Raw genomic sequence first — 57,671 nt, forward strand, 5'->3', positions numbered from 1 at the left:
GCCTGACCGCCCGGAGCGGGTCACCCCGCCCCCGGAACCCCCCACCGCAACCCCGAGACAGCCGATGTTGACCATGAAGCCCCGAGGACTAGGCTCGCAGGCGTGACGGAGCAGCTGCCGGTCTTCCCACTGAGCACGGTGCTGTTCCCCGGCCTGGTCCTGCCGCTGCACATCTTCGAGGACCGCTACCGCAGCCTGGTCCGCGACCTGGTGGCCCAGCCCGGCGACGGCCCGCACGAGTTCGGCGTCGTCGCGCTGCGCCGGGGCTGGGAGGTCGCCGGCGACGCCGCGCCGGCGGCGGACCCCGCCGAGGTGCCCGAGCTGCACGAGATCGGCTGCACCGCCGAGCTGCGCCAGGTCAGCGAGCTGCCGGACGGCCGGTTCGACATCGTGACGGTGGGGCGCCGCCGGTTCCGGGTGCTCGGCGTCGACGCGGGCGTGGCCCCGTACCTGACGGCCGAGGTGGAGTGGCTCGACGACGGCGCCGACAGCCCCGCCGCCGCGCTGCTCGCGCCGCGGGTGCTGGCCGTGTTCCGCCAGTACCTGGAGCTGCTGCAGCCGGCCACCGAGGTGCTCGACCAGGTGCCCGACGACCCGACCGTGCTGTCGCACCTGGTGGCCGCGAGCGCCCAGCTGGCCGTGGACGACCGGCAGGCGCTGCTGGCCGCGCCCGACACGCTGACCCGCCTGCGCGACGAGCTGCGGCTGCTCAGCCGTGAGGTGGCGCTGCTGCGCCAGGTGCGTGCGGTGCCGGTGCCGCTGTCGGAGCTGGGTCGTCCGGCGAGTCCGAACTGAGCGGCGGCTGCCAGACGCCCGGCGCGGCGTCGGGGTCGAGGTCCGGGTCGTGCGCCCAGCCGGCCAGCAGCGTGTAGGTGATCACCGCGGCGAACGCCGGCACCAGCACCACCCCCCAGGCGCGCAGGTCCGGCGGCTGCACCGCCTGCGTGCCCGCGGCGGCGGTGCGCTCCCAGCGCTCGAACTCCGCGTGCCCCCACGTGCGCCCGGCCAGCCACGCGGCCGGGCCCGCCGCCAGCGTGCCGAGGGTGACCGCGGCCAGCTGCACCGGCCCGCGGTGCCGGCGCACCAGCCGCCACGTGCCGATCGCGGCCGCCACCCCGAAGGCGAGGCCGAGCAGCGCGAACGTGCCGTCGGCGGCCACGTACTGCTCGGGCTGCGGGTCGACCGGGTACGGGCCCTGCGCGGTCTGCACCACCCGGCCGTCCGGGGCCAGCCAGCGCCACAGCAGCCCCAGCGGCCCCCCGAGCAGCAGCAGGGCGCCGGCGGTCAGGCCGGCGACCCGCAGCGCGCGCCCCAGGGGCCGGCGCGGCCGCTGCGGCGGCGGGGCCGGGAACGGTTCGTGCGGGAGGTACGGCGGCACCGCGGGGCCGTCGTACCCGGCGTACGGGTCGGTCACCCTCTGATCGTGCCAGCCCGAGCTGTGCGCACGCGGATCAACTGACACTGGCCGGGCCGAGCACCATCTTGAGGTCGGCCATCAGGGCCGGGGTGGACGCGACGCGCAGCGCGTTGAGCCGCAGGATCGTGGTGCGGCTGCCGTTCTGCAGCTTCACGTGCACCTCGGAGTCGCCGGGGTGGATGCGCAGCACCTCCTTGAGCTGGTCGACCAGCGGCGGGGTGCAGCGGGTCACCGGCAGGGTCAGGGTCACCGGCTTGGTCGCGGAGGCGTTCGTGATGTCGGGCATCGACATGTCCATCGCCATGATGCGCGGGGTGTCGTCGCGCCGGTCGACCCGGCCTTTGACCACCACGATCGCGTCCTCGGCGATGTACTGGCCGATGACCTCGTAGGTGTTCGGGAAGAACAGCGTCTCGACGCCGCCGGCCAGGTCCTCCAGCGTGGCCGACGCCCACGCCCGGCCCTGCTTGGTGATGCGCCGCTGCACGCCGGACAGGATGCCGGCCAGCGTGACGATCTGCCCGTCGGGCACCCCGCCCTCCTCGGCGAGCGAGGCGATGGAGGTGTCGGCGGCCGGGCCCAGCACGTGCTCCAGGCCGGCCAGCGGGTGGTCGGAGACGTACAGGCCGAGCATCTCGCGCTCGAAGGCCAGCTTGTCGCGCTTGTCCCACTCGGTGTCGCCGATGGTCGGCATCGCGACCGTCGCCGAGCTGCCGCCCGCCTCGTCGCCGAACGCACCGAACAGGTCGAACTGGCCCGCGGCCTCGTTGCGCTTCACGTCGGCGTACGCGTCGATCGCCTCGGCGTGCACGGCCAGCAGGCCCTTGCGGGAGTGGCCCATCGAGTCGAACGCGCCCGCCTTGATCAGCGACTCGACGGTCTTCTTGTTGCAGGCGACCTGGTCCACCTTGGACAGGAAGTCGTAGAAGTCGGTGTACTCGCCCTTGTCCTTGCGGCAGCGGACGATCGCCTCGACGACGTTGTGCCCGACGTTGCGCACCGCGCCCAGGCCGAACCGGATGTCCTTGCCGACCGGCGTGAACGGCCCGGCGGACTGGTTGACGTCGGGCGACAGCACCTGGATGCCCATGCGGCGGCACTCCGACAGGTACAGCGCCATCTTGTCCTTGTCGTCGCCCACGGACGTGAGCAGACCGGCCATGTACTCGGCGGGGTAGTTCGCCTTGAGGTAGCCGGTCCAGTACGACACCAGCCCGTACCCGGCGGTGTGCGCCTTGTTGAACGCGTAGTCGGCGAACGGGACGAGGATGTCCCAGATGGCCTGGATGGCCTGGTCGGAGTACCCGTTGGCGCGCATGCCGTCGCGGAACGGGATGAACTCCTTGTCCAGGACCTCCTTCTTCTTCTTGCCCATGGCGCGGCGCAGCAGGTCGGCCTTGCCGAGCGAGTAGCCGGCGAGGATCTGCGCGGCGCGCTGCACCTGCTCCTGGTAGACGATCAGGCCGTAGGTGGGGCCGAGGATCTCCTCGAGCGGCTTCTCCAGCTCGGGGTGGATCGGCGTGATCTCCTGCTGCTTGTTCTTGCGCAGCGCGTAGTTGGTGTGCGAGTTGGCGCCCATCGGGCCCGGCCGGTACAGCGCCAGGACCGCGGAGATGTCCTCGAAGTTGTCCGGCTTCATCAGGCGCAGCAGCGAGCGCATCGGCCCGCCGTCGAGCTGGAACACGCCCAGGGTGTCACCGCGCGACAGCAGCTCGTAGGTGGCCTTGTCGTCCAGCGGCAGCGACAGCAGGTCGACCTTGCGCCCGTGGTTGAGCTCGATGTTCTTGACCGCGTCGTCGATGATCGTCAGGTTGCGCAGGCCCAGGAAGTCCATCTTGAGCAGGCCGAGCGTCTCGCAGGTCGGGTAGTCGAACTGCGTGATGATCGCGCCGTCGGCGTCGCGCCGCATGAGCGGGATGTGCTCGATGATCGGCTCGGCGCTCATGATGACGCCGGCGGCGTGCACGCCGGTCTGCCGGATCAGGCCCTCGATGCCGCGGGCGGTGTCGATGACCTTCTTGACGTCCGGGTCCTGCTCGTACAGGGTGCGGATCTCGCCGGCCTCGTTGTAGCGCTTGTGGTCGCGGTCGAAGATGCCGGACAGCGGGATGTCCTTGCCCATCACCGCCGGCGGCATCGCCTTGGTGATCCGGTCGCCGACCGCGTACGGGAAGCCGAGCACCCGCGCCGAGTCCTTGATCGCGGCCTTCGCCTTGATCGTGCCGAACGTCGCGATCTGGGCGACCTTGTCCTCGCCCCACTTCTCGGTCACGTACCGGATGACCTCGCCGCGCCGGCGCTCGTCGAAGTCGATGTCGACGTCCGGCATGGACACGCGCTCGGGGTTGAGGAACCGCTCGAAGATCAGGCCGTGCGGCAGCGGGTCCAGGTCGGTGATGCCCAGCGCGTACGCGACCAGCGAGCCGGCCGCCGAGCCGCGGCCCGGGCCGACCGCGATGCCCTGCGACTTCGCCCACTGGATGAAGTCGGCGACCACGAGGAAGTACGACGGGAAGCCCATCTGCAGGATGACGCCGAGCTCGTACTCCGCCTGCGTGACGTGCGTGTCCGGCACGCCCTCCGGGAACCGGCGGGCCAGCCCCGCGAACGTCTCCTTGCGGAACCAGCTCTCCTCCGTCTCGCCCTCCGGCACGGGGAAGCGCGGCATCAGGTTCCGGTACTCGAACATGCCGGTGGTGTCGACCTTCTCGGCGACCAGCAGCGTGTTGCGGCAGCCCTCCAGCCAGATCTCGTCGGAGTTGACCGCGCGCATCTGCTCGGCCGACTTCACGAAGTAGCCGGTGCCATCGAACCGGAACCGGTTCGGGTCGGCCACGTTGGAGCCGGTCTGCACGCACAGCAGCACGTCGTGCGCCTCGGACTGCGCCTCGCTGGTGTAGTGCGAGTCGTTGGTGACCAGCGGCGGGATGTTCAGCCGCTTCGCGACCTCCAGCAGGCCGTCGCGGGCCTTCTTCTCCACCTCGATGCCGTGGTCCATCAGCTCGAGGAAGTAGTTGTCCTTGCCGAAGATGTCCTGGTACTGCCCGGCGACCTTGACCGCCTCGTCGAGCTGGCCCAGCCGGATGCGGGTCTGCACCGCCCCCGACGGGCAGCCGGTCGTGGCCATGATGCCCTCGGCGTGCTCGGCGATGAGCTCCATGTCCATGCGCGGCCACTTGCCGAGCTGGCCCTCCATCGAGGCGCGGCTGTTCAGCGTGAACAGGTTGTGCAGGCCGGTCTTGTTCTTCGCCCACATCGTCTTGTGGGTGATGGCGCCGTTGCCGGAGATGTCGTCGGACTTCTGCTCCGGCCGGCCCCACTTGACCCGCTGCTTCAGGTAGCGCGACTCGGGCGCCACGTAGGCCTCGACGCCGATCACCGGGGTCAGCCCGGCGGCGGTGGCCTGCTTGTAGAAGTCGTAGGCGCCGTGCATGTTGCCGTGGTCGCTGATCGCCACGGCGGGCATGCCGAGCCGCTGGCACTCGGCCATCAGCTCCTTGAGGCGGGCGGCGCCGTCGAGCATCGAGTACTCGGTGTGAACGTGCAGATGCACGAACGAATCGGACACCAAGCCTCCTCATCGCCGAACTCGTGCTGCGACTCTAGCCGCTGGGTCCGACGGGCCCCGGCGGCGGCGCGCCCTACTGGCCGAACGGCTCGATCATCGTGGCCGCCGCCCGCAGCCACGCCGCCCGCGTGCCCGGCTGCAGGACGTTGTACTCGATGGACGAGCCGACCTCGAGGGCCGGGTCGTAGGGCACCACGGCGACCGCGCGGGTGCGCGTCGCGAAGTGCGCCTTGAGATCCTCCAGCAGCGGCAGCGGGCCGGCCGTCGGGCAGGACAGCAGCGTGACCGCGTTCGCGGCCAGCTCCTCCATGCCGATGTCGTTGAGCAGGTCGAGCATCCAGTCGGCGGTGAACGCGGCGTCCTCGCGCGGCACCGTCGTGATGACCAGCTGGTCGGCGGCCCGCATGACGGTCTGCCAGTTGACGCTCTCGACGTTGTTGCCGGTGTCGACGCAGATCACGTCGTGGGTGCGGCGCAGCAGGTCCATCACGCGGCGCACGGTGCTCTGGTCGAGGCGCTGGGCGAACCGCGGGTTCTCCTCGCCGGCCAGCACGTCGTACGAGCCGTCGGAGGCGTGCCGCAGGTAGTCGTCGAGCCGGTCGGTGAGGTCGTCGCCGTGCAGGTTCTCGATCTCGATCAGCTCGGCCACGAGGTGCCTTATCGTGCGGGCGTGCCGGGCGCTGCCCGCGCGCAGCCCGAGGGTGCCGCGCAGCTCGTTGTCGTCCCAGGCCAGCACGCCGCGGCCGCGGACGCTGCCGATGGTGGCCGCCGCCAGCACCGTGGCGGTGGTCTTGTGCACGCCGCCCTTCGGGTTGGCGAACGCCAGCACCCGCGGCTTGCCCAGCGACCGGCGCAGCACCGCGATGGCGCGCTCCACGTCCTCGTCGGCGCGGGTCTGCCGCCACTCGATGCGGCCGGGCGACTGCGGCGCGACCGACGGCGGCGCCATCGGCTGCGGAACGGCGGCGGGCGGCGCGACGGGCGGCGGGGCCGGCGGCGCGACGGGCGGCGCGACGGGCGGGGACGGCGGCACGAGCGGCGCGGGCGGCGGCTGCAGCACCGACGGCACCGACGCGGCGGCCCGGGCCGGCGCGTAACCCGGGGCGTCCTTGACCCGCGCGATCGGCGGCGGCACGGCCCGGGTGGCCGGGTTGAAGAAGCTGTGCGGCTGGTCGGCGCCCGGGTCGGTGCGGCGCGGGAAGCTCTCGCCGAGCTGCGGGCCGCGCCGCTCCAGCGGGTTCTGCGGGCGCTGCTCCAGGGCGCGGGGCGGCTCGCCCCAGCCGTCGCGGCCCTCGCGGTTGCGCCGGTCGAGCGGGTTGACCGGCCGCGGGTTGACGGGCCGCTGCGGGTCGCCGCCGCGCTGGCCGCCGAGCGGGCTGACCGGGCGGGCGGCGAGCGGGTTGACCGGGCGGCCGTCGGGGCGCACGTCGCCGCCGTTGGGCGGCGGTTCGAGCGCGCGGCTGCCGTACGGCTGCGGCCCGCGCGCCGGGTCGAGCGGGTTGCGGGGGCGGCGCTCCAGCGGGTTCACCGGGCGGGTGGGCAGCGGCGGCGGCTCGTCCGCGCCGCGCGGCACGACCGGGCGGCCGTCGGGGTCGGTGTCGGCGGCGCCGACCTGCTGCTGCTCGCCGGTGCGGGAGCCGAGCAGGGCACGGTCGAGCAGCGCCCGCCATCGCGGGGCTGGTTCCGCAGGCCGGCCCCAGCCGGTCTCGGTCCCATCCACGGCTCGTCCTCCCACGCCCATCCGGTTCCGCCTGACAGGCTACGGACGTAGACCCTATTCGGGCCACACCCGCATACCTAGTCCTCGGTGTCTCTCTTTCCCGCCGCTTCCGGGCCCACGCCTCCCGCCGACCGGCCGGGCAGCGCTGCGCGACCACGCAGCCCCCCGACGACATGTCAACGCGCGGGTGTGCGTCCGGATGCTGGTGCCGTCACGACGAGGCACCCGCGGCCGGGCCCGGGGGCTCCGACGAGGGTACGGCAGGCGCGGCCGCGGCGGCCCCGGTGCCCGGTGACGACGACGTCACGGATCGGCCCGGTGAGTCGGAGATCACACCGCCGCCGCGGGCGGGCCGGGCGGGCGCCAGTGCGCGCACCGTGACGGTGGGTGTCGATGCGGCGGGCGACGGCTCCCCCGCCCGCGGGGCGGGCCGGTCCGGGTCGACCACCCGCTCCGGCAGGGGCGGGCGGAACTCGGTGCGGTCCAGGCGGGTCACCTCCGGCGCGGGGTCCACCGCGCGCACCCCCGACCGGCGGGAGAGCTGGTCGAGGACCGGCGGCGCGGCCCGCACCACCGCCGCGTAGACGCACGCGCAGCCCGCCCGGTAAGCGGCCGCCTCGGCGGCGGCGACGGCGGTGCCGCGGTCGTACGCGGCCCGCAGCCGGTGCTCCGCCTTGCTGTCGCCGGTGAGCGAGCGCCGCAACTGGCCGTAGTCGGCGATCTCCTGATCGCGGCCCCGGGCGACGTCCTGCATGCCGGCGATCACGTCCGCCGGCACCCGGTACGCCGGAATTCGCACCACCTGCGTCTGCATGCCGGGCAGCTGCGCCCGGGCGTACACCTCGGACACCCCGACGTCGCCCAGCACCGGGACCAGCCGGTTGGGCGAGAAGTAGGTGACGAGGCTGACCAGGGCGTACACCTCGGCCGTCGCGGTGGCCGGCGCCGGGTCGGCGAGCAGCGCGCCCAGCTCGGCCTCGCTCGCGGTCACGTAGCCGCCGACGGACTGCCCGTCGACGACGCCGACCCGCACCACCTCGCCGGGCGGCGCCACGGGCGGCGCGGCGGGCCGGTCGACCGCCCAGACGGCCGTCAGCATCACCGCGCAGGCGCAGAGCAGGCCCAGGCCGGTGACCAGCCGCAGCCGCGCGGGCCCGCCGGCGAGCCGGCCGAACGCCCGGCCCAGCGGCGGCAGCACCCGGCTGTCGAGCTTCCCCAGCGTGTTTCCGACGCCCATGCCCGGCGTCCCCCTCGCCCCTCGGCTCTGCCTGCTCAGCCCGGGTCGCGCAGGACCCCGAGCGCGTGCTCCAGATCCTCAGGGTAGTCGCTGGTGAACGAGACCTCGTCCTGCGTACGGGGGTGCAGGAAGGCCAACCGGCGGGCGTGCAGCCACTGCCGGGCCAGCCCGATGCGCGCCGACAGGGTCGGGTCGGCGCCGTAGGTGAGGTCGCCGACGCAGGGGTGCCGCAGCGCCGACATGTGCACCCGGATCTGGTGGGTGCGGCCCGTCTCGAGGCGGATGTCGACCAGGCTGGCCGACCGGAACGCCTCGATGGTGTCGTAGTGGGTGACGCTGGGCTTGCCGCCCGACACGACCGCCCAGCGGTAGTCCTGGGTGGGGTGCCGGTCGATCGGCGCGTCGACCGTGCCGCGCAGCGGGTCGAGGTGGCCCTGCACGACGGCGTGGTACCGCTTCTCCACCTCGCGCGCCTTGAACGCCCGCTTGAGCAGCGTGTACGCGATCTCGCTCTTGGCCACGACCATCAGCCCGGTGGTGCCGACGTCGAGCCGGTGCACGATGCCCTGCCGCTCGGCGGCGCCCGTGGTGGCGACGCTCTGGCCCATGGCGGCCAGCCCGCCGAGCACGGTGGGGCCGGTCCAGCCGGGGCTGGGGTGGGCGGCCACGCCGACCGGCTTGTCGACGACCACCAGGTCCTCGTCGGCGTACACGATGGACAGGCCGGTGACGTGCTGCGCGACGACGGTGGGCGCGCCGGCGGGCGCGGGCAGCACCACCTCGAGCCAGGAACCGGCCGCCACCTTGTCGGACTTGGGGCGGGGCACGCCGTCGACCAGCGCGTCGCCGGCCTCGACGAGGCTTGCCGCGGCGGTGCGCGACAGCCCGAACAGGCGCGAGACGGCCTGGTCGAGGCGCATGCCGTCGAGGCCGTCGGGGACCGGCAGGGACCGCCGGTCGCCGCCGAATGCCGTGGTCACCGCTGCTCGGCCTCTTCCCTCTGCTCGTGCTTCTTCGCGTTGCCCGGCAGCCGGGTGCCGTCGCGCTGGCGGCCGGTCAGCTCCAGCAGCACCGCGAGGACGACGCCGACGCTGAGGCAGCTGTCGGCCACGTTGAACACCGCGAAGCGCTCGCCGTACGGCGCGAACAGGCTGAACATGTCGACCACGTGCCCGTGCAGGAAGCTGGGCGCCCGGAACAGCCGGTCGGTCAGGTTGCCCAGCGCGCCGGCCAGGACCAGCCCGAGCGCGACGGCCCACGGCATCGAGCGCAGCCGCAGGGTCATGTAGGTGATCCAGCCGATCACGACGATGGTGATCAGCGGGAAGACGAACGTGTAGTCGCTGCCCAGGCTGAACGCGGCGCCGCTGTTGCGCACCAGCGACAGGTAGACCAGCCCGCCGAGGACCCGGACCGGGTCCTGCGGGTCGAGCATGCTGACCGACAGGTGCTTCACGACCTGGTCGACGGTGAGCCCGGCGAGGGCGATGGCCACCAGGACCGACACCGCCCGCCGGCTGGCGCGGGGTGCTGCGCCGGTCGCAGGGGTGTCGTCGGTGTTCAGCGTCGCTCCTCCAGCTGCTTGCAGGACACGCAGAGGGTAGCGGACGGGAAGGCGGCCAGTCGCTCCACGGGGATGGGGTTGCCGCACCGCTCACAGTTGCCGTAGTGGCCCTCGGCGACCCGCTCGAGCGCGCGCTCGACCTGGGTGATGCGCTCGAGGATGTTGTTCGCGAGGGTGATCTCCTGCTCGCGCTCGAACGTCTTGGTGCCGGTGTCGGCCTGGTCGTCGCCGCCGGAGTCGGCCAGCCGGTCGCGCTGGAGCTCGGTGATCTCGGCGAGCGTCTGGTCGTACTCCGCCTGGAGCTCGTCGCGGCGCTCGGTCAGCGCGAGGCGGATCTTGTCCATCTCGGCGTCGCTGCGCTTGTTCTTCGCGGCGGCCTTGCCCGGTGCGGTCGTCGTGTTGGTCGTCTTCGCCATGATCGCTCCTCGGCCGCTGGTGCGGTGATCGCCGTGCCTCGTGGTGCGGGCCTTCTGCCTCCGCGGCGCGGCGCCGCCGTGGGCGGGCCCCGCGCCCGCCGGGCGACACCTACACAACAGCGCGGCGAACAGGTCCGCCGCGCACTCCGGAGGTTGGCAAGGATACGGAACGTGAACGGCTCCGACAACATGCCGCTCCGAGCCGTGCCCACGAACCGTGACGAACAGGTCGCTAACGGTTCAGTCCTCGCCCGAGCCGTCCTCGCCGTACCAGCGCGCCAGCCGCCCGCGCCGGCTGACCGCCCGCAGCCGCCGCTCGGCCGCGTCGCGCACCTCCGCGGTCGAGACGATCAGCAGGTTGTCGCCGGAGCGCAGCCGGGTGTCCGGGCCCGGCACGAACCCGGCGCCGTCGCGCAGCACCAGCGTCACCGCCGCCCCCACGGGCAGCCGCAGCTCGTCGAGGTGCACCCCGGCCAGCCGGGAGCCGCGCGGCACCCGCACCTGGAGCAGGTCGGCCCGCATCCGGTCCAGCGGGGCCGTCTCGACGTGCAGCTCGGCCGCCTCCGCCGGGGCGCCGACCTTCAGCAGCCGCGCCACCGGGCCCATCGTGCCGACCTGCACCAGCGTGAAAATGATCACCAGCACGAACACCGCGTCGAACAGGGTCTGCGCGCCCGGCACGTCCAGCGACAGCGGGATGGTGGCCAGCACGATCGGCACCGCGCCGCGCAGGCCCGCCCACGCCAGGAACGCCTGCTCGCGCTTGCCGGTGCGCAGCCCGCGCCGGCCGGCGGAGAACCACACCGCCGACGCCGCCACCGACAGCGGCCGGGCCACGAACAGCAGGGCGACGCCGGCCACCACCGCGATGAGCAGGGCGTTCGGCAGCCGGCTCGGCGACACCAGCAGGCCCAGCAGCACGAACAGGCCGATCTGGGCCAGCCACGCCAGCCCGTCGGCGAAGCCGAGGATGGCCCGCCGGTGCGGCAGGCGGGCGTTGCCGAGCACCACGCCGGCCGCGTACACGGCCAGGAAGCCCGACGCGTGCGCCACCGCGCCCGCCGCGTACGCCAGCACGGTCAGGCCCACCGCGGCGATCGGGTACAGCCCCGCCGACGGCAGCGCGGCCCGGCGCAGCAGCCAGCACCCCGCCTGCGCCACGACCACGCCGATGCAGGCGCCGGCCGCCAGCTCGTACGCGATGAGCAGCACCTCCTGCCACCAGGGGTGCGCGGCGGACGGGTCCGACGACAGCAGCACCACCAGCAGCACGACGGGCGCGTCGTTGATGCCGGACTCGGCCTCCAGCGTCGTCACCAGCCGGGGCTTCAGGCGCAACCGGCGCAGGGTGGAGAACACGGCGGCGGCGTCCGTGGACGACAGCACCGCCCCGTAGAGCAGGGCCAGCCGCCAGTCCAGGTCGAGCGCCATGTGCAGCACCGCCCCGACGACCGCGATGCTGACCAGCACGCCGACGGTCGACAGCATCGCCGCCAGCGGCAGCACCGGCCGCAGCGAGCTCCACCGGGCCGTCAGGCCGCCCTCGGCGATGATCAGGATGAGCGCGCAGAAGCCGAGCGTGCGGGTCAGTTCGGCGTCGCTGAACTGCACGCCGAGGCCGTCCTCGCCGACCAGCACGCCGAGCAGCAGGTACACCAGGAGGCTGGGCAGGCCGATGCGGGTCGACAGCCGCACCGCGGCGACGGCGACCAGCAGCACGGCCGCGCCGAGCAGCAGCGCCAGGTCCAGCCCGGCGGTCACGGCCCGCCGTCCCGCAGCCCGGCGAGCAGCGCCGCGACGCCCGCGCCGGTGTCGCCGTCGACCGTGAAGACCTTGTCGCGGCTGGTGGCGCCGAGCCGCAGGGTCACGGCGGCGGGGCGCACCCCCAGGGCGGCCGCGAGCGCCCGGCGGACCGCCTCGGTGGCCCGGCCGTCGACGGCGGGCGCCGACACCGCGACCACCAGGGCGGGCCCGTGCGGCCCGTCGTACCGGCCGCCCACCCGGTCGCGCCCGGCGCCCGGCTTGACCCGCACGGGCACGCTCAGCGGCGGCCGCGGGTCGGCACGGCGCGCGGAGGCACGGTCGGTGGGGGCCACGCCTCATTGTGCCGATCATCGGCCCCCGGTGCGCCCGGAGGGACGCAGGTCACGCGTGGTGGGTGCGCAGCAGCCGGTCGACGGGGCGGCACAGGCCGCACGGGGTGAACCCCAGGTCGATCGCCTCGGCCACCGGCAGCGCGTCGGTCTCCCGGCCGCCGAGGAACGGGCACCCGGCGACGTGGTAGCGCGGCCGCTGGTCGACGACCAGCACCTCGATGGTGGTGACGGCCAGCCGGGCGGCGTCGGCGGGGGCGACCCACTGGGCGCGCGGCTCGTCGGCCGGGTCCTCCGGGTCGGGCTCGGCGAGCCCGTCGTCGGGGGCGCCGCGCTGCTGCGGGGCGGCGGGCCGGGCCTCCGGCTCGTCCTCGGTCACGACGGCCCGCCCGGTGGCGGGCGCGGCGGCGGGCTCCACGGCCGGCTCCACGGCCGGCTCGGCGGCGTCGCGGGCGGGGGCGCGGTCGCGGGCGAAGGCGCCGGTGCGGTCGTCGTAGGTGGCGCCGGGCTCGTCGTCCGCGACGGAGGCGGGGGCGACGGGCTCCTGGGTGCGGGCCCGCGGCACGGTGGGCGCCTCGGCGGCGGCCGGCGGGACGGGCGCGGCGAGCCCCGAACGCGCCGCAGCCTGCCGGGCGCCGACCACGAGGGCGACGGCGGCCAGCAGGCTGACGGCGATCGAGCTGATGAGCAGGACGCTGGAACCCCAGGTCAGACCCAGGACGAGCAGCGCCACGGCGCCGAGGATGAGCAGGAGACTACCGACGATCATCGTTCACCCTCGACGCAGCGACATCCGTGTCTTGCGTTCAGTACAACGAGCGAGTGGCGTCAGCGACCCGACTCGATCGAGCCGCCCCGGCCGCCGCCGTACGAACCGGCGAGGCCGGCGGCCGCGAGGCCACCCGAGCCGCCCACGGCGCGCTGGCTGTCGGCGCGGGTCATCTCGGCCTCGAGGCCCTGGCCACGACCGTCGAGGTCGCGCAGCTGGCTCTCCAGGTACGCCTTGAGGCGCGTCCGGTACTCCCGCTCGAACTGCTTGAGCTCCTCGATGTGCTTCTGCAGCGCGGAGCGCTTGGCGTCCAGGCCGCCCATGGCCTCCTGGTGCCGCTGGCGCGCGTCCCGCTCGAGGGCGTCCGCCTTGGCGCGGGCCTCGCGGGTGACCTCCTCGGCCTTGGAGCGCGCGTCGGACAGCAGCTTGTCGGCCTCGCGGCGCGCGTCGGACACGTGGTCGTCGGCGGTGCGCTGGGCCATCATGAGGACGCGCAGCGCCTGCTGCTCGCCGTCGCCGCCGGCGCCGCCGGCCGGGGCGCCCACGGGGCCGCCCTGGGCGCGGACCTGCTCGAGCTCCGCCTGCATCTGGCGGGCCGCCTGCTCGGCGGCCGCCTTGTCCCGCTGGACGCGGTCGAGCTGGGCCTTCATGTCGTTCAGCTCGGCCGCCAGGCGCGGGTCGGCACCCGGTCCCGCCGGGGCCGGGCCACGGCCGCCGCCGCGCTCGACCTGAGCGCGCAGCTCGTTGTTCTCCTCGATCAGACGGGCGAGTTCGCGCTCGACCTCGTCAAGGAAGGCGTCGACCTCCTCCTCGTCGTACCCCCGCTTGCCGATCGGGGGCTTCTTGAAGGCGACGTTGTGCACGTCGGCGGGGGTCAGCGGCATCGAAACTCCTCGGGTCAGTTGCGGCCGCGTGGGTAGCTGCCCGGTCTCAGCTGAACGCTGCGATCAGGCGGGCCAACACGAAGTTCATCAGCACGAACAGGATAACCAGCAGGACGAGGGAGGCCAGGTCCAAGCTCACGGTACCAATTCGAAGCGGCGGGATCACACGCCTCAACGCCTTGAGCGGTGGATCAGTGACGCTCCACACCGATTCCAGTGCCGCCGAGGCCCCGCGGCCCGGCTGCCAACGTCGCCCGTACTGCAGCACCGCCCCCAGGATGAAACGCGCCAGAAGGGTCAGAAAGAAGACGTAGACCACCAGGTAGAGCACTTGGAACAGGATGGACAACACGGTCGGTGGATCTCCCCTATCGGGCCGGCTGCGCGCGTCAGCCCTGGTTGAAGAAGCCGCCCTCGGCGATCTTGGCCTTGTCCTCGGCGGTGACCTGGACGTTGGCCGGCGAGAGCAGGAAAACCCGGTTGGTCACGCGCTCGATCGTACCGCGAAGGCCGAAGGCGAGTCCGGCGGCGAAGTCGACCAGCCGCCGGGCGTCACCCTCGTCCATCTCGGTGAGGTTGATTATCACGGGCGTCCCGTCGCGGAAGTGCTCGCCGATCGTGCGCGCCTCCCGGTACGTGGTCGGGTGCAGCGTCGTGATCGAGTAGCGCTGGTCCTCCTGCGGCTCCGGGCGCTCGCGCACCTGGACCTGCGGGCTCAGCGCCAGGTTGTCCCGGGTCGGGTAGCTCAGCCCGGACGACTCGGGCGCCGGCGACCGGGTGATCGAGCGCACGCTGGCGCGCTCCGGGCGCTCGGCGCGCTCGGCGGCCCGCTCGGCGCGGTCGTCGTGGTCGCGCTCGGCCCGCGCGCCGGAGCGCTCGGACGGGCGCAACCGCTCGGAGGTGCGGGCGCGCGGCACGGGCGGCTCGTCCTCCTCCTCGTCCTCGTCGCCGAAGTCGTCGTAGCGGCTCTCCGCGCGGTAGGCGGACTCCCGCTCGCGGTAGCCGCCCTCGCGGTAGCGGTCGTCGTACCCGCGGTCGTCGTCCTCCTCCTCGACGAGGCCCAGCCACACCCCCGCCTTACGCAGAGCGCTCATGCGGTCACCTCGTCCCGGTCCGCGGCCTGACGACCACCCAGCAGCCTGTCGCTCATGCCCCCACCTCCGTCCGTTGCGGCGCGCGCCCCCTCGGCCCGCCGCTCTCCCCCTGGTGCCGGGCGCCTTCGCGAGGCCCGGCGGACACGACGGTCGAGCGTGGCGGCGCGCCGGCCACCGGAGGGGTGTCCCTCCCGAGGTCCCCCCGGCCCGCGCCGTCTTCCGTCGCGGTGAAACAACACGTATGTAATTCGGTACCCAGCCGTCAGGCTACCGCAGCCCAGGGCGCTTCCCGAGCAAAGCGCTGCCGATCCGTACGTGTGTCGCCCCGTACCGGACGGCGGCCTCGAGATCGGCGCTCATGCCCGCGGACACCGCGGTGGCCGCCGGGTACGCCGCCCGCAGACCCGCCGCGACCTCGGCGAGCCGCTCGAACGCGGCCTCCGGCTGCCAGCCGACCGGGGCGACCGCCATCACCCCGCCGAGCCGCAGCGCCGGCGCCTCGGCCACGGCGGCGGCGATCCGGTCCAGCGCCACCTCCGGGTCGGCGCCCGGGCCCGTCAGCGCGCCGCCGCGGGCCGGGTCGCCGTCGATGCTGACCTGGACGAGCACGTCGAGCGGCCGCTCGCGCAGGCGCCCGGCCGCGTCGGCCAGCGCGCGGGCCAGCCGCACCGAGTCGACGGACTGCACGACGTCGGCGTACCGGACGACGCTCTTGACCTTGTTCCTCTGCAGCTGCCCGACGAAGTGCCAGCGCAGGTCCGCACCGGCGGCGCGGACCTCGGCCGCCTTGGGCGCGGCGTCCTGGTCGCGGTTCTCCCCCACGTCGGTGACGCCGAGCGCGGCCAGGTGCAGCACGTCGGCCGCGGGATAGGTCTTCGTCACGGCCACCAGCCGGACGTCCGCCGCCGGCCGGCCCGCCGCGGCGCAGGCCGCCTCGATGCGCGCGGTCACCCGCGCGTGGGAGCCGGCCAGCTCGGCCCGGCGGTCGCCGCGATCGTCGTCCATGCCCATAGCAATATCGGACGACCGCCGCGCCGCCGGCGCCGGGTCAGGACCCGTTCTTGAGGAAGTCCGGCACGTCCACGTCGTCGAACAGCACGCGGCGCGGCGGCGGCGTGGTGGTCGCCGCGGCGGCCGGGGCCGGCACGGTGGCGGGCGGCGCCGCCGGCGACGTCGGCACCACCGGCTGCGGCGGGGCCTGGTGCACGACCTTGCGCTGCGACTCCGCCGGCTTGTAGGCGGGGGTGCCCCCGTCGAACCCGGCGGCGATGACGGTGACGCGGACCTCGTCGCCGAGGGCGTCGTCTATCACCGCGCCGAAGATGATGTTCGCGTCGGGGTGCGCCGCGTCCGTGACCAGCTGGGCCGCGTCGTTGATCTCGAACAGGCCCAGGTCGGACCCGCCGGCGATCGACAGCAGCACGCCGCGGGCGCCGTCCATGCTCTGCTCGAGCAGCGGGCTGGAGATCGCGGCCTCCGCGGCCTGCACCGCGCGGTCGTCGCCGCGGGCGCTGCCGATGCCCATGAGGGCGCTGCCCGCGCCGCTCATGACGCTCTTGACGTCGGCAAAGTCGAGGTTGATCAGACCCGGGGTGGTGATCAGGTCGGTGATGCCCTGCACACCGGAGAGCAGGACCTGGTCGGCCTGGCGGAACGCGTCCATCATGCTGATGCCGCGGTCGCCCAGGGCGAGCAGCCGGTCGTTCGGGATGACGATGAGCGTGTCGCACTGGTTGCGCAGCTCGTCGATGCCGGTCTCGGCCTGCACCTGGCGGCGCTTGCCCTCGAACGAGAACGGCCGGGTGACGACGCCGATGGTCAGCGCGCCGAGCTTGCGGGCGATGTTCGCCACGACGGGCGCGCCGCCGGTGCCGGTGCCGCCGCCCTCGCCGCAGGTCACGAAGACCATGTCGGCCCCCTTGAGGACCTCCTCGATCTCGTCGCGGTGGTCCTCGGCGGCGTTCTTGCCGACCTCGGGCTGCGCGCCGGCGCCGAGGCCCCGGGTCAGCTCCCGGCCGACGTCGAGCTTCACGTCGGCGTCGCTCATCAGCAACGCCTGCGCGTCGGTGTTGATCGCGATGAACTCGACGCCCTTGAGCCCAACCTCGATCATGCGGTTGACAGCGTTCACGCCGCCGCCACCGATCCCGACGACCTTGATGACCGCCAGGTAGTTGTGCGGAGGTGTCATGCGGGCTCAGCCTTCCCTTCCAAGGGTTGGCGGACGTCGACGGCCCCTGCGGCCTGGCCAGAACCGCCCTCGACATCCGCTCCGTACAAGGGAGGGAGAGGTGAACCCTCACCCTCTACTAGAGGCTTAGAGCTATGTCAACTACTGAGCCTCTGTGGGAAACGTATGCAAACGCCTCGCGTGATCCAAGGACCGACACGGCGTGTCGGCCGTCCACGACGTGCCGCATTTGCGACTCGGCCGTAACCAACGGCCGCGCCACCCGTTCGATCCTTATCGGATCGTGACCACGTCCGGGGCGCTGACGTCGATCGTGTCACCCTTCCGGGCCAGCAGGGAGGTGGCAACGCGAGCCTTGGTCGCGTTCTCCGTGTCGTCGCCCCAGATGATGGTCCGTCCCTTGGCGAGCGTCAGCTTGATGCGCGCCGGGGCCTCCACCGAGATCTCCGTCAGCTGCGCGCGCAGGTCGTCGGTCAGGGCGGCCAGCACCGTCAGCGCGGCCCTGGTGTTCACGTCGGACGGTCCGGGCGCCGCCAGCCGGGCGATGGGCAGCCCGGCGGGCGCCTCGGCCAGCTGCCGGTACGCGACGCCCTCGTCGTCGATGAGCTGCACGGTCTGCCCGGCCGGCACCGCCGCCACCGGGGTGCGCTCGACGACCTGGATCAGGATCCCGTGTGGCCAGTCGCGGGAGACGACGGCCTGGTCGACCGGGGCGATCGCCTCCACCCGCTCGCGCACCTCGTCGGTGTCCACCAGCGCCAGCGGCCGGCGGGCGGGGATGCCCGCCGCCGCGCGCACCTCCAGCGGCCCGGCGATCTCGGCGCCGTCGACCCGGACCTCGCGCACCCCGAACACCGCGGTGCCGTAGACGATCCACACCAGCAGGCCGGCCAGCGCCAGCACCCCGCCGCCGACCGCCCAGGGCGCCGCCGCGCGCAGCCGGCGCTGCCGGGCCCGGGCCATGAACCGGCGCACCGACGGCGGGACGGCGTCCGGGTCCGCCCGCACCAGCCGCCAGCGGCGGCCCGTGGCCACCCGCTCGGTGGTGCGGGTCCGGCCGCCGCCCGGGCCGGTCATCCGCGCCCGGCCGGAGCGTCGTCCCCGCTCTCCCCGAGCGCGGACAGCAGTTCGTCACCCATCAGCGAGATCGGCGGGGCACCCATGGTCACCACGACATCACCCGGGCGCGCCCGGCGGGCCACCTCGCCCGGCACGTCCTCCCACGAGGGGACGAACACCTTGCGGTCGGCGGGCAGGTCGATCGCCGCGTGCAGGGCGACGCCGCCCTCCCCCGGCCCGCGCACCTCGCCCGGCCCGAACACCTCCATGACCACGGCCTCGTCGGCCAGCGCCAGGGCCTCGGCGATGGCCGCCTGGTGGTCGCGGGTCCGGTACACCCGGTACGGCTGGAACACCACCAGCAGGCGGCCGTCGCCGGCCACCTCGCGCAGCGTGCTGATGGCGGCCTTCATCGACACCGGGTGGTACGCGTACTCGTCGTAGACCAGCACGCCGCGGGCGAGGCCCTTGCGCTCGAAGCGGCGGCGCACCCCCGGGAACGACGCCAGCGCCTCGACCACCGGCTCCAGGCCGATGCCGAGCTTCAGCGCGGTCAGCACGGCGGCGGCGCTGTTCAGGCCCATGTGCCGGCCCGGCACCGGCAGGTGCAGCTCGCCCAGCTCGACGCCGTCGAGGTTGGCCCGGTAGCGCACGCCCGACGCCGACGACGACACGCTCGTCAGGCGCAGGTTCGCGTCCTCGGCCTCGCCGTAGGTGAACACGGGCCGCCCGGCGAGGCGGACCAGCCCGGCGAGCCGCCGCCCGCCCGGGTCGTCGGCGCAGGTCACGACGAAGCCGTCCGCCGACGTCAGCCCGGCGAACTCGGCGAACGCGGCCTCCAGCGTCGCCATGTCGCCGTAGGTGTTCAGGTGGTCCTCGTCGACGTTCGTGACGATCGAGACGTGCGGCCGGTAGAGCAGGAACGACCGGTCGCTCTCGTCGGCCTCCGCCACGAAGTGCGGGCCGGTGCCGTGGTGGCCGTTCGAGCCCGCCTCGGAGATCTCGCCGCCGATGACGAACGACGGGTCCTGCCCGGCGTGCTGCAGGATCACCGTCATGATCGACGTGGTGGTGGTCTTGCCGTGGGTGCCGGCCACCGCGATCGTCTGCCGGCCGGTCATCGCCGCCGCCAGGCACTCGGAGCGGTGCAGCACCCGCAGGCCCCGGCGGCGCGCCTCGGCCAGCTCGACGTGGTCCTGCGGGATGGCGGTCGAGTAGACGACCGTGTCGACGCCGTCCAGGTTCGACGCCTCGTGCGCCATGTGGATCGTGCCGCCGAGCGCCCGCAGCGCCGCCAGGTGCGGCCACGCCTTCAGCTCGCTGCCCGACACGGGGACGCCCCGGGTCAGCAGCAGCCGGGCGAGCCCGCTCATGCCCACGCCGCCGACGCCGATCAGGTGGACCCGGCCCAGGTCCTCGGCGGTCAGCGTGCCGGCCGGGGTCAGCTCCGCGGTGTTCACGCGCCACACTCCAGGGTTGCCGGGGCGGTCACCGGGCGACCGCCTCGTAGACGAAGTTCATGAGGGCGACGTCGCCGTCGCGCCGGCCGTACGTCGCGGCCGCCTGGCCCATCTGCGCGAGCCGGTGGGGGTCGCGCGCCAGCGGGATCACCGTACGCTCCACCCAGTCCGGGGTGACGTCCGCGTTGTCGACCAGCACGCCGCCGCCCGTCTCCACCACCGGCAGGGCGTTGCGCTTCTGCTCCTGGTTGCTGTGCGGGTACGGCACGTAGATCGCGGGCACCCCGAGCGCGGTGGTCTCGGCGACCGTGATCGCGCCGCCGCGGCACAGCATCAGGTCGGCCACCGCGTAGCCGAGCTGCATGTCCGACAGGTACGGCACCACCACGTACGGCACCGGCAGGTCGGAGGGCACGTCGAACGGCTCGTTGCGCCCGCCCTGCACGTGCAGCACCTGCACCCCGGCGTGGGCCAGCTTCTTCGCCGCCCCGGCGACCGCCACGTTGATCGTGCGCGCGCCGGAGGAGCCGCCCGAGACGAACAGCACCGGCAGGTCGGGGCGCAGCCCGAAGTGGGCCAGCGCCTGCGGCCGCAGCGCCGCCCGGTCGAGCTGGGTGATGCCGGTGCGCAGCGGCACCCCGACGACGCGGGCGTCGCGCAGCGACTCGGCCTGCTGCACCTGGTGGCCGAAGCCGACCGCCACGTTCTTCGTGAACTTCATGCCCATCCGGTTCGCCACGCCCGGCGGCACGTTGACCTCGTGGATGACGATGGGCAGCTCGCGCCGCCACGCCGCCAGGTACGCCGGCACCGACACGTACCCGCCGAAGCCGACGACCGCGTCGGCCTGCACCTCGTCGATCACTTTGCCGGCCGCGTGCGCCGCCTTCCACATCCGGTCCGGGGTGCGGATCAGGTTGAGGTTGACCGAGCGGGGCAGCTGGTACGCCGGGATGACCCGCAGGTCGTAGCCGGCCGGCGGGATGAGGTCGTTCTCCATGCCGCTGGGGCTGCCCAGGGTGGTGATGCGCACCCGCGGGTCGTGCCGGCGCAGGCAGTCCGCGAAGGCGAGCAGCGGGTAGATGTGCCCCCCGGTGCCACCTCCGGCGAGCACGACCGACCGCAGCTGACCCATCACCGTCTCCTCTCGGCCCCCGCTCCGGCTCCGGTTCCGGCCGAGGGCCGCGGCACCGCGCCGACGCCAGGGCGCGGCGGGGCCGGCCGCCGCGGCGGGGGTAGCGGCGGCAGCGGGGCCCAGACTAGCCGCACCCATCTGGCGGGCGGACGGGCGTGCAGGGCCCGGGCCGCGTCCGGCTCGGCGCGGGCGAACGACGCCAGCATGCCGATCGCCGCCAGGGTCACGACCAGGGCGGATCCGCCGTCGGAGATGAACGGCAGGGGCAGCCCGGTGATGGGCAGCAGGCCGACGACGCCGCCGATGTTGATGACGGCCTGGGCGACCAGCCAGGTGGTGATGGCCACGGCGGCGAGCCGGCGGAACGGGTCGCCGACGCGCCGGGCGATCCGGAAGCCGGTGTAGGCGAGCACCGCGAACAGGGCGAGCACCACCACGCAGCCGACGACGCCCAGCTCCTCGGCGATCACCGCGTAGATGAAGTCGGTGCCGGCGGCGGGCAGCCAGTCCCACTTGAGCGTGCTCTTGCCGAGCCCCACCCCGAACCAGCCGCCCTCGCTGATCGCGGAGCGGGCCTGCAGGATCTGGTAGCAGGCGTCGGCGTCGCACTTCTCCAGCGGCTGCAGGAACGTGGTGAGCCGGGCGAGGCGGTAGTTCTCCTCGCCGGCCCGGCCGGACCCGGCGCCGCGCGACGCCGCCGCGATGAGCAGCGCGATGCCGGCCAGGCCGAGCACGCCCAGCCCGGCGAAGATGCGCAGCCGCACCCCGGCCGCCCAGAGCAGGCCGATGACGATGGCCAGCATGACCAGCATCGTGCCGAGGTCGTTGTAGCCGACGATGACGAACAGCAGGCCGACCACCGGGAACAGCGGGTTCGCCAGCTCCCGCCAGTAGCCCAGGGCGGCGCCCTTGCGGGCGATCAGGTTCGCGCCCCACAGCACCAGGCCCAGCTTCGCCAGCTCCGACGGCTGCACCTGGATCGGGCCCAGGTACAGCCACAGCAGGTTCGCCTTGAGCGGGCCCAGCTCCGGCTCGGCCAGCACCTTCGCCCCGTGCAGCGCGACCAGCACGTCGAGGATGACCAGCAGCACCACGGACACGCCCAGCACGGCGATGCCCAGCGTGGCCAGGGTGCCGGCGGGCAGCCGCTGGCACACCCAGAAGCCGACCAGCCCGATGATCGCGAACAGCACCTGGTTGAGCATCATGCTGAACGCGCTGCCGTGCTCCGCGTACGCCTTCACGCTGGTGGCGGAGAAGACCATCGTCAGGCCGATGACCAGCAGCAGCCCGGAGCTGGCGATCAGCAGGTAGTAGGACGCCAGCGGGCGGGCCAGCACGCCGCGGATCATCGCGAAGCCGCCGATGAAGCCGAAGACCTGGTCGTTGTCGGTGCGCCGCTCCGTCTCCGTCCCCATGTGGACCATCATCGACGCCCGGCGTGCCGTGCGGCGGCACGCCGGAGCGCGTGTCGCGCCGCGGTTTCGCCGGGACACATGTCCCGGGCGCAGTGCCCGGGACGCCGGGACACCGGCCTCAGGCGGGCGGGGCGGCGGGCGGGCGACCGTGGTGGCACACCCGATCCAGGAGGTCAGAAACGTGTCCACCACCACCGTCTCCCCCGCTCCCGCCGCCCACGAGGCGGCTGCCCCGGCCCGGCGCGGGCCCGTCGTCGGCCGCCGCGTCGCCGCCGTCGCCCTCGTCGCCGGCGCCGCCCTGAACACCGCCCAGGCCGTCCTGACCGGGCTGGTCCTCGGCGGCCGGGACCGCACCGGGGAGCAGGAGATCGCCGCCGCCGTCGCCCACCCGCAGGCGGTGCTCGCCGTGGCGCTGCTCGGGCTGGCGTCCGTCCCGCCGCTGCTCATCGGTTTCCAGGCCACGGCGCACCTGGTCCGCGCCCGGCTGCCCCGCGTCGGCGCGGCCGCCGCCCTGCTCACCTTCGTGGGCGTGCTCGGCTTCCTCGGCCTGCACGGCGTCATGCTCGCCCAGAGCATCCTGGTCGGCGCCGGGCACGCCGGCGCGGTGCCCGCGCTCCAGGAGAGCCCGCTCGCGCTGGTCGTCGTGGCGCCGTTCCTGCTCGGCATGTTCGGCGGCACCGCCCTGCTGGCCGGCGGCCTCGCCGTCACCCGCGGCGTGCCGCGCTGGATCCCCGTCGCGTACGGCCTGTTCTGGGTGCTCGACCTCGCCGTGGGCGCCGTCGGCCCGGTCGACCCGCACTGGCTGTTCCTCGCCGCGTCCACCGGCATCGCCGTCGCCGTGCTGCGAGCGGGTGACCAGCGGTGGACCGCCGGCCGGCTCTGATCTGATCAGCGCATGATCCGCCGCCACACCGCCGCGCTGCTCGGCCTGCTGGCCGTGGCCGCCGCCGCGGCCGGGGTGACCCTGCACCTGGGCACCCCGGCCGCGGCGCGCGCGCCGCTGTTCGACACCCCCGAGGCCACCTACGGACCCGCCGCCGCGGTCGTCGCCGTGCTGCTGCTGTGGCGGCGCCCGGCGAACCGGCCCGCCTGGCTGCTGCTGGGCAGCGGGCTGGCCGCCGCCGGGTACGTGGCCGGCCGCGCGCTCGCCGCCCACCCCGGCGTCCCGGCGGCCCTGGCCGGCGCCGGCGGCTGGCTCGCCCGCTGGACGTGGGCGCCGGCGTACCTGATCGTCGTGGGTCTGCTGCCGCTGCTGTGGCCCGACGGCCGCCCGCCGTCGCCGCGCTGGCGGCCCGCCGTGGCGCTGACCGCCGCGCTGCTGGTGACCGTGACGGTCGGGGCCGCGCTGGACCCGGCGGTCGCGGGCGGCCGGGCCAACCCGCTCGGCATGCCGGCCCTCGGCGCGGTGGTGCCCGCGCTGCGGGTGGCGTTCGCCGTGCTGACGCCGCTCGTGGTGCTGCTCGCGGTGGCGGCGCTGGTGGTGCGGTTCCGCCGGGCCGGGGCGGCGCAGCGGCGGCAGATCGCCTGGTTCGGCTACGCCGTGGCGCTCACCGCCGCCGTGTCGTTCGCGGGGCCGTGGCAGCTGCGCCTCGCCGTGGCGGTCGCGGTGCCGGTCGCCGTCGGCGTCGCGGTGACCCGGCACCGGCTGTACGACATCGACGCCCTGGTCAGCCGCACACTGCTGGGCGTCGTCGTGCTCGCCGTCCTGGCGCTGGTCTACGCGGCCGCGGCGGGCTGGGCGGGCGCGCTGGTCACCGGCGGCTCGCGGGTGCCCGGGTTCCTCGCCGCGGTCGCCGTCGCGCTGGTGTTCGCGCCCGTGCGCGACCGGGCCCGGCGGGCCGTCAACCGGCTGCTGTTCGGGGCGCGGGCCGACCCGTACCGGCTGCTCACCGGCATCGCCGACCGCCTGCAGGGCGCGCCCGCCCCGGCCGCGGCGCTTCGGGTGCTCGCCGCCGAGACCGCCGCCGGGCTGCGCCTGCCCGGGGTGGCCGTCGACGTCGTCGGCGCCGACGGGCGTACCGTGTCGGCCGCCGCCGGGTCGCCGGTCGGCCCCGACGGGGTCCGGCTGCCGCTGGTGTGGCTGGGCGAGACGATCGGCGAGCTGCGGGCGGCGCCCCGGCGCGGCACCGACCGGCTCGACCTGGCCGACGACGCGGTGCTGCGGGAGCTGGCCCGGCAGGGCGCCGCCGTCGCGTACGCCGTCCGCCTCGCCGCCGAGCTGCAGCACTCCCGGGAGCGGCTGGTCGGCGCCCGCGAGGAGGAGCGCCGCCGGCTGCGCCGGGACCTGCACGACGGCCTCGGCCCGCAGCTGTCCGCCGTGGTCATGACGCTGGACGCGGCGGCCGCCGTGGCCGGGCGGGGCCACGCCGAGCGGGCGGCCGGGCTCGTCGCGCAGGCCCGCGACCAGGCCGGCGCCGCCGTGCAGGACGTCCGGCGGGTGGTCCGCGGCCTGCGCCCGCCCGCCCTCGACGAGCTGGGCCTGGTGGACGCGATCCGCACCACCGGCCCGGCCGCCGCGCCCGGCGGGCCTGCCGTCACCGTCGAGGCGGACGCGCTGCCCGAGCTGCCCGCCGCCGTGGAGGTCGCCGCGTACCACGTCGTGCAGGAGGCCGTCACGAACGCCGTCCGGCACGCCGCGCCCGGCGCGGTGACCGTCCGGCTCACCGGCGCCGCCGGCGAACTGCTCGTCGAGGTCACCGACGACGGCGCCGGCCTGCCCGCGGACCGCGCCGACGGCGTCGGGCTGCGCTCCCTGCGCGACCGCGCCGCCGAGCTGGGCGGCGAGCTGACGGTCGGGCCCGCCCCCGGCGGCGGCACCCGGGTGGCGGCGCGACTGCCGCTGCCGGACCAGGCAGGATGGCCCGATGACCACTGACCCGGCCGAGACCGGCCCGCTGCGGGTGGTGATCGCCGACGACCACCCGGTGTTCCGGCAGGGCCTGCGCGCCCTGCTCGACGCGATCGGCGTCGAGGTGGCCGGCGAGGCCGCGGACGGGGCGGCGGCCGTCGAGGTGTGCCGCGCCGTGCGGCCCGACGTGCTGCTGCTCGACCTGCACATGCCCCAGGTCAGCGGCGTGGAGGCCACCCGGCGGCTGGCCGTCGAGTGCCCGGGAACGGCCGTGCTCGTGCTGACCATGTACGACGACGACCAGATGGTGCTCGCCGCCGTGCGGGCCGGGGCGCGCGGCTACCTGCTCAAGGGCGCCGGCCAGGAGGAGATCGGCCGGGCCGTGCGGGCCGTCGCCGGCGGCGCCATGATCTACGGCGCGGGCGTCGGCGAGCGGCTCGTCACCGCCCTGGCCGGTCCGGCCGCCGCCGGGCCGGAGCCGTTCCCGGAGCTGTCGCCGCGGGAACGGGAGATCCTCGACCTGATGGCCCGCGGCGACGGCAACGCGGCCATCGCCCGCCGCCTGCACCTGTCGGAGAAGACGGTGCGCAACAACGTGTCGCACATCTTCGTCAAGCTGCGGGTGGCCGACCGGGTGCAGGCCGTCGTGCGGGCGCGCGAGGCGGGGCTGGGCACCGGCCCGTGAGCCGGGCTCAGCCCATGACCGCCAGGAAGTCGCTGTAGAACAGGCCGAGGCCGATGGCCACGCCGATGCCGGCGACGATCCAGAACCGCACCACGATGTTGACCTCGGACCAGCCGGCCAGCTCGAAGTGGTGCTGCAGCGGCGACATGCGGAACACCCGCTTGCCGGTCGTCTTGAACGAGATGATCTGGATGACGACCGACATCGTGATGATGACGAACAGGCCGCCGAGGATCACGGCGAGCAGCGTGGTGCGGGTCGCCATCGCCAGGCCGCCGATGAGGCCGCCCAGGCCGAGCGCGCCCGTGTCGCCCATGAAGATGCGGGCCGGCGACGTGTTCCACCACAGGAAGCCCACGCACGCCCCGGCCGCCGCCCCGGCGATCAGCGCGATCTCCAGCGGGTCGCGCACCTGGTAGCAGTACTCGGCGGTGCGGGCGTAGTTGGTGTCGCCGCACCAGTGCCGGTACTGCCAGAACGCGATCACCGAGTACGAGCCGAGGACCAGGATGGACGCGCCGGTGGCCAGGCCGTCGAGGCCGTCGGTGAGGTTCACGCCGTTCGACATGCTCATGATGACGAAGACGAACACCAGCACCGAGCCGACCTTGCCGACGTCGAGCCAGCTGATGTCGCGGATGAACGAGATGTTCTCGCTGGCCACCGTCTGGCCGTTGGTGCTCGGGAAGTACAGCGCGGCGACCGCGAAGCCGGTGCCGACGACGAGCTGGCCGAACAGCTTGCCCTTGGCGGACAGGCCGTTGGAGTTGCGCCGGCGCACCTTGAGGAAGTCGTCGAGGAAGCCGACGGCGCCGCAGAAGACGAACAGGCCCAGCAGCACCAGCGCGGTCATCGTCGGGCCGACCTGCGCGATCTGCTGCTCCGGCAGCGTGGTCAGCGCGAGGTGCCCGGCCACGTAGGCGACGACGGTGGCGATGATGAACGCCACGCCGCCCATCGTGGGCGTGCCCTTCTTGCCCAGGTGGGTCTGCGGGCCGATGGTGCGGATCGGCTGGCCCGCCTTGAGCGCCCGGAACACCTTGATCGCGACCGGGGTGCCGAGCAGCGAGACGATGAAGGCGACCGCGATCGCCACGATGACGGCCCTCACGCGGTCACCACCGGCAGGGTCGCGGGGTCGCGCAGCGCGTCGGCGACCTCCCAGGTCCGGTAGCGCGACGCCTTCACGAGCACGACGTCGCCGGACCGCAGGTCGCGGGCCAGCTCGGCCACGGCGGCCGGCTGGTCGGGCACCACGATCTCCTTCCCCGTCCAGCCCGCGTGCGCGCGGGCCCCCTCGGCGATGGGCGCCGCCGCGGCGTCGACCACCACGAGCCGGTCGACGCCCAGCTCGGCGGCGAGCCGGCCGACCTGGGCGTGGCCCTCGTGCTCGAAGTCGCCCAGCTCGGCCATGTAGCCCAGCACGGCGGTGGTGCGCCGGCCCGCGCCGACGGCGGCCAGCGCCCGCAGCGCGGTCGCCACCGAACCCGGGTTGGCGTTGTACGAGTCGTCGATGACCGTCACGCCGTCGGGCCGGTCGAACACGTCCATCCGGCGGGTGGAGACGAGCCGCAGCTCGCCCAGCGCCTGCGGCAGCTCGGCGAACGGCATGCCCAGCTCCAGCGCGACGGCGGCGGCCGCGAGGGTGTTGCCGACCTGGTGCCGCCCGCTGACCGCGAGCGTCACCGCCGCCCGGCCGTGCGCGGTGACCAGGGTGTACGAGGCCCGCCCGCGCTCGTCGAGCGTGACGTCCTCGGCGCGCACGTCGGCGTCGGCGGCCTCGCCGACCAGCACGACCCGCCCGCGCGTGCGTGCCGCCATCGCCCGCACCCGCGGGTCGTCGGCGTTGAGGACCGCCACGCCGCCGTCGGCGGGCACGGCCTCGGCCAGCTCACCCTTGGCCAGCGCGATGTTCTCCACCGAGCCGAACTCGCCGATGTGCGAGGTGCCGACGTTCAGCACCACGCCGATGCGCGGCGGGGCGACGTCGCACAGGTGCTTGATGTGGCCGATGCCGCGGGCGCCCATCTCCAGCACGAGGAAGCGCGTCTCCGCTCCGGCTTTGAGCACCGTCCACGGGTGGCCGAGCTCGTTGTTGAACGAGCCGGGCGGCGCGACCGTGGGGCCGATCCGGGCGGCGAGCTGCGCGGTCAGATCCTTGGTGGTGGTCTTGCCGGACGAGCCGGTGAGCCCGACGACGGTCAGCTGAGGGAGCCGGTCCGCCACGTGCCGGGCCAGCCGGGCCAGCGCCGCCAGCGGGTCGTCGACCAGCACCCCGGGCACGCCGGTGTCGCGGGTGCCGAGCACGCCGGTGGCGCCCCGGCCCACGGCGGCGGCGGCGAAGTCGTGGCCGTCGACCTTGGCGCCGTCGAACGCGACGAACAGGCCGCCCGGGCCCACCTCGCGGGAGTCGAACTCCACGGACCCGGTCACCACCTCCGCGCCGGTGCCGTGGACGAGCTCGCCGCCGGTGGCCGCGGCCACCTCGGCGAGGGTCAGGTCGATCATGCGGTGGTCCCCTCGGCGATCGCCCGCAGCGCGTCGGCGAGCTCGACCCGGTCGTCGAACGGCAGCACCTGCCCGTCCACCTCCTGGCCCCGTTCGTGTCCCTTGCCCAGCAGGGCGACGACGTCGGCGGCCCCGGCGAGGCGGACGGCCTCGTCGATCGCGGCGCGCCGGCCCGCGACCTCGATGATCTTAGAGGCAGCGCCGGCCTGCTCCGCGCCCGCGCGCACCGCCGACCGGATCGCCGCCGGGTCCTCGGTGCGCGGGTTGTCGTCGGTCACGACGACCAGGTCGGCGCCGCGGGCCGCCGCCGCGCCCATCAGCGGGCGCTTGCCGGTGTCGCGGTCGCCGCCCGCGCCGATGACGCAGAGCAGCCGGCCGCCGCGGCTGCCCGCCAGCTCGCGCAGCGCCGCCAGCGCCGCGACGATGGCGTCGGGCTTGTGCGCGTAGTCGACGACGCCCAGCGGGCCGCCCGCCGCGCCGCCCGCCGCGCCGCCCGCCGACGGCACCTGCTCCAGCCGGCCGGGCACCCCCGGGCACGCCGCGACGCCGCGCGCCGCCGTCGCCGGGTCGACCCCGACGGCGCTCAGCAGCGCGATCGCCAGCAGGGCGTTCGCCACGTTGTGGGTGCCGGGCAGCGCCACCCCCGCACGCACGGGGCCGGCCGGGCCGAGCGCCGTGAACCGCTGGGCGTAGCCGTCGGTCGTCACGTCCGCGGCGCGCCACGTCGCCGCCGGGTCGCCCGCCGCCGAGTAGGTGACGGTGTGCGGGCGCAGCAGCGGCGCCAGCGCCGGGTCGTCGCGGTTGATCACCTCGACGTCGCTGCGGCCGTCGAACAGCTTCGCCTTGGCCGCGAAGTAGTCGTCCACATCGGCGTGGAAGTCGAGGTGGTCGAGGCCGAAGTTGGTGAAGCCGCCCGCCGCGAAGCGCACCCCGCCGACCCGGCCCATCGCCAGCGCGTGGCTGGACACCTCCATCACCACGTCGGTGACGCCCGCCTCGGCGGCCGCGGCGAACAGCGCCTGCAGGTCCGTCGCCTCGGGGGTGGTGCGGGCGCTGTCGACGCGCAGCTCCCCCAGCCGGGTCTCCACGGTGCCGATCAGGCCGGTGACCCGGCCCGCCGCGCGCAGGCCCGACTCGACCAGGTACGCCGTGGACGTCTTGCCGGCCGTGCCGGTGATGCCGACGATGCGCAGCGTGCGGGTCGGGTGGCCGTAGACGGCGGCCGCCACCGCGCCGAGCACCCCGCGCGGTTCGTCCGCGACGAGCGCCGGCACCCCGGCCGCCGCCGCGGCGGGCGCGCCGGCCGCGTCGGTGAGCACGGCCACCGCCCCCGCGGCCACCGCCCCGGGCACGAAGTCGGCGCCGTGGCGCCGGGCGCCGGGCAGGGCGGCGAACAGGTCACCGGGGCGCACCGCGTCGCTGGCGTGCGTCACGCCGGTGACGGCGACGTCCGCGGGGCCGTCCTGCGCGGTCAGCGCCACGCCGGCCACGGCGGTCGCCAGGTCGGCGAGCCGCTGGGGGGCGACGGTGCTGGGGCGGGGAAGACCGGGCACGGCGTCAGACCCTACCCGGTGCGCCGCCCCGGCCCGCACACGCCATGCAGGCGGGCCGGACTCACGGGACGATCGTGAACTTCGGGGGCTTCGTCCCGCTCGGCGGCACCCGGTAGTGCGCCAGCGTGAACGACATCATGTCCTTGAACGCCGGGCCGCCCACCACGCCACCGCCGCCGCCCGGGGTGTCGCCGAGCACGGCCACCACGTACCGCGGGTCCTCCGCCGGGGCCATGCCGATGAACGAGCCGACCTCCGAGTCGGTGTACTCGCCGTCCACGACCCGGCGGCCGGTGCCCGTCTTGCCGGCGACCCGGTAGCCGTCGATCGCGGCGAGGTTGCCGGTGGCGCCCTTCACGCTGACGACCGCCTCCATCATCAGGCGCAGCGCGGCGGCGTTGTCCGCGCCGAGCACCCGGTGGGTGGCCGGCTTCGCCGCCGGGACGCGCCGGCCGTCGCCGTCGATCGTCTCCTTGATGAGGTGCGGCTGCACGTACACCCCGTCGTTGGCGATCGCCGCGTACGCCGCCGCCATCTGGATCAGGGTCGCGTCGACGCTGTGCCCGACCGGCACGGCGCCGGACGCCGAGCCGCTCCACTCGGCCGGGGCCAGCAGCCGGCCCGCCGCCTCGCCCGCCACGCCCTCGCCGGTCGGCTTGCCCAGCCCGAACTTCTGCTGGTACGCGTAGATGCGCTCCGGCCCGAGCATGTCGCCCAGCCGGATCGTGCCGACGTTCGACGAGTACGCCATCAGCCCCGGCAGCGTCACCCGCGTGTTCTTCGGGTGCGGGTGGGTGTCCTGGAAGCGGGCGCCGCCGCGGATCAGCGCCGGCCCGACCACCAGCGTCGAGTCGGGCTCGACGAGGTTCTCCTCCAGCGCCGCGCCGAAGATCAGCGCCTTGTGGACGGAACCCGGGTCGACCACGATGCTGCTCGCCGCGTCCTCCCGGTCGGTCGGCTCCGCGTCGAACGGCTGCGCCGCGTTGTACGCCGGGTAGCTGGCCTGCGCGAGCACCTCGCCCGTCTTGACGTCGAGCACGACCGCCGCGCCGAACGAGGCGTTCAGCTTCGTCATCCGCTCGCCGAGGATGCGCTGCACCATGAACTGCAGGTCGTTGTCGATCGTCAGCACCAGCGACGAGCCGCGCTGCGCCGGGGTCTCCTGGCGGAAGCCGCCCGGGATCTCCTTGGCGAGCTGGCCCTTGTCGACGTGCGGGTTGCCCTGCTCGAAGACGCGCTGACCGTCGCGGCCGCGCAGCAGCCCGTCGTAGCGGGCCTCCAGGCCCTCCAGGCCCGCCATGTCGGCGCCGGTGAAGCCGATGAGGTTGGCGGCCAGGTCGGCGCCGGGCACGTCGCGCCGCTCGTCGCGGTGGGTGCCGATGCCGGCCAGGTTCAGCTTCTTGATCTCGTCGGCGGTGCGCACGTCGACACCGCGGGCCAGGTACTCGAATCGCGACCAGCCGCCGCCGGGGCGCTTGTTGCGCTCCAGCTTCGGGCGCAGCTCCGAGATCGGCATGCCGAGCATCGGCGACAGGGTGGCCGCGACCCCGGCCGGGTTCTTCACCAGCTCCGGGTCGGCGTAGACATACCGGGCCTCGATGCTGCGGGCCAGCGCCGAGCCGTCGCGGTCGTAGATGGCGCCGCGGGGCGCGGGCAGCGCCACCTTGGCCAGCCGGTTCTGCCGCTGCTCGCTGATGCTCGCCGCATACGCCGGGGTGTTGACCACCTGGAGGACGACGAGGCGCGCGCCGATGATCACGAACATGGCCAGCGCGACGACGGTGCCGACGCGCAGCCGGCGGCGGTGGTCGGCCAGCTTCGGCGGGGGCGGCGGCGCCGCGGGCGCGGGCCGCTTGCGGCTCATCGGGGCGCGCGGCGGGGCCTCGCCGCCGCGGCCGCGGCTCTGCCGGGGCGGGGCGGGCTCGCCGCGCCGGCCGAGCAGGCCGGCGCCGGGGGCCCGCTTCGGGGCCGGCGGCTTGCGGGTGGCGCCCTTGGCGGGCGGCTTCGCGGTCTTCGCCGCGGGGGTGCGGGCGCCGGCGGTGCGGCGGTCCGCGGCCGGGCCGGCGGCGCGGCCGCGCTCGTCGCGGGCCGCCGCGGTCCGGGCGCGGGCGTCGCCCGGCGGGGCGGGCTCGGTGCGCGCGGCACGGCCGCCGCGCGGGGCGGCGGGCTCGTCGCGCTCGTCCCGGCCGGCTCGCCCGGCACGGCCGGTGCGGTCGGCGCGGTCGGTGCGGTCGGTGCGGCCGCCGCGCGGGGCGGCGGCGGGCTCGGGGCGGGCGGTGCGGGCGGCCGGGGTGCGGTCGTCGCGCGGACCGGCCTGGGTGCGGTCGTCGCGCGGCTGGGTGCGGCGGCCCCGCGGGGCGGGCTCCTCCGGCTCGGCGGGTCCGCCGCGGCGGCGGTCGCGCACCGGGGCGGGCCGGCCGCCGTCGAGCACCTGCAACGCCGGCCGGAACGGGTCACCGGCGCGGCCGGCCCGGGCCCGCTCGGCGTTCTCGCGGACGGTGCGCCCGCGCGGCGTGTACGCGCGGGCGTCCGAGATGCCGCCGAAGCCGTCGGCCTCGTCAGGGCCCGGGGCCCCGGCACGGGACGAACCGCGCCGGGGCTCGGAGCCCCGGCGCGGTTCGTCGTCCGACCGCGATGCCACGCGTTACCGTCCTGCGCCCTGCTGCTGCACCTGCGCCTCGGTGCCCTGGGTGCCCGGCTGCTGCGCGCCCTGCTGGTCCTGCTGCTGGGTCTGCTGCTGCTGGGTCTGCTGCTGCGGCGGCTCCTGGTAGGCCCGCGACTGCGGGCCCTCACCCGGCTTCGGCACCAGCAGCACCTTGCCGTCGGGCAGCCGGATGTAGGCCGGCGTGCCGGAGGCCACCAGGCCGAGCCGGTTGGCGGCCGCGTGCAGGCTGCCCGCCGAACCCAGCACGTCGAGCTGGCGGTCCAGCTGCTGCTCCTGGTCCGTCAGGGCGGCCTGCTGCTGGCGCAGGTCGTCGATGACGAACGTGTTCTGGTTGGTCTTGGTGTTGATGATCAGGATGCCGAACACCCCGGCCACGACCACGCCGACCACCGCCGCCACGAACCGGGCCCGCGGGACCCGGACCGGCGCCGGCGGGGCGACCCGCAGGCGCGGCTCGGCGACCGGCTGCGGCGCCGTCTCCAGCTTCAGCGCGGTGGCGCCGTCGACGGCCGCGGCCGGCCCGGCGGTCCGGTCCGACGGACGACGCGCCCCCCGCGCGCCGCCCGCCGTGCGACCAGCCGTCGTGACCCCCCGCACGCCGGCGGCGCGCCCCGTCATGGGACGTCCCTCGGTGGTGCGTCCCCCCGTGCGTGCTGCGGTGCCTGCCTCCGTGTTGCGCTGCCCCGCGACCCGGCCCCCCGGCCGCGGCGCGCGCTGCACCTCCTCGCGTGCCGCCGTCCGGCGGCCGCGCGTCTCCTCGTTCATGCGTCCTCCCCCTCGGTACGTCCCCCCGGGCGCTTGCGCCCTCGTGCCCCCTGTGCGGACATGCGCGGGCGTTCGCGGGCGCCCTCGCCTGTCCGGTCCTTCAGTCGCTCCACCGCGCGCAGCCGGACAGAGGCCGCTCGCGGGTTCGCCGCGACCTCCGCCTCCCCCGGCAGTTCGGCCCCGCGGGTGAGCATGCGCAGCGTCGGTCCGGTGCCGGGCAGTTCGACCGGCAGGTCGATCGGCCCGGTGCTGCGCGCCCGGGCCGCCATGGCCCGCTTGACGATGCGGTCCTCCAGAGACTGGTACGACATCACCGCAAGCCGGCCGCCCGGCAGCAGCGCGTCGAGGGCCGCCGGAACGGCCGACTCGAGCGCTGCGAGTTCGGCATTTACCTCGATGCGTAGCGCCTGAAACGTTCTTTTCGCGGGATTTCCACCGGTTCGCCGGGCCGCCGCCGGGATCGCGTCCCTGACCAGCTCCGCGAGCCGCGCCGACGACGTGATCCGCGTCGCCGACCGCTCCCGCACGATCGCCGAGACGACGCGCGGCGCGAACTTCTCCTCGCCGTAGACCCGCAGGATGCGGACCAGTTCCCCCGGCTCGTAGTCGTTCACGACGTCCTCGGCCGTCAGGCCGCGGGTCTGGTCCATCCGCATGTCCAGCGGCGCGTCCCGGGCGTACGAGAAGCCCCGGTCCGGCTCGTCGAGCTGCAGGCTCGACACGCCGAGGTCGAACAGTCCGCTGTGGATGCCGGCGAACCCGAGCCGGTCGAGCACCTCGGGCAGCTCGTCGTAGACGGCGTGCACCAGGTGCGTCCGGTCCTCGAACGCCCGCAGCCTGCGCCGCGCGTGCTCGAGGGCCTCGGTGTCGCGGTCGAGACCGATGAGGACGGCCGTCGGGTGCGCCTGGAGCACCGCCTCGGCGTGGCCGCCGAGACCCAGTGTGAAGTCGACGTGAACCGGCCGCTCCGTGTCCAGCGCGGGGGCCAGCAGCTCGAGGCAGCGCTCGAGCAGCACGGGCACGTGCGTGCCCCGAAGCTCCCCCACGTCGACCCCCATCGCCCCCGCCATTTCCACGTCGCCACCGGTGCCGGTTCCCGATCGCCGGTCCGTACCGCCAGATCCCCATCCGCTCTGAACCGCGCCGCCGGCAGGGCCGGCGGTGGATCGCGCCTGGCGCCGGGGAAGAGGCGCCAGGAGCTACGAGCGGCTGGAGATCTCGCAGTACGGCTGTCGGCGACGGTTCGGGTGTTTCGCGGCAGTCCCGCACCGAAGCCACGTCCTACAGACCGCCGGGCAGCACCCCCTCCTCGATGTCGGCGAAGTCGTCCTCGCTCGCCGAGAGGTAGTCCTCCCAGGACTGGCGGTCCCAGATCTCCACCCTCGAGCTCGCGCCGATGACGACCAGCTCCCGTTCGAGGCCCGCGTACTGCCGCAGGTGGCCCGGGATGGTCACCCGGCCCTGCTTGTCGGGCACCTCGTCGTGCGCGCTGGCGAAGAACACCCGGGAGTAGGCGCGGGCGGCCTTGTGGGTCACCGGCTGCTCCCGGAGCTGCCCCGCGATGCGCTGGAACTCCGGCATCGGGAACACGTACAGACAGCGCTCCTGCCCCTTGGTGATCACGACACCTCCCGCCAGCTCGTCCCGGAACTTGGCCGGAAGGATCAGCCGGCCCTTGTCATCGAGGCGCGGGGTGTGGGTGCCGAGGAACATCGGCCCTCCCCCTCGCCCTTTGGCGGCTTCGCGTGCCGCTCGATCCCCCAGGGCCGGCGGGATCGTGCCGACCTCGCCATCGCGGCCCACTTTACTCCACTTCCCTCCACCCGCAACCGGAATCGGCTGCCCGCGAGGGCGGAGTCTGGAACGTTCCCGCACGTCACAGCGGTGGGAGCGCGGTGGAGGGCCGCGGCGGTGACGCAGCGTCCGCTTTCCGACTGGATCTCTCTACAGCGCGTGGCGAAGGCGGCCGACCAGGGCGCACGGGGGCACGAAGGGCGCGGTGGAGGACGGTGGAGCGGCGGCGGGGAGGAAAGTGGGGAGACGCCGGAGGGCGCGGCCACCGAACCGGTGACCGCGCCCTCCGCGCGCGTGGACGGGCCTCAGACGAGGCGGCGCACCACGTAGTTGCTCGAGTAGATCTTCTGCTTCTTGACGACCGACTTGCTGTTCGGCGCCGCCCACATGTAGTTGCCGCCGGCGTAGATGGCGACGTGGGTGCCGTACGAGCCGCTGCGGAAGACGATCAGGTCGCCCACCCGCTTGCCGCTCTTGCTGACGGCCTTGCCGTACTTCTGCTGCGAGTTCGCCTTGTGCGGCAGCTTCTTGCCCGCCGCCTTCCGGTACACGTACATGGTGTAGCCGGAGCAGTCGAACGTGTCGGGCCCGGAGGACCCGAAGACGTACCGCTTGCCCTTGTGCCGCTGGGCCTCGGCCAGCACCTTCGCGCCGCTGGCCTTCACGGTCACGACGACGCCCGCCTTGGCGGCGTTCGCCCAGCCGCCCGACCCGGCGTAGGTGACCCGCATGGTCGCCGTCCGGCCCGGCTTGCTGTAGAACGTCAGGCGACCGTCCTTGTCCACCTTCCGCGACTGCCAGGTGCGGTAGGCGCCGTCGCGCCACCCCTGCAGACGGATCGTGCCGGTGGTGACGGCCTTGCCGGTCGCCGGGTCGTACACCCGGGCGACGACCTTGACCTTCGATCCCCAGGTGATGGAGCGGTCGGGGATCGACATGTCGAGCCGCGGCTTCTTCGTCGCCGCGGCGACCTCGGTCATCGCCGGCGCCGGCGCGGCGGGAGCCGCGGATCCGGCGGAGCCTGCCGGCGTCACGGCCAGCTGGCCGGCGCAGAGGCAGAGACCGAGAGCGGTGGAGAGTGCGATGTTCCCGGTGTTGGCGGACAGCCGCCGACGCCGGCCCGAACTGAGTTCGCGCACGGTGGAGAGATCCCTCCGGCACGCCTGCGAGGTTAGCTGTCGGGTTCGGGCGGGAGAGATCTGTGCCCGGCCGCCCGCAGGCGGCTTCACCCCTAGGTCCTCGCCGTCGCCTGTCCCGCGACGGTGAGAGGACCGCTCATGGGTCCCCCGTCCCTGCCACTCGATGCCTGTGTGTGTTCGTCAGCTGTTCGCGGCGACCGGCTCGGGCAGGGCTCGGCGTGAACCGATCGGCGCGACCGGGGGGCGGTTGCTCCCGGCGGAACCTGTCTAGCCGAGATCCGGCTCGACTGTCGGGCCTGGACTCGTCACCGACCGTGATTGGCATGTCGGGCCGTGTCCGATTCGAGACCTTCAGTAACGCAATGTCGTCGCCGATCGTGGCCCTGTCGTAGCGCTCCGTTGAAGGTTACGGGTGACTCTCCCCACACAATTCGGTCGCAACCCGTCGATCAACCCCGGCCGGGATCAGCGGAACGGCCCCTTCCCATCGCACTGACGGTGCGCTACCGCGCGCCCGAACGGACCACCGGCCCCGTCCGCACGCCCGCTGTCCACAGGGTCCGCCGCGCACGCCGGGCGGGCAGGATTGTCCGGTACCCTCGCTCGCGTGACGGACGGGAAGATGCCCCTGCGGGCCAAGGTCGCGAGCTCCGTCTCGCGCACCGCCGCCGCGCTCTCACGGGCTGCGGGACGCGGCGACGGCTCGGTCATCGGCGGCTGGATCGGCCTCAAGATCGACCCCGACCTGCTCGCCCACCTCTCCTCCGGGCGCGCCATCGCGCTCGTCTCCGGCACCAACGGCAAGACCACCACGACCCGGCTCACCGCCGCGGCCATGCAGGTGCTCGGGCCCGTCGCCACCAACTCCTTCGGCGCCAACATGCCCACCGGGCACACCTCCGCGCTGGCCAAGGCGGGCGCCACGCCCTACGCGGTGCTCGAGGTCGACGAGCACTACCTGGCCCAGGTCATCGACGCCACCGAGCCGCGCGTCGTCGCCCTGCTCAACCTCTCCCGCGACCAGCTCGACCGGGCCAAGGAGGTGGCGATGATGGCGCAGCTCTGGCGCACCGCGCTCGCCGCCCACCCCGACGTGCTCGTCGTCGCCAACGCCGACGACCCCATGGTCGTCTGGGCCGCCGAGGGCTCCACCCACATCACCTGGTTCAGCGCCGGCCAGCGCTGGCACGACGACTCGTGGGTCTGCCCCGAGTGCGGCTCGCCCATCGAGCGCCGCGACGCCCAGTGGTGGTGCACCGGCTGCCCGCTGCGCCGCCCCCAGCCACAGTGGACCGTCGAGGACGACGGCGTCGTCGACCCCACCGGCGCCTGGCACCTCGTCAAGCTCCAGCTGCCCGGCACCGTCAACATCGGCAACGCGGCCACCGCGCTCGCCGTCGCCGCCCAGTTCGGCGTCCGGCCGCTCGAGGCCGTCCCCCGGCTGGCCACCGTCTCCTCCGTCGCCGGGCGCTACGCCCAGGTCGACCGCGACGGGCGCAACATCCGGCTGCTGCTGGCGAAGAACCCGGCCAGCTGGCTGGAGGCGTTCGACATGGCCGAGGAGGCGCCCACCCTGCTGTCCATCAACGCCCGCGACCCCGACGGGCTCGACACGTCCTGGCTGTTCGACGTGGACTTCGCGCCGCTGCGCGGGCGGCAGGTGTTCATCACCGGCGACCGGGCCTACGACCTGGCCGTCCGCCTCGAAGTCAACGATGTGCCGTTCCGGCACGTATCCACCTTCGAGGAGGCGGTGCGCGCCGCGCCACCCGGCCGCCTCGAGGTGATCGCCAACTACACGGCGTTCCAGGACATCCGAGCGGAGTTGGACCGTGTCAACTGAGCTTTCCCGCGGCGGAAAACCGAGGTCAAACCATGAGTGAGAGCACCCTGCGCCTGGTCTGGGTCTACCCGGACCTGCTGTCGACGTACGGCGACCGGGGCAACCTGCTGATCCTCGCCCGCCGCGCCCAGCAGCGCGGCCTGCCCGTCGAGATCGTCGAGGTCCGCTCGGACCGCCCGCTGCCCGCCACCGCCGACATCTACCTCATCGGCGGCGGCGAGGACGGCCCGCAGGCGCTCGCCGCCCAGCGCCTCATCGCCGACGGCGGCATGCACCGCGCGGTCAACCAGGGCGCCGCCGTCCTCGCCGTGTGCGCCGGCTACCAGCTGCTCGGCACCTCCTTCTACGCCAAGGGCGCCCGCTGCCACGGCCTCAACATGATCGACATCTCGTCCGACCGGGGCCCGTCGCGCGCCGTCGGCGAGCTCGCCGGCGAGATCGACCCCCGGCTCGGCCTGCCGCCGCTCAGCGGCTTCGAGAACCACGGCGGCCGCACCCACCTCGGCCCCGGCGTCTCCCCGCTCGCCCGCGTCACCACCGGCATCGGCAACGACGGGCAGACCGAGGGCGCCTGGCACGGCAAGATCGTCGGCACGTACTCGCACGGCCCCGCGCTCTCGCGCAACCCCGCCATCGCCGACCTGCTGCTGCGCTGGGCCACCGGCCACGACCGGCTGCCCGCCCTCGACGACACGTGGTCCGACCGGCTGCGCGGCGAGCGCATGGCGGCCGTGGCGCGGCCCGCATGACGGACGCCCGCCGCAGCGATACGCCCAAGCCCCCGACCGGCCACCGGACGGCAACCCGCCGCCCGGACGATGTGGTGATGCGCGACGCCCAGCACACCCGACGGCCCGCGGTCGCCTCCCCGGCCGGCCACGCCGTCGCCGTGCGCTGCCCGCGCACCGGCGTCCTGCTCGCCGCCCACCCGGCCACCGGCCGCGCCGTCGGCCGCCGCCCCCATGCGGAATTCACCCGCGACCACGGGCATCATTTCCCCGTTGCCCGTGTTGTCCCCCTGGACGCCCCCGCCACGCCAGCACCGACCGCCGCACCGCCCGCCCCGCACGTGCCCCCTCACACCGCGCCGGAGCCCGCCCTGACGACGATCGACCTCGCGCCCGCCGCGCTCGCCCCCACGAGCGCCCGGGCCGGACTCCCCACCGACTCCCCCACCCGCCGCCGGCTCAGCCCGGCCGCCCGCCGCCGCCTCGTGCGCGGCGGCACCCTGGTCCTCGTCGTCGGCGCCCTCGGCGCCCTCGCCGCCGTGCTGCCCATCCGCGAGCTCCTGCACGACGTGCGCGCCCTCGGCCCCGCCGCCGCCGTCGGCGTCGCCGTCATCGGCGGCCTGCTGCTGTCCGTGCTCGTCCCCCGCACCGCCATCACCATCGCCTGCGGCATGCTCCTCGGCCCCGCCGTCGGCGCCGTCGCCGCCCTCGCCGCCGCCATGATCGCCGCGGCCGCCACCTACTTCGCCGGGCGCTGGGCCGGCCACGGCGCCCTGCGCGCCCGCGCCGGCGGCCGCCTCGACCGCCTCGACGGCTGGCTCAACCGCCGCGGCCTGTCCGCCGTCCTGCTGGTCCGGTTCCTGCCGCTCGCGCCCTTCGGCCTCATCGGCTACGCCTACGGCACCACCTCGGTGTGCCGCAAGAACTACCTCCTCGGCACCCTGCTGGCGGCCGTGCCGTCCGCGGTGACGTACGCGGTCATCGGCGCGGCGGTCACCGCCCCGGGCGAGATGAACCCGGCGACGCTCGCCCCGGCCGCCATCGGCTTCACCCTGACCACGACGATCGTGTGGCGCTGGCGCCGCGCGGCCCGCCGCGCGGCGGCTGCCGCCGCCTGACCTGGGCGGCCCGGCGCCGGGCAGCGGTAGCTGGGCGGGATCCTTCGCCTGCGGGCGCGGGGCACCGGCCTGGGCGCGGCCCTTCATCGAGCCGGCCGCAGGACCGGCCACCCCGCGGACCTCAGCTCCCGGTCCGACCGCGCCCGCCGGTAGCCGAACTCCACGGTCTCCCTGACCGAGGCCACCCGCGGCCCGGCGCATCACATCCGGCGCAGCACCAGGGTGGCGAAGCCCAGGACGTCGCGGTACCCGCGCAGCCACTGCTCGCGGTGTTCCCGGGCCAGGGTGAGCGCGTCCTCCGCCGCCGGGTGCCCCGGGTTGTCCAGGGCCCACTCCGTCAGCGAGCCGACCCACGACCACTCGTAGTCGTCCCATTCGGCGGCGTCGCTGACGTGGGCGTACACCGGGGTCCAGCCGGCCTTCTCCACGACGTCGACCAGGCCGGCGAGGTCGGTGAAGTCGGCGGGGGTGGCGTCGAGGGCGGCGAGTGCCTCCGGGGTGGGGGGCTGCTGCCAGAAGCCCTCGCCGACGAGCAGGATGCCGTCGGGGCGGACGTGGCGGCCGGCCAGGTCGAGGGTTTCGGTGAGGCCGCCGAAGGCGTGGGTGGAGCCGACGCACAGGACGAGGTCGTAGTCGCCGTCGGCGGGGTAGGTCTTGGCGTCGCGTTCGTGCAGGGTCAGCTGGTCGGCGAGGCCGCGGTCGGCGGCGGCCGCGGCGGCGCGGTCCAGGCCGTGGCGGTTGATGTCGAGGCCGTCGGCGTGGCCGTCGGGGTGCTGGGCGAGGGCCTGCAGGGCCCAGGCCGCCTCGCCGCAGCCCAGGTCGAGGATGCGGGCCGCCGGGCCGCGGCCGGCGCGGCGCAGGAGGCGGTTGACGTTGACCTCGAAGATCGGCGCCGCGATCGGGTGGTGGGTGTGCGCGATGTTGCTGAGCAGTTGACGATCCACGCGGCCCAGTCAATCAGAACGGGGTCCGGTGGCGGCCCGCTCGGGCGGGCCGCCACCGGTGGCGCGGGTTTGACGGGGTCAGACGACCACGCTGACCAGGCGGCCCTGCACCACGATGACCTTGCGCGGGTCGCGGCCCGCCAGCGACTCGGCCACGGCGGCCAGGGCGGCGGCGCGGACGTCGTCCTCGCCGGCGTCGGCCGCCACCTCGACGCGGCCGCGGACCTTGCCGTTGACCTGCACCGGGTACGTGACGGTGTCGGCGACCAGCAGCGCCGGGTCGGCGACGGGCCAGTCCGCGTACGCCAGGGTGTCGTCGTGGCCCAGCTTGGCCCACAGCTCCTCGGCGATGTGCGGGGCGAACGGCGACATCATCAGCACCAGCGGCTCCACGGCCTCGCGCGGCGCCGCCGGCAGGCCGGTCAGCGCGTTGGTCAGCTCGATCAGCTTCGCGATGGCGGTGTTGAAGCGCAGCTCCTCCATGTCGGCGCGGACGCCGTCGATGACGCGGTGCAGCAGCCGGCGGGTCTTGTCGTCGGCCGGGTCGGCGCCGACGCGGACCGCGCCGGTCTCCTCGTCGACGACCAGGCGCCACACCCGCTGCAGGAACCGCTGGGAGCCGACGACCGCGCGGGTGTCCCACGGGCGGGACACGTCCAGCGGGCCCATCGCCATCTCGTACACCCGGAAGGTGTCCGCCCCGTACGCCTCGCACATCTCGTCGGGGGTGACGACGTTCTGCAGGGTTTTGCCCATCTTGCCGTACTCGCGGAAGACTTCCTGGTCGCCCAGATAGAACTTGCCGTCGCGTTCGACAACGTCGTAAGCAGGAACGATCATGCCGCGCGCGTCGCGGTAGGCGTACGCCTGGATGTAGCCCTGGTTGAACAGCTTGCGGAACGGCTCGAACGAACTGACGTGGCCCAGGTCGTACAGCACCTTGTGCCAGAAGCGGGCGTACAGCAGGTGCAGCACGGCGTGCTCGACGCCGCCCACGTACAGGTCCACGCCGCCGCAGTCGCCGGGCGACTGCGGACCCATCCAGTACGCCTCGTTGGCGGGGTCGACCAGCACCTTGTCGTTGTGCGGGTCCAGGTAGCGCAGCTCGTACCAGCACGAGCCCGCCCACTGCGGCATGGTGTTGGTCTCGCGGGTGTAGCGCTTCGGGCCGTCGCCCAGGTCCAGCTCGACCTCGACCCACTCCTTGGCGCGCGACAGCGGCGTCTCGGGCTCGCTGGCGGCGTCGTCCGGGTCGAAGGTGCGCGGCGAGAAGTCGTCGACCTCGGGCAGCTCGACCGGCAGCATCGACTCGGGCAGCGCGACCGGCAGGCCGGTCTCGTCGTAGACGATCGGGAACGGCTCGCCCCAGTACCGCTGGCGGCTGAACAGCCAGTCGCGCAGCCGCCAGGTGGTGGCGCCCTTGCCGGTGCCCTCGGCCTCCAGCCGCTCGATCATGGCGGCCTTCGCCTCGGCGACGTGCAGGCCGTCCAGCCAGTCGCTGTTGATCGCCGGGCCGTCGCCGGTGTACGCGCCGTCGTAGCCGTCCGGCGCCTGCACGGTACGGACGATCGGCAGGTCGAAGACCTCGGCGAACGCCCAGTCGCGCTCGTCCTGGCCCGGCACCGCCATGATGGCGCCGGTGCCGTAGCCGGCCAGCACGTAGTCGGCGACGAACACCGGGATGCGCGCGCCGTTGACGGGGTTGACGGCGTACGCGCCGGTGAAGACACCCGTCTTGACCTTGGCGTCGGCGGTGCGCTCCTCGTCGGTCTTGGCGGCGGCCTGGGCCCGGTACGCGGCGACGGCCTCGGCCGGGGTGGCGTGCCCGCCGGTCCAGACGTCCTTCGTGCCGTCGGGCCACGCGGCCGGCACGACCTGGTCGACCAGCGCGTGCTCCGGCGCCAGCACCATGTACGTGGCGCCGAACAGCGTGTCGGGGCGGGTGGTGAAGACGGTGACGGTGTGGTCGTCGACGGCGAAGTCGACGTGCGCGCCGGACGAGCGGCCGATCCAGTTGCGCTGCATCAGCTTGACCGGCTCGGGCCAGTCCATCACGTCCAGGTCGTCGACCAGCCGGTCGCCGTACGCGGTGATCCGCATCAGCCACTGCTTCATCCGGCGCTGGAACACCGGGTAGTTGCCGCGCTCGCTGCGGCCGTCGGGGGTGACCTCGGCGTCGGCCAGCACGGTGCCCAGGCCGGGGCACCAGTTGACGGGCGCCTCGGCGACGTACGCCAGGCGGTGGCCGTCGATGACCCGGCGGCGCTCGACGTCGCTCAGCGTCGCCCACTCCTCGCCGCGCTCTCCCGCCTCGTAGGAGGCGATCAGCTCGGCGATCGGCCGGGCCCGCTGGACGGAGTCGTCGTACCAGGAGTTGTAGACCTGCAGGAAGATCCACTGAGTCCAGCGGTAGTACTCGGGGTCGGTCGTGGCGACCGTGCGCCGGTTGTCGTACGCCAGGCCCAGGCGGCGCAGCTGCTTGCGGTAGCGCTCGACGTTCGCCTCGGTGGTGACCCGCGGGTGGGTGCCGGTCTGGACCGCGTACTGCTCGGCGGGCAGGCCGAACGCGTCGAAGCCCATCGGGTGCAGCACGTTGTAGCCGGCCATCCGCTTGTAGCGGGTGTAGCTGTCGGTGCCGATGTAGCCCAGCGGGTGCCCGACGTGCAGGCCGGCGCCCGACGGGTACGGGAACATGTCCTGGACGTGCAGCTTCGGCGCGCCGGCGCGCGGGTGCGCGGCGTCGGCCAGCTCGCCCACCGGGTTCGGCGCGTGGAAGGTGCCGCGGGAGTCCCAGAAGTCCTGCCAGCGCAGCTCGATCTCGTCGGCCAGCGCCGCGGTGTACCGGAACGGCGGGGTATCGGTGGCGTCACTCATCGTCAGATCTCGTCTCGTCATCAGAAGGCGGGGCGGTGCGGGGCACAAAAAAGCCCCTCACGCAGGAGGGGATCGCCGTGCCGGGCCTGTCGACAGCGCCTCAGCACGGCCACGTAAGGAGCAGGAACGCCCTGGCCATGCGGGCAGTGTACCGCTGCCCCCACGCCGTCGCCGACCGGTATCGCCCGTGGTGGTCGGTTGCCTGTCCGTTCTACCCTGCGCACCCGCCACTCGATCGACTCGGCGACACGCCCGCGCCGGGCTAGCCTGTGTGATGCGGGTACCACCCGCGCGCGATGGGGTGTGTCGCGAGAGTCGCGCGCCCCCGGTTGAACCTCCGGGCGCCACGTGCGTGTTGACAAGTGCAACCGGGGGACGGCTAGGAGGAGGCCCGTGACAACGCCAACCTGGGACGAGCTCGGCGGCGCGCTGCCGAACGAGGAGTTCCGCGCCGCCAGCGAAGCCATCGTGGCCAACATCGAACAGGTCATCGAGGGCAAGTCCGCGACGGTCCGGCTGGCGCTCGCCGTCCTGCTCGCCGAGGGCCACCTCCTCATCGAGGACGTGCCCGGCGTCGGCAAGACGAAGCTCGCCAAGGCGCTCGCCCGCTCGATCGACTGCTCCGTGCGGCGCATCCAGTTCACGCCCGACCTGCTGCCCAGCGACGTCACCGGCGTCAGCGTCTACAACCAGGAGACGCGCGACTTCGAGTTCAAGCCGGGCGCCGTCTTCGCCAACCTGGTGGTCGGCGACGAGATCAACCGCGCCTCGCCGAAGACCCAGTCCGCCCTGCTGGAGTGCATGGAGGAGCGGCAGGTCACGGTCGACGGCACCACGTACGAGCTGCAGGCGCCGTTCATGGTCATCGCGACGCAGAACCCGATCGAGATGGAGGGCACGTACCCGCTGCCCGAGGCCCAGCGCGACCGGTTCACCGCCCGCATCGCCATGGGCTACCCGGACCCGCGCGCCGAGCTGGCGATGCTGTCCGGGCACGGCGCCACCGACCCGCTGAACAACCTGCGCGCCGTCGCCGACGCGGCCCTGGTGCGCCGGCTGATCGCCACGGTGCGCGACGTGCACTGCGCCGACGCGGTGAAGCAGTACGCGATCGCCCTGGTCACGGCCACCCGCGAGGCGCCCGACGTGCGCCTGGGCGCGTCGCCCCGCTCGACGCTGCAGCTGCTGCGCACCGCGCGGGCGTTCGCCGCGCTGGAGGGCCGCGACTACGTCCTGCCGGACGACCTGCAGAACCTGGCCGTGCCCGTGCTGGCCCACCGGCTCATCCCCACCGCGGACGCGCAGCTGTCGCGCCGCACCACGGACACGATCGTCGCCGACATCGTGCACCGGCTCCCCCTGCCGCACGACCGCGGCCGCTCGCCGTACGACACCCGCCCGGTCCCGCCGGTCGACGGGCGCCAGTACGAGTCGCGGGGGCGCTGACGTGCGGGAGGCGCTGCGCGGGCTGACGACGCGCGGCCGCTCGTTCCTGGCGGCCGCGGGCGCCGCCGCGCTGTCCGCCGTCATCCTCGGCGAGAAGGACCTGCTGCGGGTGGCGGTGCTGCTGGCCATCCTGCCGCTGCTGGCGGCCGCGTACGTGGGCCGCAGCCGGTACAAGCTGGCGTGCAGCCGCTCGCTCGACCCGCAGCGCGCCCCGGTCGGCTCCAGCGCCCGGATCATGCTGCGGCTGCAGAACATGTCGCGCCTGCCCACCGGCACGATGCTGCTGGAGGACCGGCTGCCGTACGCGCTGGGCAGCCGGCCCCGGGTGGTGCTGGAGCGCCTCGGCGCCCACCAGGCCAGCTCGGTGGCGTACACGGTGCGCGCCGACGTGCGCGGCCGCTACGACGTCGGCCCGCTGGTGGTGCGCCTGACCGATCCGTTCGGGCTGTGCGAGCTGACCCGGTCGTTCCCCAGCGTCGACAAGCTGACCGTCATCCCCGCCGTGGTGCCGCTGCCGAACCTGCGGGTCGCCGGCGAGTACGCGGGCAGCGGCGAGAGCCGGGCCCGCTCGGTCGCCGTGCACGGCGAGGACGACGCGGCCACCCGCGAGTACCGCCGCGGCGACGACCTGCGCCGCGTGCACTGGCGCTCCACCGCCCGCACCGGCGAGCTGATGGTGCGCCGCGAGGAGCAGCCCTGGGAGAGCCGGGCCACGGTCGTGCTCGACACCCGCGGGTACGCCCACCGCGGCGACGGCCCGACGGCCAGCTTCGAGTGGGCGGTGTCGGCCGCGGCCAGCATCGCCGTGCACCTGCGCCAGGCCGGCTACAAGCTGCGCCTGGTCACCGGCGCGGGCGTCGACGTGGACGCCACCGAGATCGGCGGCGACGGCGTGCTGCTCGACAGCCTCGCCGACGTGCGGCTCACCCAGCACGGCGACGTCGGCAGCCTGGTCGAGGCGGTCCGCCGCCGGTCCGACGGCGGGCTGGTCATCGGCATCTTCGGCGCGCTCACCACGGCCGAGGCGGAGGTGCTGGCGGGCCTGCGTGGCAGCGGCGCCACCTGCGTCGGCTTCTCGATCGACAGCTCGACCTGGATGGGCCTGCCCGAGCAGGCGCGCGGCGAGGCGGACCGGGCCCACGCGGCGTCGGCCCTGGCCCTGCTGCACAGCGGCTGGCGGGTCGTCGGGGTCACCCACGGCGACAAGCTGCCCGCGCTCTGGCCGCAGGTGGCGCGCGGCTCGCAGGGCTTCGCCTGGCGGGCCGCGATGGCGGAGACGGTGTCGGCGCCGCCGCGCTGACACGACGACGATGAGGAGCAGCGTGAATCCCCCGGCCGACGACCTGACCCGGATGCGCGACGCGATCGCGGTCCTGCGCACCGCGCTGTCCCTCGGCGACGCCCCGCACCCGTCCGCGACCACCCCGGCCGCGGTCGCGGCGATGGCCGCCGCCGTCCCGCTGCTGCAGACCCTGCGCGCGGAGCGCCCCCGATGACCGGTCGCCGCCGCCTCGGGCTGGTCGCCGCCGGCGCCACCCTGCTGTCCGCCGCCCCGCTGTCGGCGATCTTCGACCGCTGGACGTGGCTCATCCAGTGCACGCTCGCCGTCGGCCTGGTCGCCGGCGCGGCGCTGCTGTGCCGCACCCTGCGCGCGCCGCTGTGGGCGCAGCTCGCCGCCCAGCTCGGCACCCTGCTGCTCGTGCTGACCTGGATGTTCCCCAGCACCGAGGAGTTCCTCGGCCTGCTGCCGTCGCCCGAGACGTTCGCCCGGTTCGGTGAGCTGATGGTCGAGGCCGGGCAGGACACCCGCTCGTACGGGGTGCCGGTGCCCGACCGCAACAGCCTGCTGTTCCTCACCGTGCTCGGCATCGGCGCGGTGTCGATCCTCGTCGACCTGCTCACCGTCGTGCTGCGCCGCCCGGCCCTGGCCGGGCTGCCGATGCTCGCCGTGTACTCCGTGCCCGTCGCCGTGTACGTCGAGAGCGTGCCGGTGCTGCCGTTCGTCGTCGGCGCCATCGGGTTCCTGTGGCTGCTCGTCGCCGACAACGTCGACCGGGTGCGCCGCTTCGGCCGCCGCTTCACCGGCGAGGGCCGCGACGTCGACGTGTGGGAGCCGTCCCCGCTGGCCGCCGCCGGCCGCCGCCTCGCCGCCATCGGCGTCGCCGTCGCCGTGCTGCTGCCGCTGGCCGTGCCCGGCCTCACCACCGGCCTGCTCACCCAGCTCACCGCGTCCGGCGTCGGCAACGGCCCCGGCAACGGGCCCGGCGGCTCCGGCCGCATCAACCTGTTCGCGAACCTCAGCGGCCAGCTCAACGAGACCCGCACGTTCGAGATGGCGCGGGTCAGCACCACCGAGCGCGACCCGTTCTACCTGCGCTTCGGCGTCGGCGACGTGATCAACGAGACCGGCTTCGCGAACCGGCCGCCCACCGGCCGCTCCGTCACCCGCGGCAACCTGCCCGACCCGCGGCAGACCGCCGCCGCCGGCGTGGCCCGCCAGCAGTACCGGGCGACGGTGCAGCTGACCAAGGACTTCAACATGAACCTGGCGCCGTCGTACGCCAGCGTGGTCGGCACCGAGGACCTCAACTCCACCTGGCTGTACGACACCAACGCCCAGGTGATCTTTTCCAACCGCGAGTCCGGTTCCGACCGCACCTACTCGTTCGACTACGTGCGCACCCTCTACACCCCGCAGGCGCTGCGCACCGCCGAGCGGGTGCCGGAGTCCAACCCGGTCCGCCAGCAGTTCACCGACGTCCCGCCGCTGCAGGAGGTCACCGACCTCGTCGCGAACCTCACCCGGGGCGCCGACACCGAGTACGACAAGGTCCGCGCGATCTACGAGCACTTCTCCGCGAAGAAGGGCTTTCGGTACAGCCTGCAGACCGAGCCCGCCGCGTCCGGCTCGCAGATCCTCGCGTTCCTCGACAGCAAGATCGGCTTCTGCCAGCAGTACGCGGCCGCGATGGCGTGGCTGACCCGCGAGGCCGGCATCCCCGCCCGCGTCGCGTTCGGCTTCACCCGCGGCGGCCTCAGCGAGGGCGCGTACGTGCTGACCAACAAGAACCTGCACGCCTGGACCGAGGTGTACTTCGAGGGCTTCGGCTGGGTGCCGTTCGACGCCACCCCCGCCGCCGCCGTCGGCGGCGCCCGCTCCGCGTGGGCGCCCGACGTCGACGCCGTCACCCCGTCCGCCACGGCCGCCACCCCCACGGGTACGACCGGCACGACGGCCCCCGACAGCAGCGCCGGCACCGCCGCCGACCAGACCCGCGACATCGACGAGGGCCTCACCGGCACCACCGGCGGCCCCGTCGACAGCGGCCCGTCCTGGCCCACCATCGCCCTGGTGGCCGGCGCCGCGCTGCTGCTGGCGCTGCTGGCCGTCCCGGCCCTGCTGCGCCGCGCCACCCGCCGCCGCCGGCACCACGCCACGGCCGCCGCCCCGGTCACCGCCACGGCGGCCGCCGGCTCCCGCCCCGTCGAGGTGACCAGCGAGGTGCTGCAGGCCCGCGCCGACGCCCACGCCGCGTGGGACGAGCTGGTCGACACGATGCTCGACTTCAACGTCCCCGTCGACCCGACGGAGACCCCGCGCACCACGGCCCAGCGCCTCATCACCCGGGCGAAGCTCACCGGCGAACCGGCCGAGTCGGCCACCCTGCTGGGCCGCGCCGAGGAACGCGCCCGCTACGCCCGGCAGCCCCTTCAGGGCGGCGAGCTGATCACCGCGCTGAACCGCATCCGCCGCGCCCTCGGCGCCGCCGCGGACCGCCGCACCCGCCTGCGCGCGGCGGTCATGCCGCCGTCGGTGACGCTGCGCTGGAAGCTGGCCCTCGCCGACGCCTCGGAACGGCTCATGGCCCGCTCCACCCGCTTCCGCGACGCCTTCGTCCGCATCAGCCCCCGCCGCCTGCTCACGGCCCGCCCCAAGCACTGACCGCGCCGCCGGCGACCCACTCCTGCCAGGCGCCGGCGTCGCGGAACCCGAGCCCGCGGTACAGCCCGACGGCCTCCGCCGTCGACTGCAACGTCGCGTGCGTGGCACCCCGCCCGCGCGCGTCCCGCAACGCCCGCGCCACCACGGCCCGGGCGAGGCCGCGCCGCCGGAACTCCGCCCGGGTCCCCACGAACGAGACGTTCGCGACCGCGCCCGTCAGCACCGTGACCGCCCACGACTCCCACCCGGCGGTGGCGTGCCCGTACGCGTGCGGCACACCGGCGAGCATCGCGCGGCCGACGCCGCTGTGCTCCGCCACGCCGGCGGGATCGACCTGGACGACCTCCGCCGTGCTGTCGGCCGCCGGCTCCTGCCGCAGGTCCAGCACCATCGGGACCGTGCGCTCGTCGCGGCGGTAGCCCGCCGCCGCCAGGGCGGCGTCGAGGGCGGGGTACGGGTCCCGCACCCAGACCGCGTGGTGGCGGCCGCCGTAGAGCCGGCGGATGCGGCCGAGGCCCGCGGGCGAGCGCAGCAGGGCGTTGCACAGCGCCGGGTGGGGGTGGGTCATCGTGACCGCGCCGACGTCGTCGACGACCGCGGCGGCCGGGTCGGCCGCGGCGAGCAGCCGCCAGGACGCGATGAGGGACGCCTCGTGCAGGGCGAAGAGCTCGTCGACCACGGCCGGAACCTACCGGCGACCCCCGCCTCCGGGTGATGACGGGGGTCCGGCCACCACCGCGGCCCTGTCACTCACCGTCTCGGGAGCGCTGACGCAGAGGTACCGGTGCGTCGACCGGGATTGTGCGCCATGTGCGTAAAGCGGAAGGCGCCCCACCACCCGGGGGTGGTCGGGGCGCCTTCCGGCGACGCAGCGGGCCGGTTGACCGACGGCCCGGTCGGTCCGCGCTAGCGGTGCCCTTCGGGGCGCTGGCGCCAGCGGTCCTCGAGGCGGTCGACGAAACCGCCCGACTTGCGCTGGCGGGTGCGGCGGCTCGTGGTGCCGCCGACGACGCGGAGGTCGGGCTGCTGGCCCTTGCGGTGGGACTGCATGGCGAACGCAGCCGCACCCAGCATGACGACGAATCCCGCCACGCCGAGCCACGTCATCCTGCTCACCGCGCCGTAGACGAGCAGCGCGAGACCAGCGATGATCGCCACGGCGGCGAGAATCAGCCGGCGACGGGCGTGAAAACGTGGATCACTGGCGCGCACCGCCGAGGCGAACTTGGGATCCTCGGCTAGCGACTGCTCGATCTGGTCGAACAGCCGCTGCTCGTGTTCCGAGAGCGGCACGGCACTCCTCCCCGGTCGCATGGGTCGGCCCTGGTGAGGGCCGATGAAGCGTCGCAGCCAACCGGCTGCTTCCAGCCAGTCTACGAGGGGCTTGGCGGGTCGGAAAGCGGGACAGAGGCCGACCTCGGGTGATTTTCTGGCCGACGTCGATTCGTGGCACCCAGAAGGCTGGCCGGGCCGACGGCCGAGCGGCCGAAGCGGGCGGCCACGGCGTCGGTGGCGGCCTCCGCCTCGCGCCAGCCGTGCTCCGGTTCGCCGAGGGTGAGCTGCCGGGCGGTGGAGGCGGCGTCGGCCAGTCCTTCGACGCGGACGCCGACCAGCCGGATGGGTTCGGCGGGGCGCAGGGTGGTGAACAGCGACCAGGCGGTGCCGAGGATCTCCCGGGCGGTGTCGGTGACGCCGGTGAGGGTGCGGGACCGGTTGACGGTGCGGAAGTCGGCCAGCCGGATCTTGAGGGTGACGGTGCGGCCGGCGTGGCCGGCGGAGCGCAGGCGGACGGCGACCTTGTCCGACAGTTCGAGCAGGGCGCGGCGGATGTCGGCCGGGTCGGTGACGTCGGTGTCGAAGGTGACCTCGGCGCCGATGCTCTTCTCGGCGTGGTCGGGGGTGACGGTGCGCGGGTCGTGGCCGGCGGCCAGCGCGGACAGGTGGGCGGCGGCGGCCTCGCCGAGCGCGCCGCGCAGCATGGACACCGGCGCGGCGGCCAGGTCGGCGACGGTCGTGAGGCCGAGGCGGCGCAGGGTGGCGGCGGCCTTCTCGCCGACGCCCCAGAGCGCCTCGACGGGCAGCGGGTGCAGGAAGTCGAGCACCAGGCCGGCGGGCACCACGAGCATGCCGTCGGGCTTGGCGCGGGTGGAGCCGAGCTTGGCGACGAACTTGGTGGGGGCGACGCCGACGGAGCAGGTGATGGCCTGCTCCTGCTGGACGCGGCGGCGGATGTGCGCGGCGATGGTGGCGGGCGGGCCGAGCAGGCGGCGGGCGCCGGTGACGTCGAGGAACGCCTCGTCGAGCGAGAGCGGTTCGACGAGCGGGGTGACGTCGCGGAAGATCTGCATGACGGCGCGGGAGGCGGCCGTGTAGGCGGGGAAGTCGGGCGGCAGCACGACGGCGTGCGGGCAGAGGGAGCGGGCGCGCATCATCGGCATGGCGCTGCGGACCCCGTACCGCCGGGCCTCGTAGCTGGCGCTGCACACGACGCCGCGCGGGCCGACGCCGCCGACCACGACGGCCCGGCCCCGCAGTTCGGGGCGGCGGCGGATCTCGACGGAGGCGTAGAACGCGTCCATGTCGACGTGCAGGATGCCGCAGGCGGAGTCGTCGGCGTGGGGGCCGAACCGGGGGTCGCGCTCGCGGGGCACCGCCTGACTCCGACCCATGACCCGCAGGCTAGCCCCCACCCCCGACATTTCCCCGCGCCACGAGCAGCGGGACGGTCATCTCCACGGCGGTGGCGCCGCCGTGGAAGCCGACCATGGCGCCGATGAAGGCGGGTTCGCGGTCGCCGGCGAGCACGACGTGCCGGTCGCGGCAGACGACCACGACGTCGCCGATGCGCTGCAGGTGGGCCTCGGGGACGGGGCCGAACCAGCCGGCGGCGACGGCCTCGGCGCGCTCGCCGACCCAGGCGGCGTCGCCGAGCACGGCGCGCCACGCGGCCAGCACGTCGGCGGTGGCGCCGGGTTCGGTGTGCAGGTAGCGCACCCGCGGTTCGCCGGCGACGGCGCGCAGGCCGGCGGCGAGGCGGGGGTCGGCGCCGAGGTCGAAGCGGCCCTCGGCGGGCACGTCGAACTGGCCGTGGTCGGCGGTGACGAGCAGGGCGGCGTCGGCGGGCAGGCCGTCGGCGACGCGGGCGACGAGCCGGTCGACGTCGGTGACGGCCTGCTGCCACTCGGCGGAGGCGACGCCGTGGATGTGCCCGGCGTTGTCGACGTCGGGGTGGTAGCCGGACACCAGTGCGGGGGCGCTGGAGTGGCGCAGCGCGTCGAGCATGGTGGCGGCCAGGGCGCCGGGGTCGGCGGCGCCGCGGAAGGCGCCGCCGCGGTTGGCGGCCTCGGACAGGCCGCTGCCGGCGTACTCGGCGCGGGTGACGACCGTGACGGCGACGCCGGCCGCGGCGGCCTGCTGCCAGCGGGTGGGCAGCGGCTGCCAGGCGGCCGGGTCGGGCTGGTCCTGCCAGCGGATGTGGTTGAGGATGCCGCCGTCGGGGGTGCGCACGGAGAAGCCGAGGACGCCGTGCGCGCCGGGCGGGGCGCCGGTGCCGAGGGTCACCAGGCTGACCGGCGTGGTGGAGGGGAACCCGGAGGTCAGGTGCCGCCCGGGCAGGGCTTGCAGCGCGGGCGCGTCGTGGGCGTCGCCGATCTGGTACGCCCCGAGCCCGTCGACGAGCAGCACGGCGATGCGGCGCACCCCGGCCAGTTCGGCGCGCAGCCCGAGCGGGTCGCCCACGCCGGGCACGCCGAGCACGGCGAGGGCGGACGGGAGCACGTCGGCGAGGCTGCCCGTGCCGTAGCGCGGGGCGACCGGGTCGAACAGGGTCACGGGCGGCGGGCGAACAGGTGCAGCTGGGCCGCCAGGTCGCGGAACGGGGCCTGCGCGGACGCGGCCAGCTCCAGGTCGAGCAGGGTGGCCGGGTCGGCCTCGACGGCGGCGGCGGGCAGCAGGTCGACGAGGACGCGTACCCCGTGCACCTGCTCGACGGTGAGCCCGGCGGCGCGCAGCAGCGCGGCGGCGGTCTCGACGTCGTAGCGCCGTTTGAGGGTGTCGCGGCCCGGCGCGCGGCCGTCGGGGTCGGCGAGCAGCGCGGCGGCCTGGTCGAGGTGGCCGTTGACGGCGCGGCTGAGCACGGCGGCGGCACGGCCGGCGACGAGGACGCTGACGGCGCCGCCGGGGCGCAGCGACCCGGCGACGGACCGGACGACCTCGGCCGGGTCGTCGACGACCTCGAGGACGGCGTGGCAGAGGATGAGGTCGGCGCTGCCCGGCTCGACGAGCCCGGCGAGGGCGTCGCCGTCGCCCTGCACGGCGCGGACCCGGTCGCTGACGCCGGCGTCGGCGGCGCGGCGGGTGAGCGAGGCGAGGGCGTCGGGGCTGGCGTCCACGACGGTGACGCGGTGGCCGGCCTGCGCGAGCGGCACGGCGAAGCCGCCGGTGCCGCCGCCGACGTCGAGCACCGCCAGCTCGCGGCCGGCGTGCCGGTCGAGCTCGGCGCGCAGCACCGCCCAGACGGCGGCGGTGCGGGCGGTGACGTGCGGTTGGAACGTCCGGGTCGGCGTCTGGTCCACGGGCTGAGCCTATCGGTGCGCGGTGGGACCGGGGCGGCGGACACTGGCCCGCCGCCCCGGTGTGATCAGCCGATCCGGTACGCGCGCAGCACGGTCTGGGTGACCGTGTTGCCCTTGACGTCCTTCGCGGTGGCCCGCAGCGAGACGAAGCCCGCCGCGTGCGGGGCGCCGACGACGGCGACCCGGTCGGCGCCGCGGCCGAGCAGCGGCACCTTCCGCCACGTCCTGCCGTCGTCGAAGGACGCCTCGACGGTCAGCGTGCGGTTGCGGCCGGCGGCCGAGCCGGGCTGCCGCTCGAGGTGGACGTCGACCAGCGTGGGGCGCTTGCCGCGCACGGTGTTGGTGAGGTCGACCGGCGGGCTGAACCGCACGGTCGACAGCGGCAGCCGCGCCGGCTTCTCGCCGCCGACGTGGCCGGACCGGAACGTCCACACCGCGCTCACGGACGTGGACAGCGTGTGCGGGGCGCCGCGCTGCTGGCTGAACTCCAGCCGGTACGCCGCGGACCGCGCCGGGACCTCCGCCTCGACGAAGCCCTCGGTGCTCTCCTGCTCCAGCGTGCCGTTGCGGTACAGCGCCGCCCGGACGACGTCGTCGGTGGTCGTGGACCAGCCGACGCGGCCGTCGCCGTCACCGGCCAGCGGCACGGCCGCGAGGATCGTGTCGCCGGTGCGGCTCGCCCAGGCCTCGGGCACGGGCGGGGTGCCCAGCGCCGGGCCGAACACGGCCCGGTTCCAGGTCTCCCGGTACGTGCGCCCGGCCCGGTAGGTGGCCGGGGCCTGCGACGTGCCGCTGACCGACTCCGGCCACTCGTCCGGCGACGCGGGGATGAGCTCCTCGCGGAACTCGGCGTCCCAGCGCAGGCCGCCCGCGGTGTTGACGTACTGGGTGCGCCGCGCCGGCAGCTCGAACGGCACGAGCGTGGCCCAGCCGCTGGCCCACTCGTCGCCCGGGAAGTACGGGAACGACATGCGCCCGCCCCATACGCCCTCGGCCTGCTTGGCGAAGCTCGCCGAGATCGTGGCGACGTCGCGCGGGCGCACGGTGCGCCGCAGGCCCTCGAACATGCGCCGGTCCTCCTGGCGCCACGCCAGGTCGTACCAGTAGGGGCTGTTGCGCAGGCCCTGCGCCGGGTCGGCGTTGGGCCTGCCGAACGCCGCGTTGACCGACGCGCGGAAGATCGGCGACGGCGCGTTGCTGCCGAGCGGGCCGGCGAAGGTGCCGTCGAACGAGTCCGCGATGGTGCCGGCGGACAGGCCCCACTCCTCGGTCGTCCAGTCGGTGTTGATCGCGGCGAGTGCCGCCTTGGCGTCGCGGTGGGGCACGGTGACCCGCACCGGCTTGGCCGCGCGGGCGTCGACGACGATCCGCTGGTTCTTCGTGATCGGCAGCAGCGTCGGACGGGCCAGCACGCTGACGGTGTCGTCGGCGAAGTCGTCCTCGGTCTCCAGGCCGGTGAAGAGGCGGCTCGACGCCGCGTACTCGCCCTTGGGCACGCGCACGGTGGCGGTGCCGCTCGGGTCGAACACGTCGATGAACGGCGAGCCGGTGGCGGTGCCGTCGAACAGCAGCGTGGAGTACGTGCTGCTCGGCTTGCCGTCGCGGCCGAGGTGGACGAACGTGACGTCGTAGCTCTCGACCTCGCGGTGCACGCCGAACGGGGTGACGGCGCGCGCGCCGCCGGCGCCGGTGGCCACGACGCGGCCGCCCCACAGGCCGTCGGGCCCGGCGACGCTGGTCCGCGCGGTGAGCGCGACGGCGGCGGTGCCGCCGGCGGGCACGGTGACCCGCGGCGCGGCCAGGGTGAACGCCCCGGCCGGCACGCCCTCGTCGGCCTGCACGGCCAGGTCGAGCGTGACGGCGGCCGTACCGGCGTTGCGGTAGGTGATGGTCTTGGTGATCGGGGCGTCGTCGCCGTGCGGCCAGAGCTGGCGGCCGAAGCTGATGCTCGCCGGGCCGGTGGTGACGGTCTGGCCGAGCGCGCGGGCCACGTCGGTGCGGCCGGCGCCCTGGTCGAAGACGCGCGCGCCGGTACTCGGTTGCGCGGCGGCCATCAGCGCGTCCTTGCGCTGCTCCGGCGTCCAGGCGGGGTACTTCTGGGCGAGGATGGCGGCGGCACCCGCGACGTGCGGGGTGGCCATCGAGGTGCCGGACAGCACGGTGTAGCCCTCGGCCGGGCCGGGGCCGCCGATGACGTCGCCGGAGGACCGCGCGGCGACGATCTCGACGCCGGGCGCGGTGATGTCGGGCTTGAGGCCGTCGTCGCCGACGCGCGGGCCGCGGCTGGAGAAGTCGGCGACGGCGTCGGTGCGGTCGACGGCGCCGACGGTGAGGGCGGCGTCGGAGGAGCCGGGCGAGTCCACGGTGCCGGCGCTCGGGCCGCTGTTGCCGGCGGCGACGACGAACAGGGTGCCGTGCTCGGCGGTGAGGCGGCGCAGCCCCTCCTCGAGGATGTCCTCCTCGGGGGTGTCGTACCCGCCGAGGCTGAGGTTGGCGACCTGCGCGCCCTGCTCGGCGACCCAGGTCATGCCGGCCAGGATGTCGTCGTCCCAGCAGCCGTCGAGCTCGCACACGCGGGCGTCGAGCAGCTTGGCGCCGGGCGCGACGCCGCGGTACTTCCCGCCGCTCTTGGCGCCGGTGCCGGCCACGATGGACGCGACGTGGGTGCCGTGGCCGACCTGGTCCCCCTCGTACGTGGTGTCGGTGAAGATCTCGGAGGTGACCCGGCCGGCCAGGTCCTCGTGGTTGCCGTCGACGCCGGTGTCGACGATGCCCACGGTGACGCCCGTGCCGTCGAGGCCGGCCTGCCAGGCGGCGGGCGCGCCGATCTGCGCGACGCTGGTGTCGAGGCTGACGTGGCGGCGCACGTTCAGCCAGACCTTCGCCACGCCGGGGGCGAGGCTGCGGGCGGACGCGGTGCCGCTGGTGAGCGAGCCCCACAGGGCGGCGCGGTCGGCGCCGGCGCGCACGGCCACGGCGCCGACGGCGGGCAGTTCCCGCTCGACGGTGGCGCCGCCGGCGGCGGCGCGCTGGCGGGCGGCGGCGCCCTGCTTCGCGCCCTGCCGCGGGTACGCCAGGATCAGCGGCAGCGCCGCCTCGCCGGTGTGGCCCTGCTCGGCGAGCAGCGTCACGTCGAACAGCCGCCGGTCGAGGGCGCCCGCGCGCAGTGGCTGGAGGGCGTCGGCCGGGACGACGTGGGAGTGGCCGGCGGCGCGGTACGTCGAGAACCGCATGCCGGCGCGGCCGGGGCCGGGCTCGACGGCGGCGGCGGCGCCGCCGCGCAGGGTGACCCGGTCGCCGGTGATCAGCGTGACGGTGGCGATCGTCGCCGGCTTCGCGTCGGCCTGCCGGGCGGACTGCCGCGCGGCCGGCTCGCCGCCCGGCGCCGCGTGGCCGGGCACGGCCGGGCTCGCCGCGGCGAGCGCGACCCCGGCGGCGGCCGCCGCCAGTGCCCGCAATCGTCGTCGATGCATGTGGACCTCCCCGTGGACGGCCGGGAGCTTCCCGGCGCACCGGCCCGCAAGGTGGTACGCGCGGGCACCCTCGCGCTCGCGACTGTCGGCCACCCGACAGAAGACATCGTTTTCCGTCGATTGTTTCGACCACTGTGGAACGCTTCGGCCGACCTTTCCACGATCGTTGCGGCGCCCCCGGCGGCCGGTGGAACGTGATTCCACCGAACGAAGGGGGAACACCGTGAACACCGCCGAACGACTCGCCCGCGAGGTCCTCGACACCTTCACCACCGGCCGGGTCGACGACGTCGCGGGCCTCGTCACCGAGGACTTCACCGACCACGGCGCGCCGCCCTGGGCGCCGCAGGGCCGCGACGGCTACCTGGCCGTCCTGCGCTGGCTCACCACCACCCTGAAGATCCGCTACGAGGTGCACGACGTCGTCGCCGCCGGCGACCGTGTCGCCATCCGCGCCACCGCGCACGGCGTGCACGACACCGGCCACCTCGGCTTCCCCGCCACCGGGAAGCCGTACGCCATGCCCACCATGCACATCTACCGCGCCGAGGACGGCCGGCTCGCCGAGCACTGGGGCGTCCGGGACGAGCTCAGCGTGCTGTGGCAGGTCGGCGCGCTGCCGCCGCCCGCGCCGTTCGACGTGACCGCCGCCGCCGGTGCACGCTGAACGCATGACCGCGGCACCGCCCGCCGGCGCGCCGCGCGCGGAACAGGTCCGGGCCACCCGGCACCGGGTGCTCACCGCG

The 57,671-nt window shown here is 74.9% G+C and carries 48 protein-coding genes and 1 riboswitch (1 of these 49 running past the window's edge); of the genes, 13 read left to right on the forward strand and 35 right to left on the reverse strand.

The window, feature by feature from the left end; genetic code table 11:
- The first annotated feature begins 102 nt into the window (after positions 1-102).
- Positions 103-795, forward strand: a complete 693-nt coding sequence (locus Sya03_RS13655; protein ID WP_203938649.1) for an LON peptidase substrate-binding domain-containing protein — start codon at positions 103-105, stop codon at positions 793-795.
- Here Sya03_RS13655 and Sya03_RS13660 read toward each other — a convergent pair.
- The 19 genes from Sya03_RS13660 to Sya03_RS13750 all read right to left on the reverse strand — a co-directional run bounded on the left by Sya03_RS13660 (position 710) and on the right by Sya03_RS13750 (position 22,025).
- Positions 710-1,414 carry a hypothetical protein gene (locus Sya03_RS13660; protein ID WP_203938650.1) on the reverse strand — a complete coding sequence of 235 codons (705 nt, stop codon included), beginning with the start codon at positions 1,412-1,414 and terminating at the stop codon, positions 710-712. The two genes, Sya03_RS13655 and Sya03_RS13660, sit on opposite strands and share 86 nt — an antisense overlap.
- Positions 1,415-1,451: 37 nt before the next feature.
- A complete protein-coding gene (gene dnaE / locus Sya03_RS13665) occupies positions 1,452-4,985 on the reverse strand; it encodes a DNA polymerase III subunit alpha (protein ID WP_203938651.1) in 3,534 nt (1,177 codons plus the stop codon).
- 73 nt (positions 4,986-5,058) lie between these two features.
- A complete protein-coding gene (locus Sya03_RS13670; RefSeq protein WP_370872014.1) occupies positions 5,059-6,705 on the reverse strand; it encodes an AAA family ATPase in 1,647 nt (548 codons plus the stop codon).
- Between the two features lie 211 nt (positions 6,706-6,916).
- Complete coding sequence (locus Sya03_RS13675; protein WP_203938653.1) at positions 6,917-7,942, reverse strand: hypothetical protein; 1,026 nt, start codon at positions 7,940-7,942, stop codon at positions 6,917-6,919.
- Positions 7,943-7,977: 35 nt separating this feature from the next.
- Complete coding sequence (locus Sya03_RS13680) at positions 7,978-8,862, reverse strand: RluA family pseudouridine synthase (protein WP_370872157.1); 885 nt, start codon at positions 8,860-8,862, stop codon at positions 7,978-7,980.
- Positions 8,863-8,918: 56 nt separating this feature from the next.
- Positions 8,919-9,530 carry a signal peptidase II gene (gene lspA, locus Sya03_RS13685; RefSeq protein WP_370872155.1) on the reverse strand — a complete coding sequence of 204 codons (612 nt, stop codon included), beginning with the start codon at positions 9,528-9,530 and terminating at the stop codon, positions 8,919-8,921.
- Positions 9,503-9,922, reverse strand: a complete 420-nt coding sequence (locus Sya03_RS13690; protein WP_203938656.1) for a TraR/DksA family transcriptional regulator — start codon at positions 9,920-9,922, stop codon at positions 9,503-9,505. Before Sya03_RS13690 ends, lspA begins: the two co-directional genes overlap by 28 nt.
- 240 nt (positions 9,923-10,162) lie before the next feature.
- Positions 10,163-11,683: a potassium/proton antiporter gene (locus Sya03_RS13695; RefSeq protein WP_203938657.1), complete on the reverse strand. Its 1,521-nt coding sequence runs from the start codon at positions 11,681-11,683 to the stop codon at positions 10,163-10,165.
- A complete protein-coding gene (locus Sya03_RS13700) occupies positions 11,680-12,018 on the reverse strand; it encodes a DUF167 domain-containing protein (protein ID WP_239107458.1) in 339 nt (112 codons plus the stop codon). Before Sya03_RS13700 ends, Sya03_RS13695 begins: the two co-directional genes overlap by 4 nt.
- A gap of 49 nt (positions 12,019-12,067) precedes the next feature.
- Complete coding sequence (locus Sya03_RS13705; RefSeq protein ID WP_203938658.1) at positions 12,068-12,784, reverse strand: hypothetical protein; 717 nt, start codon at positions 12,782-12,784, stop codon at positions 12,068-12,070.
- Between the two features lie 59 nt (positions 12,785-12,843).
- Positions 12,844-13,668 (reverse strand): DivIVA domain-containing protein, encoded by an 825-nt coding sequence (locus Sya03_RS13710; RefSeq protein ID WP_203938659.1) that lies wholly within the window; start codon positions 13,666-13,668, stop codon positions 12,844-12,846.
- A gap of 46 nt (positions 13,669-13,714) precedes the next feature.
- Entirely contained in the window at positions 13,715-14,020 is a 306-nt protein-coding gene (locus Sya03_RS13715) for a YggT family protein (protein WP_203938660.1), read from the reverse strand.
- 37 nt (positions 14,021-14,057) lie between these two features.
- Positions 14,058-14,762: a cell division protein SepF gene (locus Sya03_RS13720; RefSeq protein ID WP_203938661.1), complete on the reverse strand. Its 705-nt coding sequence runs from the start codon at positions 14,760-14,762 to the stop codon at positions 14,058-14,060.
- Positions 14,763-15,029: 267 nt separating this feature from the next.
- Positions 15,030-15,767, reverse strand: a complete 738-nt coding sequence (locus Sya03_RS13725; protein ID WP_239107459.1) for a YggS family pyridoxal phosphate-dependent enzyme — start codon at positions 15,765-15,767, stop codon at positions 15,030-15,032.
- 43 nt (positions 15,768-15,810) lie between these two features.
- Complete coding sequence (ftsZ, locus tag Sya03_RS13730) at positions 15,811-16,953, reverse strand: cell division protein FtsZ (RefSeq protein WP_203938663.1); 1,143 nt, start codon at positions 16,951-16,953, stop codon at positions 15,811-15,813.
- A 273-nt stretch (positions 16,954-17,226) separates the two neighbouring features.
- Positions 17,227-18,030: a cell division protein FtsQ/DivIB gene (locus tag Sya03_RS13735; protein WP_203938664.1), complete on the reverse strand. Its 804-nt coding sequence runs from the start codon at positions 18,028-18,030 to the stop codon at positions 17,227-17,229.
- On the reverse strand, positions 18,027-19,472 hold the full coding sequence (gene murC, locus Sya03_RS13740) for a UDP-N-acetylmuramate--L-alanine ligase (RefSeq protein WP_370872011.1): 1,446 nt from the start codon (positions 19,470-19,472) through the stop codon (positions 18,027-18,029). The genes Sya03_RS13735 and murC overlap by 4 nt, the downstream gene beginning before the upstream one ends.
- Before the next feature lie 28 nt (positions 19,473-19,500).
- A complete protein-coding gene (gene murG / locus Sya03_RS13745; protein ID WP_203938666.1) occupies positions 19,501-20,607 on the reverse strand; it encodes an undecaprenyldiphospho-muramoylpentapeptide beta-N-acetylglucosaminyltransferase in 1,107 nt (368 codons plus the stop codon).
- Positions 20,607-22,025 (reverse strand): FtsW/RodA/SpoVE family cell cycle protein, encoded by a 1,419-nt coding sequence (locus tag Sya03_RS13750; protein WP_203938667.1) that lies wholly within the window; start codon positions 22,023-22,025, stop codon positions 20,607-20,609. Before Sya03_RS13750 ends, murG begins: the two co-directional genes overlap by 1 nt.
- 181 nt (positions 22,026-22,206) lie before the next feature.
- Here Sya03_RS13750 and Sya03_RS13755 point away from each other — a divergent pair, with 181 nt between their 5' ends.
- From Sya03_RS13755 to Sya03_RS13765, 3 genes are read left to right on the forward strand one after another with little or no spacing between them, the layout of a single operon-like run.
- Positions 22,207-22,908: a hypothetical protein gene (locus Sya03_RS13755; RefSeq protein WP_203938668.1), complete on the forward strand. Its 702-nt coding sequence runs from the start codon at positions 22,207-22,209 to the stop codon at positions 22,906-22,908.
- Between the two features lie 12 nt (positions 22,909-22,920).
- Entirely contained in the window at positions 22,921-24,900 is a 1,980-nt protein-coding gene (locus Sya03_RS13760) for a sensor histidine kinase (RefSeq protein ID WP_203938669.1), read from the forward strand.
- Positions 24,890-25,558 (forward strand): response regulator transcription factor, encoded by a 669-nt coding sequence (locus tag Sya03_RS13765; RefSeq protein WP_203938670.1) that lies wholly within the window; start codon positions 24,890-24,892, stop codon positions 25,556-25,558. Before Sya03_RS13760 ends, Sya03_RS13765 begins: the two co-directional genes overlap by 11 nt.
- A gap of 7 nt (positions 25,559-25,565) precedes the next feature.
- Here the strand turns inward: Sya03_RS13765 and mraY are convergent, their stop codons facing one another.
- The 8 genes from mraY to Sya03_RS13805 all read right to left on the reverse strand — a co-directional run bounded on the left by mraY (position 25,566) and on the right by Sya03_RS13805 (position 35,823).
- The gene (gene mraY, locus Sya03_RS13770) at positions 25,566-26,669 is read right to left on the reverse strand and encodes a phospho-N-acetylmuramoyl-pentapeptide-transferase (protein ID WP_203938671.1); all 1,104 of its coding nucleotides are present in this window, start codon (positions 26,667-26,669) and stop codon (positions 25,566-25,568) included.
- Positions 26,666-28,066: a UDP-N-acetylmuramoyl-tripeptide--D-alanyl-D-alanine ligase gene (locus Sya03_RS13775; protein WP_203938672.1), complete on the reverse strand. Its 1,401-nt coding sequence runs from the start codon at positions 28,064-28,066 to the stop codon at positions 26,666-26,668. Before Sya03_RS13775 ends, mraY begins: the two co-directional genes overlap by 4 nt.
- The gene (locus tag Sya03_RS13780; RefSeq protein WP_203938673.1) at positions 28,063-29,619 is read right to left on the reverse strand and encodes a UDP-N-acetylmuramoyl-L-alanyl-D-glutamate--2,6-diaminopimelate ligase; all 1,557 of its coding nucleotides are present in this window, start codon (positions 29,617-29,619) and stop codon (positions 28,063-28,065) included. Before Sya03_RS13780 ends, Sya03_RS13775 begins: the two co-directional genes overlap by 4 nt.
- Positions 29,620-29,680: 61 nt before the next feature.
- Positions 29,681-32,260, reverse strand: a complete 2,580-nt coding sequence (locus tag Sya03_RS13785) for a penicillin-binding transpeptidase domain-containing protein (RefSeq protein ID WP_239107467.1) — start codon at positions 32,258-32,260, stop codon at positions 29,681-29,683.
- Between the two features lie 3 nt (positions 32,261-32,263).
- On the reverse strand, positions 32,264-32,902 hold the full coding sequence (gene ftsL / locus Sya03_RS13790) for a cell division protein FtsL (RefSeq protein WP_425543766.1): 639 nt from the start codon (positions 32,900-32,902) through the stop codon (positions 32,264-32,266).
- Between the two features lie 143 nt (positions 32,903-33,045).
- The gene (gene rsmH, locus Sya03_RS13795; protein WP_239107468.1) at positions 33,046-34,107 is read right to left on the reverse strand and encodes a 16S rRNA (cytosine(1402)-N(4))-methyltransferase RsmH; all 1,062 of its coding nucleotides are present in this window, start codon (positions 34,105-34,107) and stop codon (positions 33,046-33,048) included.
- 223 nt (positions 34,108-34,330) lie between these two features.
- Positions 34,331-34,762 carry a division/cell wall cluster transcriptional repressor MraZ gene (mraZ, locus tag Sya03_RS13800; RefSeq protein ID WP_203938674.1) on the reverse strand — a complete coding sequence of 144 codons (432 nt, stop codon included), beginning with the start codon at positions 34,760-34,762 and terminating at the stop codon, positions 34,331-34,333.
- 386 nt (positions 34,763-35,148) lie between these two features.
- Complete coding sequence (locus tag Sya03_RS13805; RefSeq protein WP_239107471.1) at positions 35,149-35,823, reverse strand: C40 family peptidase; 675 nt, start codon at positions 35,821-35,823, stop codon at positions 35,149-35,151.
- 165 nt (positions 35,824-35,988) lie between these two features.
- A riboswitch (cyclic di-AMP (ydaO/yuaA leader) is annotated at positions 35,989-36,122 on the reverse strand.
- A gap of 482 nt (positions 36,123-36,604) precedes the next feature.
- Here Sya03_RS13805 and Sya03_RS13810 point away from each other — a divergent pair.
- The 3 genes from Sya03_RS13810 to Sya03_RS13820 all read left to right on the forward strand — a co-directional run bounded on the left by Sya03_RS13810 (position 36,605) and on the right by Sya03_RS13820 (position 39,671).
- The gene (locus Sya03_RS13810; protein WP_203938769.1) at positions 36,605-37,825 is read left to right on the forward strand and encodes a MurT ligase domain-containing protein; all 1,221 of its coding nucleotides are present in this window, start codon (positions 36,605-36,607) and stop codon (positions 37,823-37,825) included.
- 32 nt (positions 37,826-37,857) lie between these two features.
- Entirely contained in the window at positions 37,858-38,574 is a 717-nt protein-coding gene (locus Sya03_RS13815; protein ID WP_203938675.1) for a type 1 glutamine amidotransferase, read from the forward strand.
- Between the two features lie 77 nt (positions 38,575-38,651).
- Positions 38,652-39,671 carry a TVP38/TMEM64 family protein gene (locus Sya03_RS13820; RefSeq protein ID WP_203938676.1) on the forward strand — a complete coding sequence of 340 codons (1,020 nt, stop codon included), beginning with the start codon at positions 38,652-38,654 and terminating at the stop codon, positions 39,669-39,671.
- Positions 39,672-39,871: 200 nt separating this feature from the next.
- On the opposite strand, the gene Sya03_RS13825 is transcribed toward Sya03_RS13820, so the two are convergent.
- Positions 39,872-40,615, reverse strand: coding sequence for an SAM-dependent methyltransferase (locus Sya03_RS13825; RefSeq protein WP_203938677.1), 744 nt, complete (start codon positions 40,613-40,615; stop codon positions 39,872-39,874).
- A 78-nt stretch (positions 40,616-40,693) separates the two neighbouring features.
- Positions 40,694-43,489, reverse strand: coding sequence for a leucine--tRNA ligase (gene leuS, locus Sya03_RS13830; protein ID WP_370872009.1), 2,796 nt, complete (start codon positions 43,487-43,489; stop codon positions 40,694-40,696).
- 393 nt (positions 43,490-43,882) lie between these two features.
- On the opposite strand from leuS, the gene Sya03_RS13835 reads away from it, so the two are divergent.
- The 4 genes from Sya03_RS13835 to Sya03_RS13850 are packed head-to-tail and all read left to right on the forward strand — an operon-like array spanning position 43,883 to position 48,878.
- Positions 43,883-44,935 carry an AAA family ATPase gene (locus tag Sya03_RS13835; protein ID WP_203938678.1) on the forward strand — a complete coding sequence of 351 codons (1,053 nt, stop codon included), beginning with the start codon at positions 43,883-43,885 and terminating at the stop codon, positions 44,933-44,935.
- Between the two features lies 1 nt (position 44,936).
- Positions 44,937-46,235 carry a DUF58 domain-containing protein gene (locus tag Sya03_RS13840; protein ID WP_203938679.1) on the forward strand — a complete coding sequence of 433 codons (1,299 nt, stop codon included), beginning with the start codon at positions 44,937-44,939 and terminating at the stop codon, positions 46,233-46,235.
- A gap of 22 nt (positions 46,236-46,257) precedes the next feature.
- Positions 46,258-46,431, forward strand: a complete 174-nt coding sequence (locus Sya03_RS13845; RefSeq protein ID WP_203938680.1) for a hypothetical protein — start codon at positions 46,258-46,260, stop codon at positions 46,429-46,431.
- A complete protein-coding gene (locus Sya03_RS13850) occupies positions 46,428-48,878 on the forward strand; it encodes a transglutaminase TgpA family protein (protein WP_203938681.1) in 2,451 nt (816 codons plus the stop codon). The genes Sya03_RS13845 and Sya03_RS13850 overlap by 4 nt, the downstream gene beginning before the upstream one ends.
- Here Sya03_RS13850 and Sya03_RS13855 read toward each other — a convergent pair.
- From Sya03_RS13855 to Sya03_RS13880, 6 genes are all read right to left on the reverse strand, one after another.
- On the reverse strand, positions 48,856-49,557 hold the full coding sequence (locus tag Sya03_RS13855) for a GNAT family N-acetyltransferase (protein WP_203938682.1): 702 nt from the start codon (positions 49,555-49,557) through the stop codon (positions 48,856-48,858). The two genes, Sya03_RS13850 and Sya03_RS13855, sit on opposite strands and share 23 nt — an antisense overlap.
- 227 nt (positions 49,558-49,784) lie before the next feature.
- Positions 49,785-50,171, reverse strand: coding sequence for an SCO2097 family morphological protein (locus tag Sya03_RS13860; RefSeq protein ID WP_203938683.1), 387 nt, complete (start codon positions 50,169-50,171; stop codon positions 49,785-49,787).
- Between the two features lie 80 nt (positions 50,172-50,251).
- A complete protein-coding gene (locus tag Sya03_RS13865; protein ID WP_203938684.1) occupies positions 50,252-51,547 on the reverse strand; it encodes a DNA polymerase IV in 1,296 nt (431 codons plus the stop codon).
- Between the two features lie 10 nt (positions 51,548-51,557).
- Positions 51,558-52,709 carry an alkaline phosphatase family protein gene (locus Sya03_RS13870; RefSeq protein ID WP_203938685.1) on the reverse strand — a complete coding sequence of 384 codons (1,152 nt, stop codon included), beginning with the start codon at positions 52,707-52,709 and terminating at the stop codon, positions 51,558-51,560.
- Positions 52,706-53,452 (reverse strand): methyltransferase domain-containing protein, encoded by a 747-nt coding sequence (locus Sya03_RS13875; protein WP_203938686.1) that lies wholly within the window; start codon positions 53,450-53,452, stop codon positions 52,706-52,708. The genes Sya03_RS13870 and Sya03_RS13875 overlap by 4 nt, the downstream gene beginning before the upstream one ends.
- Before the next feature lie 65 nt (positions 53,453-53,517).
- Positions 53,518-56,925, reverse strand: coding sequence for a S8 family serine peptidase (locus tag Sya03_RS13880; RefSeq protein ID WP_203938687.1), 3,408 nt, complete (start codon positions 56,923-56,925; stop codon positions 53,518-53,520).
- Positions 56,926-57,148: 223 nt separating this feature from the next.
- On the opposite strand from Sya03_RS13880, the gene Sya03_RS13885 reads away from it, so the two are divergent.
- Together Sya03_RS13885 and Sya03_RS13890 are read left to right on the forward strand one after the other, a co-directional pair.
- Complete coding sequence (locus Sya03_RS13885) at positions 57,149-57,592, forward strand: ester cyclase (RefSeq protein ID WP_203938688.1); 444 nt, start codon at positions 57,149-57,151, stop codon at positions 57,590-57,592.
- 4 nt (positions 57,593-57,596) lie between these two features.
- A protein-coding gene (locus Sya03_RS13890; RefSeq protein WP_203938689.1) for a TetR/AcrR family transcriptional regulator crosses the window boundary here: on the forward strand, positions 57,597-57,671 show its 5' portion. 594 nt of this gene lie beyond the right edge of the window; 75 of the gene's 669 nt are visible here — the first part of the coding sequence; the start codon lies at positions 57,597-57,599; the stop codon falls past the right edge of the window.

This window comes from Spirilliplanes yamanashiensis, from assembly GCF_016863475.1.
Taxonomy (GTDB): Bacteria; Actinomycetota; Actinomycetes; order Mycobacteriales; family Micromonosporaceae; genus Spirilliplanes; species Spirilliplanes yamanashiensis.

Bases quoted from the DNA above. Each gene is read 5' to 3' on its own strand.
- Sya03_RS13675 (WP_203938653.1), bottom strand. From the start codon at position 7,942: ATGGGCGTCGGAAACACGCTGGGGAAGCTCGACAGCCGGGTGCTGCCG.
- Sya03_RS13680 (WP_370872157.1), bottom strand. From the start codon at position 8,862: ATGCGCCTCGACCAGGCCGTCTCGCGCCTGTTCGGGCTGTCGCGCACC.
- Sya03_RS13690 (WP_203938656.1), bottom strand. From the start codon at position 9,922: ATGGCGAAGACGACCAACACGACGACCGCACCGGGCAAGGCCGCCGCG.
- Sya03_RS13705 (WP_203938658.1), bottom strand. From the start codon at position 12,784: ATGATCGTCGGTAGTCTCCTGCTCATCCTCGGCGCCGTGGCGCTGCTC.
- Sya03_RS13710 (WP_203938659.1), bottom strand. From the start codon at position 13,668: ATGCCGCTGACCCCCGCCGACGTGCACAACGTCGCCTTCAAGAAGCCC.
- Sya03_RS13720 (WP_203938661.1), bottom strand. From the start codon at position 14,762: ATGAGCGCTCTGCGTAAGGCGGGGGTGTGGCTGGGCCTCGTCGAGGAG.
- Sya03_RS13725 (WP_239107459.1), bottom strand. From the start codon at position 15,767: ATGGACGACGATCGCGGCGACCGCCGGGCCGAGCTGGCCGGCTCCCAC.
- ftsZ (WP_203938663.1), bottom strand. From the start codon at position 16,953: ATGACACCTCCGCACAACTACCTGGCGGTCATCAAGGTCGTCGGGATC.
- Sya03_RS13735 (WP_203938664.1), bottom strand. From the start codon at position 18,030: ATGACCGGCCCGGGCGGCGGCCGGACCCGCACCACCGAGCGGGTGGCC.
- murG (WP_203938666.1), bottom strand. From the start codon at position 20,607: ATGGGTCAGCTGCGGTCGGTCGTGCTCGCCGGAGGTGGCACCGGGGGG.
- Sya03_RS13750 (WP_203938667.1), bottom strand. From the start codon at position 22,025: ATGGGGACGGAGACGGAGCGGCGCACCGACAACGACCAGGTCTTCGGC.
- Sya03_RS13760 (WP_203938669.1), top strand. From the start codon at position 22,921: ATGATCCGCCGCCACACCGCCGCGCTGCTCGGCCTGCTGGCCGTGGCC.
- Sya03_RS13765 (WP_203938670.1), top strand. From the start codon at position 24,890: ATGACCACTGACCCGGCCGAGACCGGCCCGCTGCGGGTGGTGATCGCC.
- Sya03_RS13775 (WP_203938672.1), bottom strand. From the start codon at position 28,066: ATGATCGACCTGACCCTCGCCGAGGTGGCCGCGGCCACCGGCGGCGAG.
- ftsL (WP_425543766.1), bottom strand. From the start codon at position 32,902: ATGACGGGGCGCGCCGCCGGCGTGCGGGGGGTCACGACGGCTGGTCGC.
- rsmH (WP_239107468.1), bottom strand. From the start codon at position 34,107: ATGGGGGTCGACGTGGGGGAGCTTCGGGGCACGCACGTGCCCGTGCTG.
- mraZ (WP_203938674.1), bottom strand. From the start codon at position 34,762: ATGTTCCTCGGCACCCACACCCCGCGCCTCGATGACAAGGGCCGGCTG.
- Sya03_RS13805 (WP_239107471.1), bottom strand. From the start codon at position 35,823: ATGACCGAGGTCGCCGCGGCGACGAAGAAGCCGCGGCTCGACATGTCG.
- Sya03_RS13810 (WP_203938769.1), top strand. From the start codon at position 36,605: ATGCCCCTGCGGGCCAAGGTCGCGAGCTCCGTCTCGCGCACCGCCGCC.
- Sya03_RS13815 (WP_203938675.1), top strand. From the start codon at position 37,858: ATGAGTGAGAGCACCCTGCGCCTGGTCTGGGTCTACCCGGACCTGCTG.
- Sya03_RS13820 (WP_203938676.1), top strand. From the start codon at position 38,652: ATGCGCGACGCCCAGCACACCCGACGGCCCGCGGTCGCCTCCCCGGCC.
- leuS (WP_370872009.1), bottom strand. From the start codon at position 43,489: ATGAGTGACGCCACCGATACCCCGCCGTTCCGGTACACCGCGGCGCTG.
- Sya03_RS13850 (WP_203938681.1), top strand. From the start codon at position 46,428: ATGACCGGTCGCCGCCGCCTCGGGCTGGTCGCCGCCGGCGCCACCCTG.
- Sya03_RS13865 (WP_203938684.1), bottom strand. From the start codon at position 51,547: ATGGGTCGGAGTCAGGCGGTGCCCCGCGAGCGCGACCCCCGGTTCGGC.
- Sya03_RS13880 (WP_203938687.1), bottom strand. From the start codon at position 56,925: ATGCATCGACGACGATTGCGGGCACTGGCGGCGGCCGCCGCCGGGGTC.